Annotated in this window: 56 protein-coding genes and 1 tRNA gene (1 of these 57 running past the window's edge); 38 read left to right on the top strand and 19 right to left on the bottom strand. The window is 66.4% G+C overall.

The genetic code is table 11. The features are described from left to right. Positions 1-504, bottom strand: the start of a protein-coding gene (locus B4F19_RS03180) for a pyridoxal phosphate-dependent aminotransferase (protein ID WP_228177921.1). 696 nt of this gene lie to the left of the window's left edge; the window shows 504 of its 1,200 coding nt (coding positions 1-504); its start codon is at positions 502-504; the stop codon falls past the left edge of the window. A 52-nt stretch (positions 505-556) separates the two neighbouring features. Further along, positions 557-826 (bottom strand): response regulator transcription factor, encoded by a 270-nt coding sequence (locus B4F19_RS03175; protein WP_228177922.1) that lies wholly within the window; start codon positions 824-826, stop codon positions 557-559. Positions 827-865: 39 nt separating this feature from the next. Here B4F19_RS03175 and B4F19_RS03170 point away from each other — a divergent pair, with 39 nt between their 5' ends. The 6 genes from B4F19_RS03170 (at position 866) to B4F19_RS03145 (ending at position 7,489) form a co-directional block, all read left to right on the top strand. Beyond that, positions 866-1,903: a glycosyltransferase gene (locus tag B4F19_RS03170; protein WP_292732778.1), complete on the top strand. Its 1,038-nt coding sequence runs from the start codon at positions 866-868 to the stop codon at positions 1,901-1,903. Between the two features lie 103 nt (positions 1,904-2,006). Further along, positions 2,007-2,912: an ABC transporter ATP-binding protein gene (locus B4F19_RS03165; protein ID WP_292732776.1), complete on the top strand. Its 906-nt coding sequence runs from the start codon at positions 2,007-2,009 to the stop codon at positions 2,910-2,912. Beyond that, positions 2,909-3,757, top strand: coding sequence for an ABC transporter permease (locus tag B4F19_RS03160; protein WP_292730022.1), 849 nt, complete (start codon positions 2,909-2,911; stop codon positions 3,755-3,757). Before B4F19_RS03165 ends, B4F19_RS03160 begins: the two co-directional genes overlap by 4 nt. A gap of 39 nt (positions 3,758-3,796) precedes the next feature. Continuing rightward, entirely contained in the window at positions 3,797-4,960 is a 1,164-nt protein-coding gene (locus tag B4F19_RS03155; RefSeq protein WP_292732774.1) for a sensor histidine kinase, read from the top strand. Next, positions 4,957-5,580 (top strand): response regulator, encoded by a 624-nt coding sequence (locus B4F19_RS03150; protein ID WP_228177928.1) that lies wholly within the window; start codon positions 4,957-4,959, stop codon positions 5,578-5,580. The genes B4F19_RS03155 and B4F19_RS03150 overlap by 4 nt, the downstream gene beginning before the upstream one ends. A gap of 187 nt (positions 5,581-5,767) precedes the next feature. Next, positions 5,768-7,489 carry an acyl-CoA dehydrogenase gene (locus B4F19_RS03145; RefSeq protein WP_228177929.1) on the top strand — a complete coding sequence of 574 codons (1,722 nt, stop codon included), beginning with the start codon at positions 5,768-5,770 and terminating at the stop codon, positions 7,487-7,489. A gap of 85 nt (positions 7,490-7,574) precedes the next feature. Here the strand turns inward: B4F19_RS03145 and B4F19_RS03140 are convergent, their stop codons facing one another. Further along, positions 7,575-9,170 (bottom strand): isocitrate lyase, encoded by a 1,596-nt coding sequence (locus B4F19_RS03140; protein WP_228177930.1) that lies wholly within the window; start codon positions 9,168-9,170, stop codon positions 7,575-7,577. Between the two features lie 32 nt (positions 9,171-9,202). After that, on the bottom strand, positions 9,203-10,864 hold the full coding sequence (gene aceB, locus B4F19_RS03135) for a malate synthase A (RefSeq protein WP_374198012.1): 1,662 nt from the start codon (positions 10,862-10,864) through the stop codon (positions 9,203-9,205). A gap of 203 nt (positions 10,865-11,067) precedes the next feature. Between aceB and B4F19_RS03130 the strand changes: the two genes are divergently transcribed. Beyond that, positions 11,068-12,516 carry a helix-turn-helix transcriptional regulator gene (locus B4F19_RS03130; RefSeq protein ID WP_292732802.1) on the top strand — a complete coding sequence of 483 codons (1,449 nt, stop codon included), beginning with the start codon at positions 11,068-11,070 and terminating at the stop codon, positions 12,514-12,516. A 12-nt stretch (positions 12,517-12,528) separates the two neighbouring features. On the opposite strand, the gene B4F19_RS03125 is transcribed toward B4F19_RS03130, so the two are convergent. Then, positions 12,529-13,899 (bottom strand): NAD(P)/FAD-dependent oxidoreductase, encoded by a 1,371-nt coding sequence (locus B4F19_RS03125; protein ID WP_292732771.1) that lies wholly within the window; start codon positions 13,897-13,899, stop codon positions 12,529-12,531. A gap of 111 nt (positions 13,900-14,010) precedes the next feature. On the opposite strand from B4F19_RS03125, the gene gabT reads away from it, so the two are divergent. The 10 genes from gabT (at position 14,011) to rplA (ending at position 21,515) form a co-directional block, all read left to right on the top strand. Then, entirely contained in the window at positions 14,011-15,366 is a 1,356-nt protein-coding gene (gabT, locus tag B4F19_RS03120; protein ID WP_228177932.1) for a 4-aminobutyrate--2-oxoglutarate transaminase, read from the top strand. A 38-nt stretch (positions 15,367-15,404) separates the two neighbouring features. Continuing rightward, on the top strand, positions 15,405-16,769 hold the full coding sequence (locus tag B4F19_RS03115; RefSeq protein WP_292727848.1) for an NAD-dependent succinate-semialdehyde dehydrogenase: 1,365 nt from the start codon (positions 15,405-15,407) through the stop codon (positions 16,767-16,769). A gap of 86 nt (positions 16,770-16,855) precedes the next feature. Further along, on the top strand, positions 16,856-17,296 hold the full coding sequence (locus tag B4F19_RS03110; RefSeq protein WP_228177934.1) for a pyridoxamine 5'-phosphate oxidase family protein: 441 nt from the start codon (positions 16,856-16,858) through the stop codon (positions 17,294-17,296). Between the two features lie 47 nt (positions 17,297-17,343). Beyond that, positions 17,344-18,165 carry a hypothetical protein gene (locus B4F19_RS03105; RefSeq protein ID WP_292732769.1) on the top strand — a complete coding sequence of 274 codons (822 nt, stop codon included), beginning with the start codon at positions 17,344-17,346 and terminating at the stop codon, positions 18,163-18,165. Further along, positions 18,162-18,644 carry a hypothetical protein gene (locus tag B4F19_RS03100; RefSeq protein ID WP_292732767.1) on the top strand — a complete coding sequence of 161 codons (483 nt, stop codon included), beginning with the start codon at positions 18,162-18,164 and terminating at the stop codon, positions 18,642-18,644. Before B4F19_RS03105 ends, B4F19_RS03100 begins: the two co-directional genes overlap by 4 nt. Before the next feature lie 152 nt (positions 18,645-18,796). After that, positions 18,797-18,869: transfer RNA gene (locus tag B4F19_RS03095), tRNA-Trp, on the top strand. 45 nt (positions 18,870-18,914) lie between these two features. Next, positions 18,915-19,178: a preprotein translocase subunit SecE gene (gene secE / locus B4F19_RS03090; RefSeq protein ID WP_228177937.1), complete on the top strand. Its 264-nt coding sequence runs from the start codon at positions 18,915-18,917 to the stop codon at positions 19,176-19,178. A gap of 69 nt (positions 19,179-19,247) precedes the next feature. Further along, on the top strand, positions 19,248-20,276 hold the full coding sequence (gene nusG, locus B4F19_RS03085) for a transcription termination/antitermination protein NusG (protein ID WP_292732765.1): 1,029 nt from the start codon (positions 19,248-19,250) through the stop codon (positions 20,274-20,276). Positions 20,277-20,376: 100 nt separating this feature from the next. Then, positions 20,377-20,808: a 50S ribosomal protein L11 gene (rplK, locus tag B4F19_RS03080; protein WP_195692156.1), complete on the top strand. Its 432-nt coding sequence runs from the start codon at positions 20,377-20,379 to the stop codon at positions 20,806-20,808. Positions 20,809-20,822: 14 nt separating this feature from the next. Continuing rightward, complete coding sequence (gene rplA / locus B4F19_RS03075; protein WP_228177939.1) at positions 20,823-21,515, top strand: 50S ribosomal protein L1; 693 nt, start codon at positions 20,823-20,825, stop codon at positions 21,513-21,515. Positions 21,516-21,566: 51 nt separating this feature from the next. Here rplA and B4F19_RS03070 read toward each other — a convergent pair whose 3' ends face one another. After that, positions 21,567-22,229, bottom strand: coding sequence for a LysE/ArgO family amino acid transporter (locus B4F19_RS03070; RefSeq protein ID WP_228177940.1), 663 nt, complete (start codon positions 22,227-22,229; stop codon positions 21,567-21,569). 71 nt (positions 22,230-22,300) lie between these two features. On the opposite strand from B4F19_RS03070, the gene B4F19_RS03065 reads away from it, so the two are divergent. Next, complete coding sequence (locus B4F19_RS03065; RefSeq protein WP_228177941.1) at positions 22,301-23,215, top strand: LysR family transcriptional regulator ArgP; 915 nt, start codon at positions 22,301-22,303, stop codon at positions 23,213-23,215. On the opposite strand, the gene B4F19_RS03060 is transcribed toward B4F19_RS03065, so the two are convergent. The 4 genes from B4F19_RS03060 to B4F19_RS03045 all read right to left on the bottom strand — a co-directional run bounded on the left by B4F19_RS03060 (position 23,202) and on the right by B4F19_RS03045 (position 27,427). Further along, positions 23,202-24,233: an NADP-dependent oxidoreductase gene (locus B4F19_RS03060; RefSeq protein ID WP_228177942.1), complete on the bottom strand. Its 1,032-nt coding sequence runs from the start codon at positions 24,231-24,233 to the stop codon at positions 23,202-23,204. The genes B4F19_RS03065 and B4F19_RS03060 overlap by 14 nt on opposite strands. Before the next feature lie 167 nt (positions 24,234-24,400). After that, positions 24,401-24,886, bottom strand: a complete 486-nt coding sequence (locus B4F19_RS03055) for a MarR family winged helix-turn-helix transcriptional regulator (protein WP_228177943.1) — start codon at positions 24,884-24,886, stop codon at positions 24,401-24,403. Continuing rightward, complete coding sequence (locus tag B4F19_RS03050) at positions 24,883-26,604, bottom strand: MDR family MFS transporter (protein WP_228177944.1); 1,722 nt, start codon at positions 26,602-26,604, stop codon at positions 24,883-24,885. Before B4F19_RS03050 ends, B4F19_RS03055 begins: the two co-directional genes overlap by 4 nt. A 172-nt stretch (positions 26,605-26,776) precedes the next feature. Continuing rightward, positions 26,777-27,427, bottom strand: coding sequence for a YqaJ viral recombinase family protein (locus B4F19_RS03045; RefSeq protein WP_292725857.1), 651 nt, complete (start codon positions 27,425-27,427; stop codon positions 26,777-26,779). Between the two features lie 329 nt (positions 27,428-27,756). Here B4F19_RS03045 and rplJ point away from each other — a divergent pair, with 329 nt between their 5' ends. From rplJ to B4F19_RS03030, 3 genes are all read left to right on the top strand, one after another. Beyond that, complete coding sequence (gene rplJ / locus B4F19_RS03040; RefSeq protein WP_228177946.1) at positions 27,757-28,272, top strand: 50S ribosomal protein L10; 516 nt, start codon at positions 27,757-27,759, stop codon at positions 28,270-28,272. A gap of 41 nt (positions 28,273-28,313) precedes the next feature. Next, a complete protein-coding gene (gene rplL, locus B4F19_RS03035) occupies positions 28,314-28,703 on the top strand; it encodes a 50S ribosomal protein L7/L12 (protein WP_109211492.1) in 390 nt (129 codons plus the stop codon). A 103-nt stretch (positions 28,704-28,806) separates the two neighbouring features. After that, the gene (locus tag B4F19_RS03030; RefSeq protein WP_292732763.1) at positions 28,807-31,326 is read left to right on the top strand and encodes an HAD-IC family P-type ATPase; all 2,520 of its coding nucleotides are present in this window, start codon (positions 28,807-28,809) and stop codon (positions 31,324-31,326) included. Here B4F19_RS03030 and B4F19_RS03025 read toward each other — a convergent pair. Further along, on the bottom strand, positions 31,256-31,702 hold the full coding sequence (locus B4F19_RS03025; protein WP_228177948.1) for a hypothetical protein: 447 nt from the start codon (positions 31,700-31,702) through the stop codon (positions 31,256-31,258). The genes B4F19_RS03030 and B4F19_RS03025 overlap by 71 nt on opposite strands. A gap of 146 nt (positions 31,703-31,848) precedes the next feature. Further along, positions 31,849-32,883: a LacI family DNA-binding transcriptional regulator gene (locus B4F19_RS03020; protein ID WP_292732761.1), complete on the bottom strand. Its 1,035-nt coding sequence runs from the start codon at positions 32,881-32,883 to the stop codon at positions 31,849-31,851. Positions 32,884-33,183: 300 nt separating this feature from the next. Here B4F19_RS03020 and B4F19_RS03015 point away from each other — a divergent pair, with 300 nt between their 5' ends. The 4 genes from B4F19_RS03015 to B4F19_RS03000 all read left to right on the top strand — a co-directional run bounded on the left by B4F19_RS03015 (position 33,184) and on the right by B4F19_RS03000 (position 38,326). After that, on the top strand, positions 33,184-34,506 hold the full coding sequence (locus tag B4F19_RS03015; protein ID WP_228177950.1) for an ABC transporter substrate-binding protein: 1,323 nt from the start codon (positions 33,184-33,186) through the stop codon (positions 34,504-34,506). Between the two features lie 102 nt (positions 34,507-34,608). After that, positions 34,609-35,742, top strand: coding sequence for a carbohydrate ABC transporter permease (locus tag B4F19_RS03010; protein ID WP_228177951.1), 1,134 nt, complete (start codon positions 34,609-34,611; stop codon positions 35,740-35,742). Positions 35,743-35,800: 58 nt separating this feature from the next. After that, entirely contained in the window at positions 35,801-36,787 is a 987-nt protein-coding gene (locus B4F19_RS03005) for a carbohydrate ABC transporter permease (RefSeq protein WP_374198013.1), read from the top strand. Between the two features lie 162 nt (positions 36,788-36,949). Beyond that, positions 36,950-38,326 carry a multidrug effflux MFS transporter gene (locus B4F19_RS03000; RefSeq protein WP_374198014.1) on the top strand — a complete coding sequence of 459 codons (1,377 nt, stop codon included), beginning with the start codon at positions 36,950-36,952 and terminating at the stop codon, positions 38,324-38,326. Here the strand turns inward: B4F19_RS03000 and B4F19_RS02995 are convergent. Beyond that, the gene (locus B4F19_RS02995; RefSeq protein WP_228177952.1) at positions 38,316-38,867 is read right to left on the bottom strand and encodes a nitroreductase family deazaflavin-dependent oxidoreductase; all 552 of its coding nucleotides are present in this window, start codon (positions 38,865-38,867) and stop codon (positions 38,316-38,318) included. The two genes, B4F19_RS03000 and B4F19_RS02995, sit on opposite strands and share 11 nt — an antisense overlap. An 89-nt stretch (positions 38,868-38,956) precedes the next feature. Here B4F19_RS02995 and B4F19_RS02990 point away from each other — a divergent pair, with 89 nt between their 5' ends. Together B4F19_RS02990 and B4F19_RS02985 are read left to right on the top strand one after the other, a co-directional pair. Beyond that, complete coding sequence (locus tag B4F19_RS02990) at positions 38,957-39,589, top strand: GNAT family N-acetyltransferase (protein WP_292732759.1); 633 nt, start codon at positions 38,957-38,959, stop codon at positions 39,587-39,589. Between the two features lie 9 nt (positions 39,590-39,598). Continuing rightward, a complete protein-coding gene (locus tag B4F19_RS02985) occupies positions 39,599-41,152 on the top strand; it encodes an SDR family oxidoreductase (RefSeq protein ID WP_228177954.1) in 1,554 nt (517 codons plus the stop codon). On the opposite strand, the gene cydC is transcribed toward B4F19_RS02985, so the two are convergent. Together cydC and cydD are read right to left on the bottom strand one after the other, a co-directional pair. Further along, a complete protein-coding gene (gene cydC / locus B4F19_RS02980; protein ID WP_228177955.1) occupies positions 41,149-42,810 on the bottom strand; it encodes a thiol reductant ABC exporter subunit CydC in 1,662 nt (553 codons plus the stop codon). The two genes, B4F19_RS02985 and cydC, sit on opposite strands and share 4 nt — an antisense overlap. Then, a complete protein-coding gene (cydD, locus tag B4F19_RS02975; RefSeq protein WP_292732758.1) occupies positions 42,807-44,468 on the bottom strand; it encodes a thiol reductant ABC exporter subunit CydD in 1,662 nt (553 codons plus the stop codon). The genes cydC and cydD overlap by 4 nt, the downstream gene beginning before the upstream one ends. Before the next feature lie 173 nt (positions 44,469-44,641). Between cydD and B4F19_RS02970 the strand changes: the two genes are divergently transcribed. Genes B4F19_RS02970 through B4F19_RS02955 form a run of 4 tightly spaced genes read left to right on the top strand, consistent with a single transcriptional unit; the run spans position 44,642 to position 47,405 of the window. Continuing rightward, positions 44,642-45,034, top strand: a complete 393-nt coding sequence (locus B4F19_RS02970) for a TOBE domain-containing protein (RefSeq protein ID WP_292732756.1) — start codon at positions 44,642-44,644, stop codon at positions 45,032-45,034. Positions 45,035-45,037: 3 nt separating this feature from the next. Beyond that, a complete protein-coding gene (gene modA, locus B4F19_RS02965) occupies positions 45,038-45,823 on the top strand; it encodes a molybdate ABC transporter substrate-binding protein (RefSeq protein ID WP_292732754.1) in 786 nt (261 codons plus the stop codon). Beyond that, positions 45,820-46,638, top strand: coding sequence for an ABC transporter permease (locus B4F19_RS02960; protein ID WP_228177959.1), 819 nt, complete (start codon positions 45,820-45,822; stop codon positions 46,636-46,638). Before modA ends, B4F19_RS02960 begins: the two co-directional genes overlap by 4 nt. Beyond that, on the top strand, positions 46,635-47,405 hold the full coding sequence (locus tag B4F19_RS02955) for an ABC transporter ATP-binding protein (RefSeq protein ID WP_228177960.1): 771 nt from the start codon (positions 46,635-46,637) through the stop codon (positions 47,403-47,405). Before B4F19_RS02960 ends, B4F19_RS02955 begins: the two co-directional genes overlap by 4 nt. 60 nt (positions 47,406-47,465) lie before the next feature. On the opposite strand, the gene cydB is transcribed toward B4F19_RS02955, so the two are convergent. The 3 genes from cydB to B4F19_RS02940 all read right to left on the bottom strand — a co-directional run bounded on the left by cydB (position 47,466) and on the right by B4F19_RS02940 (position 50,758). Next, positions 47,466-48,497 carry a cytochrome d ubiquinol oxidase subunit II gene (cydB, locus tag B4F19_RS02950; protein WP_228177961.1) on the bottom strand — a complete coding sequence of 344 codons (1,032 nt, stop codon included), beginning with the start codon at positions 48,495-48,497 and terminating at the stop codon, positions 47,466-47,468. Between the two features lie 12 nt (positions 48,498-48,509). Then, positions 48,510-49,952 (bottom strand): cytochrome ubiquinol oxidase subunit I, encoded by a 1,443-nt coding sequence (locus B4F19_RS02945; RefSeq protein WP_292732752.1) that lies wholly within the window; start codon positions 49,950-49,952, stop codon positions 48,510-48,512. Positions 49,953-50,113: 161 nt separating this feature from the next. Continuing rightward, positions 50,114-50,758 carry a helix-turn-helix transcriptional regulator gene (locus tag B4F19_RS02940; protein ID WP_292732750.1) on the bottom strand — a complete coding sequence of 215 codons (645 nt, stop codon included), beginning with the start codon at positions 50,756-50,758 and terminating at the stop codon, positions 50,114-50,116. Positions 50,759-50,847: 89 nt separating this feature from the next. Here B4F19_RS02940 and B4F19_RS02935 point away from each other — a divergent pair, with 89 nt between their 5' ends. From B4F19_RS02935 to B4F19_RS02910, 6 genes are all read left to right on the top strand, one after another. Then, positions 50,848-51,456, top strand: coding sequence for a hypothetical protein (locus tag B4F19_RS02935; RefSeq protein ID WP_292732748.1), 609 nt, complete (start codon positions 50,848-50,850; stop codon positions 51,454-51,456). Positions 51,457-51,535: 79 nt separating this feature from the next. Beyond that, on the top strand, positions 51,536-52,192 hold the full coding sequence (locus tag B4F19_RS02930) for a copper resistance CopC family protein (protein WP_292732746.1): 657 nt from the start codon (positions 51,536-51,538) through the stop codon (positions 52,190-52,192). A gap of 11 nt (positions 52,193-52,203) precedes the next feature. After that, positions 52,204-52,758 (top strand): copper chaperone PCu(A)C, encoded by a 555-nt coding sequence (locus B4F19_RS02925; RefSeq protein WP_292732744.1) that lies wholly within the window; start codon positions 52,204-52,206, stop codon positions 52,756-52,758. Beyond that, complete coding sequence (locus B4F19_RS02920; RefSeq protein ID WP_292732742.1) at positions 52,758-53,987, top strand: Dyp-type peroxidase; 1,230 nt, start codon at positions 52,758-52,760, stop codon at positions 53,985-53,987. Before B4F19_RS02925 ends, B4F19_RS02920 begins: the two co-directional genes overlap by 1 nt. Positions 53,988-54,057: 70 nt before the next feature. Continuing rightward, positions 54,058-54,408 (top strand): hypothetical protein, encoded by a 351-nt coding sequence (locus B4F19_RS02915; RefSeq protein WP_292728846.1) that lies wholly within the window; start codon positions 54,058-54,060, stop codon positions 54,406-54,408. Between the two features lie 7 nt (positions 54,409-54,415). Further along, positions 54,416-55,411: a TIGR00341 family protein gene (locus tag B4F19_RS02910; protein WP_292732740.1), complete on the top strand. Its 996-nt coding sequence runs from the start codon at positions 54,416-54,418 to the stop codon at positions 55,409-55,411. Between the two features lie 3 nt (positions 55,412-55,414). Here B4F19_RS02910 and B4F19_RS02905 read toward each other — a convergent pair whose 3' ends face one another. After that, positions 55,415-56,041, bottom strand: coding sequence for a hypothetical protein (locus B4F19_RS02905; RefSeq protein WP_292732739.1), 627 nt, complete (start codon positions 56,039-56,041; stop codon positions 55,415-55,417). Positions 56,042-56,125: 84 nt separating this feature from the next. Here B4F19_RS02905 and B4F19_RS02900 point away from each other — a divergent pair. Further along, positions 56,126-56,714: NADP-dependent phosphogluconate dehydrogenase (locus tag B4F19_RS02900; protein ID WP_292732737.1), on the top strand; the 589-nt coding region annotated here is incomplete at its 3' end.

The following is a 56,714-nucleotide window of genomic DNA, read 5'->3' as shown; positions in this document are numbered from 1 at the left end:
GCGGTCGGTACGTGCCGCTTCGAGCTGCTCGACAGTTACCTTGTAGTCCTGGTCGGCCCCGGCGAACACCTCGACCGGGATGCCGTCAGCGAGCTGGATCGCTTCGGGGTACGTGGTCCAGTACGGCGCCGGGAGGAGCACCTCATCGCCCGGGTTCACGACAGCCTGGAAGGCCTGGTAGACGGCCTGCTTGCCGCCGTTGGTCACGATCACCTCGGATGCCGCGACCTCCAGCCCCGAGTCGCGGCGGGTCTTCTCTGCGATCGCCTCACGCAGGTCCGGGAGGCCGGCAGCCGGCGTATAGCGGAAGTTCTTGGCGTCCTTCAGCGCTTTGGCTGCGGCATCCACGACGAACTGCGGCGTCGCGAAATCCGGCTCTCCCGCGGCGTAGCTGATCACCGGCCGCCCTGCAGCCTGCAGCGCCTTCGCCTTCGCATCGACCTTGAGGGTCGCGGACTCGGCGATGGCGGACAGTTTGCGAGACAGGGGAGCACGTTCGGTCACGGTCAAAAGCGTAGTCGGCGTCGACCTGACCGTCAGCACAGAGGCGCGGCGGTCAGTCGAGCTGCGCGTCCGCGTACAACAGCGTGAACAGGCGCGACGCCACTTCGCGGCGCGACGAGACGCCGAGTTTCGCGAAGATCGCCTGAAAGTGGTCCTGCACGGTGTACGGAGACAGGTGCAATGACTGAGCGATCGCCTGCGTAGCTTCCCCGCGCGTCATCGCTTGCACGATCTTCGTCTCCCGCGGCGTCAGGCAGTATGCGGTGATCATGAGGGGAACGATCTCGGGCGGGCGCGCCGGTTCGATCGTGACCGATCTCATTCGCGGTAACCACCCCGTGCTCCGGGCGGAGGATGCCAAATGAAGCTCCTGCTGGCCTCGCCGCCCATCCATGGCCACATTCTCTCGATCCTCGGGGTTGCTGAGGGTCTCGCTTCTCGCGGCCACGACATCTGCGTCCTCGCCGGCCAGAAGTACCGCGGCCGCGTGGAGGCGGCTGGAGCTCGGTTCTTGCCGCTTCCGGCCGCCGTCGACTTCGACGACGCGGACCTCGACGCTTTCCTGCCCAGACGGGCCGACAAGCGCGGTATCGCAGCACTCCGTCACGACCTCATCGGGATATTCATGAGCGTGGTGCCAGCGCAGTACCGCGCGCTGAACCAGGCGCTGGCAGAGTGCGGAGTGACACAGGGTGCCTGGATCTTCGACGCGGCGCTCTCATACGATGGGGTCTTCCAACTGACCCTTCCCGGTCTGGAGTATCCGCGCCGCGAACTCACCGATCGCATCGAGTTTCTCGGACCGCTTCCAGCGTCCAGCAGCGGCACCGAGCTGCCGGACTGGTGGGATCAGGTGGGTGAGCGTCCGATCGTGCACGTCACCCAGGGAACGATCGACAACCTCGACTTCGAGCGCCTTGTGGCCCCGACTATTCGTGCGCTCGCGGACGAACCCGTCACCGTCGTCGCCTCGACCGGAGGTCGGGACGTCGAGAGCCTCACCGATCTCTTCCCAGAGGGGCGACTGCCCGCCAACGTGAGGGTCGCACGCTACCTTCCCTACGGTGCGCTGTTGTCGCGGACTTCTGTCATGGTCACCAACGGAGGCTTCGGAGGCGTTCAATTGGCCGCCCGTCACGGCGTCCCGCTCGTCGTCGCGGGGGCGACCGAAGATAAGCCCGAGGTTGCGGCGCGCGTCGCGTGGGCCGGCATGGGAGTGGACCTGCGAACGGGAACCCCTTCGCCGGAGCGGATCGCGCAGGCTGTAGGGACAGTGCTTGCTGATCTGCGCTTCGCACACCAGAGTGCGGCCATCGGCAGTGTTCTGGGTGCGGATCACGATCCCATCTCCCGCATTCTCGCCGTCATCCACGAGGATGCGCTGACCGAGGTTCGCTGAATCTCGCGCGCCGGGGCTGAGGTGCGGCATCCACCGAATGGGGGATGCCGCACCAACCCAACGGCCGCTGTCGCCTCCGGTCTCGCCGCGGCACGCTGGAAGCATGGAAAACGATGCGGTGCGGGTGCGGAACCTGCGGAAGACCTACGGATCGCGAGCTGCCGTCGACGACGTGTCGTTCGACATCGTTCGCGGTGAGACCTTTGCCCTGCTGGGCCCCAACGGCGCCGGCAAGTCCACCACCGTCGAAATCCTCGAAGGGTATCGCCGCCGCACAAGTGGCGAGGTGTCGGTGCTCGGAGATGACCCCGGACATGGGGGTCTGGCGTGGAAGGCACGTCTGGGCATCGTGCTGCAGACCACCGGCCAGGCCGGCGCCTTCACGGTGCGCGAGCAGCTGCGCCAGTTCGCCGGCTACTACCCGCGGCCGCGGGACGTGGAGGAGGTGATCGCGGCTGTAGGGCTGGAGGAGAAGGCGAACACGCGCATCGCCAAACTCTCCGGCGGCCAGCAACGCCGCGTCGATGTCGCCCTCGGCATCATCGGGAACCCCGAACTCCTCTTCCTCGATGAGCCGACCACCGGGTTCGACCCGCAGGCGCGTCGGGAGTTCTGGAGTCTCATCAGCAGGCTTCAGGGCGAAGGCACAACGATCCTGCTCACCACCCACTACCTCGATGAGGCTGCGCAGCTGGCCGATCGGGTTGCAGTAATCGATCGGGGCGTGCTCCAGGCGATCGGACCCATCGCCACGTTCGGGGGTGAAGACGCCCGGATGCCGCGCGTCACCTGGCGCGAAGGTGGGACGCTGCACACCGAGCGCACCCCAGAGCCCTGGGCCTTCGCCCGTTCGCTCGCCGAGCGCCTGGGCGGCGAACCCGAGGAGCTTGAGATCCGCCGCCCCACCCTCGAAGACATCTACCTCGGCATGGTCGACCCGGAGGGCGCAGCCGTGCCGGGCGAGACAGTTGCCGCGCCGTCCTCCTCGATTCCGGAGACCCTGTCATGACCGCTATCGCCTTTCCCCCATCCCGCCTCAGCCCGACGCACGCGCTGCGCCACGGCATCCGTCGTACCGGGTTCGAGATCCGCGGCTATACGCGCTCGCCCGAGACGATCTTCTTCACATTCCTCTTCCCGATCCTCATGCTCGCCCTGTTCAGCACCGTCTTCGGCGGTGACGGCGAGCAGAGTTACGGGCAAGGGCTGCCGGCCCTCTCGGCGGCTCAGATGTACCTCCCCGGCATGCTCGCCGCGGGGGTCCTGCTGTCGGGCTTGCAGAACCTGGCGATCGACATCGCGCTCGAGCGGCATGACGGCACCCTCAAGCGGCTCGGTGGCACACCGCTGTCGCCCGTGAGCTATTTCATCGGCAAGATCGGTCAGGTACTGGTCACCGGCACCGTGCAGGCAGCGGTGCTGCTCGCGTTCGCGGGGCTCGTGCTGGGCGTGCCGCTTCCCTCCGATGCCGAGTCGTGGCTCACCTTCGCGTGGGTGTTCGTCCTGGGCTTGGCGACATCCGCGTTCCTCGGAATCGCCATCTCGGCCATCCCTCGCAGCGCCCGCAGTGCGTCGGCGGTCGTGATCCCGGTGGCGCTCGTGCTGCAGTTCATCTCGGGCGTCTACCTGTTCTTCTGGCTGCTACCGGAGTGGCTGCAGAACGTTGCGAACCTCTTCCCCCTGGCGTGGATGGCGAAGGGCATGCGTGCGGTCTTCCTGCCGCCGGAATACGCGACTCTCGAGCAGAGTGGCGCCTGGGAGCTCGGCGGCGTTGCGATCGCTCTGCTCATCTGGCTCGTCGTGGGCCTCGTCATCAGCCGGCTCACCTTCCGGTGGATCCGACGCGACGCGTAGCCTGGGGCGGTCACGCGTGACGCAGGAGAGGGGGCGATGATGAGCGAATCGCGATGGTGGGATGCTGTGGTCCCGATCGTGGCGGCAGCCATCGTCGCCCCCGTCCTGATCCTGTCGGACCTCGATGTCCTGGGCCGGGCGCTGGTGGCGGCCTCCGCGGCGCTTCTGATCGTCGCGTACTTCGGATTCGGGCGGCGGCTACGCCGGGGTGGCAGCACGCCGCTTGCTGTTGTGTTCGTCATCCTGTTGGCCATCTCGATCGGAGTGGGCGTCGCCGCTGCCCCGTTCATCGCGATGCTGCAGACCTTGGCCTATCCGCTCGTCTGGGTCTCGGTCGACACCCGACGAGGAGGCGTGCTCGGATCCGTCGCGATTGGTTTCGGTGTCTTCATCGGATTCGTGGCTCACGGCGGCTTCACGATCGAGTCGCTCTGGGAAGGCATCCTCTCGGCGGGCCTTGCCGTCGTGTTTGCAACCGCCCTAGGTCTGTGGATCTCGAGCATCGCCGAGTATGGCGAGGAGCGGGCGCGTCTGGTGACCGAGCTGACCGAAGCGCAGTCGCAGGTCGAGGCGCTTAGCCGCGATCGGGGCGCGGCAGAGGAGCGGGAGCGCATCGCTCGCGACATCCACGACACTCTGGCCCAAACTCTCGCGGGTCTCGTCCTGTTGAGCGAGCGGGCGGGCAGGCAGGCGCGGGACGGGCGAACCGATGCCGCTGCCGAGGCGATCGCGACGATCGAGCAGACCGCGCGCGAGGCGCTCGCCGAGTCTCGCGCGCTCGTGGCGCGGATGGCAGCGGTCCCCGCCGATGATGCTCTCGCGGCAGCGATCGAACGTCTCGCCGCGCGCTTCCGTGCGGAGGTCGGTCTCGCGATCGACGTCGAGGTCGCGGCCGGTGTGGATCTCGATCGCGAACAGCAGGTCGTGCTGCTGCGCTGCCTGCAGGAGGCACTCGCTAACGTGCGCAAGCACGCGCGGGCGACATTAGTGGTCGTGACCGTCGCGCCCCACGGCGAGGGGATTGGGATGACCGTCCGCGACGACGGAGTCGGATTCGACCCCTCAGCTGCCCGCACCGGATTCGGACTCGACGGCATCAGCGACCGTGCAACACTCGCCGGAGGATCCGTTGAGGTCGACTCGGTCCCCGGCCGCGGCTCGGTCCTCACGATTCTGCTGCCGCGTGCAGGAGTTGCCGCATGATCCGGCTGCTGATCGCCGATGACCATCCCGTCGTCCGTGCCGGGCTTGCCGGTCTTTTCGCGGACGAGGAAGGCTTCGACGTCGTCGGGCAAGCGACCGACGGCGCGCAGGCAGTCGAGCTCGTGGCGCGCGAGAAGCCGGATGTCGTGCTCATGGACCTGCGGATGCCAGTGCTCGACGGCGTCGCTGCCACAGCGAGCATTGTCGCCATGGGCGACGATGCCCCGCGCGTGCTGATTCTCACGACCTACGAGAGCGACGACCAGATTCTCGCGGCGATCGAAGCTGGGGCGGCGGGCTATCTCCTCAAGGCCGCCCCGCAGGACGAGATCATCGCCGGCATCCGGTCTGTCGCAGCCGGGCAGACGGCGCTCTCCCCGGCGGTTGCGGCCCGACTGGTGTTACGGATGCGTGAGCCCGCGGCATCCGTGACCCTGACTCCGCGCGAGATCGAGGTGCTGCGTCTGGTAGCCCGGGGCCGCAGCAACAAGCTCATCGGCCTCGACCTCGGCATCGGTGAGTCGACGGTGAAAACCCACCTGCTGAAGGTCTTCGACAAGCTTGAGGTCGCCGATCGCACCCACGCGGTGACGGTAGCCCTGGAGCGCGGCATCCTCTAGCCCCCAGCCACCGTCGCTGAACCCACAGAGTCCGGCGCGAGCCCACACGATTCGCGGGCTGAAAGGTGTGGGTTCAGCGCAGAAGGTGTGGGTTCGGCGGAGAGGGGGAGACGGATGCTGCACGCGCCGTGAGACGCAGTGTCATCTATGATGAGTCGCAGTCCCACCTCTTGAAAGCGAGTTCGTCATGGCTGACACCTCCGCCTACGTTCCTCCCGTCGATGACTACGCGTTCCTGTTCGCCGAGGCGTTCGGCACCGACGTCGTGGCCCGGGCCACAGACGGTGCGCTCTCCGCAGAAGATGCCGTTGACGCACTTTCTGCGGCAGGGGAGCTCGCCGCAGAGGTCCTCGCACCGCTGAACGCCTCCGGCGACCGCGAGGGAGTGACGGTGGTCGACGGTCAGGCTAAGACGCCCACGGGGTTTCCGGAGGCCTATCGTGCCATCGTCGACGCAGGCTGGGTCACCGCTGAGGCTCCCGAATCAGCGGGCGGGGACGGGCTTCCCGCGCTCGTGCAGGCGGGCCTCGGTGAGATGTGGAACGCCGCCAATACCTCGTTCGCACTCTGCAGTGCCCTCAACACCGGTGCGATCCACGCCCTGGACGCTTATGCCTCCGACGATCTGCGCGAGCAATACCTCACGCGGCTCGTCAGCGGCGAGTGGACCGGCACGATGAACCTCACCGAGCCGCAGGCGGGCACCGACCTCGGCGCGATCCGCACCATGGCGACCCCGAACGGCGACGGCACGTGGTCGATCAAGGGTCAGAAGATCTTCATCACGTGGGGCGACCACGATGTCGCCGAGAACATCGTCCACCTCGTCCTCGCCCGCACACCAGATGCCCCTGAGGGATCGAAGGGGATCTCGCTGTTCGTCGCCCCGAAGTTCCTGCCCGACGCGTCAGGCAACCCCGGGGAACGCAACGCGATCACGACCGTCTCGGTCGAGCACAAGCTCGGCATCCACGGGAGCCCGACCTGCGTGCTTGAGTACGAGGGAGCGACCGGTTTCCTCGTGGGCGAGCTCCACGGGGGCCTTGCCGGCATGTTCGTCATGATGAACTCGGCGCGGGTCGGCATGGGCCTGCAAGCCACCGGCATCAGCGACCGCGCCTACCAGCGCGCGCGAGCGTATGCCGAAGAGCGCATGCAGGGTGCGGTGCTGGACCGACCCGACGGAACCCCGATCGCGGAGCACCCCGATGTGCGGCGCCTGCTGCTGTCGATGGCGAGCGAAATCGCCGCGATGCGCGCCCTCGGTGTGTACGTCGGCGACCTGTTCGACCGGGCCACGGATGCTGACGGCATCCGTCTTGCCGAACTGTTCGTCCCGATCTTCAAGGGATGGACCACCGAAGAGGCACTGCGGATCACGTCCGATGCGATCCAGGTGCACGGTGGCATGGGCTTCATCGAGGAATCCGGGGCCCCGCAGCACTACCGCGACGCCCGCATCATGCCGATCTATGAGGGCACGACGGCCATCCAGTCCAACGACCTCATCGGCCGCAAGGTCATTCGAGACGGCGGCACGACTGTCGCGCGAGTGCTCCAGGAGGTCGCCGAGGCTATCGCCGCGCTTGAGGCGTTCGACCACCCGGTAGCGGCGCGCACCGCGAGCCGGCTCGAAAGTGCCCGCGCGGCGGCCGAAGAGGCTACAGCCCGGCTGATCGCGTTCGGGACGACCCGCGACGCATATGCCGTCAGCGTCCCGTACCTCATGCTCCTCGGATTCCTCGCCGGTGGGCTCATGCACGCCCGGATGCTCGCGGCAACGCTCGCGCACGACACCCAGACGGATACCGACGCGCGCCGCATCCGTGAAGCAGACGCCTACGGGGTCTATCACCTTTCACGCGTTGCGGGCCTGGCGGAGGTCGTGGCCGCGGGCGAAATCGCCTGACCCGTCCTGCGCTGCGGGACGACGGGCCAGGGCACGACGGATGCCCCGGACGATGTCGTCCGGGGCATCCGTGTCTGGTCGATGATCAGCTGAACTGGTTCATCGTGTTGTGCTGACCTCCGGCCTTGAGGGCAGCGTCACCGGCGAAGTACTCCTTGTGGTTGTCGCCGATGTCGCTTCCTGCCATGTTCTGGTGCTTGACGGTAGCGATGCCCTCGCGGATCTCGCGGCGCTGCACACCCCGCACGTAGGCGAGCATCCCCTCGTCGCCGAAGTACCCCTTTGAGAGGTCATCGGTCGACAGTGCCGCCGTATGGTAGGTCGGCAGCGTGATGAGGTGGTGGAAGATCCCTGCCCGGGCCGAGCCGTCGCGCTGGAAGGTGCGGATCTTCTCGTCGGCCAGCCGCGCGAGCTCCGTGTCGTCGTACTCGACGCTCATGAGATCGGCGCGATCGTATGCCGAGACATCCTTCCCCTCCGCGGCGAGGGCGTCGTAGGCCTGCTGACGGAAGTTCAGTGTCCAGTTGAACGAGGGGCTGTTGTTGTACACGAGCTTCGCGTTCGGGATCTCCTCGCGGATTGCATCCACCATCCCGGCGATCTGCTCCACGTGCGGCTTCTCGGTCTCGATCCATAGCAGATCAGCGCCATTTCGCAGCGACGTGATGCAGTCGAGCACGCACCGTTCTTCGCCGGTCCCGGGACGGAACTGGTACAGGTTGCTCGCCAGCCGCTTGGGACGCAGCAGCTTGCCGTCGCGCTTGATGACGACATCGCCGTTGCCGAGGTCGGCATCCGAGATCTCCTCGACGTCCAGAAACGAGTTGTACTTGTCGCCGAGGTCCCCGGGTTCGTGAGTGACAGCGAGCTTCTGCGTGAGACCCGCGCCGAGCGAGTCAGTGCGGGCAACGATGATGCCGTTGTCGATCCCGAGTTCGAGGAACGCATAGCGCACCGCGGTGAGCTTCGCAATGAAGTCCTCGTGGGGAACGGTGACTTTGCCGTCCTGGTGACCGCACTGCTTCTCGTCCGAGACCTGGTTTTCGATCTGGATGGCGCAGGCGCCTGCCTCGATCATCTTCTTGGCCAGCAGGTAGGTGGCCTCGGGGTTACCGAAGCCCGCATCGATGTCGGCGATGATCGGCACCACGTGGGTCTCGTGGTTGTCGATCTGGGACTGAATGAACTCGGCCGCGGTCTCGTCGCCCGCTGCCCGTGCGGCATCCAGCTTCGTGAACAGCAGGTCCAGCTCGCGAGCATCGGCCTGGCGCAGGAACGTGTAGAGCTCCTCGATGAGCGCCGGTACCGCGGTCTTCTCATGCATGGACTGGTCAGGCAGCGGCCCGAACTCCGAGCGGAGCGCCGCGACCATCCACCCCGAGAGGTAGAGGTAGCGCTTGTTCGTACTCTTCAGGTGCTTTTTGATCGAGATCAGCTTCTGCTGGCCGATGAAGCCGTGCCAGACCCCGAGTGACTGCGTGTACAGCGAGGAGTCGGCGTCGTACTCGGCCATGTCGCGGCGCATGATGTCGGCGGTGTACTGCGCGATCTCGAGCCCGGTGCGGAACCGGTTCTGCGCCCGCATCCGTGCGACGGACTCGGGGTTGATGGCGTCCCAGGCGGGACCGTGCTGCTGCTTGAGGTCCCGGATGGCGGCGATGTCGTCCTGGTAGGTGGTCATGTCATGTCCTTCGTCGTGGGTCTCGGGCGCGATCAGTCGGTCTCGACCAGGTAGCGCGAGTAGGCGGGGAGGGTGAGGAAGGCGGGGAACTCGGTTCCGAGCGCGACTTCGCGGAAGATCGCTGCAGCGTCGTCGAACCGGTCGCCCTCGAAGCGCGACACCTCGCCCAGCACCTGGGAGATCAGCCCCTCGACGTACTCACGGGTGATGGGCGTGCCGTCCTCAGTGGTCCGGTCCTGGTGGATCCACTGCCAGATCTGGGAGCGGCTAATCTCGGCGGTCGCGGCGTCCTCCATGAGGTTGTCGATCGCCACGGCTCCGAGGCCTCGGAGCCACGCTTCGATGTACCGGATGCCGACAGACACGTTGCCGTAGACGCCGGATGCCGTGATGGGGCGACCGATGTGCACATCGATGAGATCTGCGGCGCGCACCGACACGTCGGGTCGCTGCCGGTCGAGCTGGTTGGGTCGGTCGCCGAGGACCGCGTCGAACTCCGCGCGCGCCACCGGGATCAGGTCGGGATGGGCCACCCACGTGCCATCGAACCCGTCGCCGGCCTCCCGCTTCTTGTCGGCTGCCACCTTCTCAAAGGCACGCTCGGTCACCTCGGGATCGCGGCGGTTGGGGATGAAGGCACTCATGCCGCCGATCGCGAAGGCACCCCGCTTGTGGCAGGTCTTCACGAGCAGTTCGGTGTAGGCCCGCATGAACGGCACCGTCATTGTCACTTCGCTGCGGTCGGGCAGCACGAACCGCGCCCCGCGGCCGCGGTAGTTCTTGATGATCGAGAAGATGTAGTCCCAGCGGCCGGCATTCAGGCCCGCGACGTGGTCCCGCATCTCGAAGAGGATCTCCTCCATCTCGAAGGCGGCGGGCAGGGTCTCGATCAGCACCGTGGCGCGGATCGTGCCGTGCTCGATGCCGAGGTAGCGCTCACTGAAGGTGAACACGTCGTCCCAGAGCTTGGCTTCCTCCGCGGACTCGAGCTTGGCGATGTAGAAGTAGGGACCCACTCCGTTCTCGATCAGCTGCTTCGCGTTGTGGAAGAAGTAGAGCCCGAAGTCCACGAGCGAGCCCGAGGCATCCATCGTGCGTCCGGTGCGGTCGGTGTAGCGCAGGTGCTTCTCGACGAGGTGCCACCCCCGCGGGCGCATCACGATCGTCGGGGTCTGTTCGGCGGTGACCTCGTAGCTCTTACCTTCAGGGCTCGTGAACTGCAGCTGGCCGCGAATGGCGTCGTACAGGCTCAGCTGCCCCTCGATCACGTTCTTCCAGGTGGGGCTGGTCGCGTCTTCCTGGTCGGCGAGCCACACCTTCGCTCCCGAGTTCAAAGCGTTGATCGTCATCTTCGGGTCGGTGGGGCCGGTGATCTCCACGCGCCGGTCCTCGAGGCCGGGGCCGGCGCCGGCCACCCGCCACTCGTCGTCGTGGCGGATGTGCGCGGTGTCGTCGCGGAACTGCGGGTCGTGGCCGTTGCCGATCTCGAACCGGCGCCGCATCCGGTCGGCGAGGCGATCGTGACGGCGGGCCGAGAATCGAGAATGCAGCTCAGTGAGGAACGCGAGCGCGTCGGGTGTGAGGATCTCGTCGTAGCGATCGCGGATCGGGCCGACGACCTCGAGCACCGCCGCGGCGCTCGAGGTCGGCACGGGGGCCGTCCGGGCGGGCATCGGGGTGGTGGTTGCAGTCATGGCGCATCCGTCCTGTCTGGTCTCTCATCCGCCGGCTTCTCATCCGGTGGATCGACGCCTGGTTGGTCGTCGTGCACCTACTCTCCGTGAAGTTTTGGCGCCAACCTGACCAGATCGGTTGTGAAGATCACACGAAATTCCGCTTCTGTGACAGAATCGGCGCTATGACGAGCCTCACAGCGCCGGAAGAGTCGCTCCCGGCGATGACAACGGATGACGACGATGTCATCGACACACTCACCATCGGCAGGCGCATCCGCCAGTTGCGCACCGAGCGGCGGATGACCCTCGACGACCTGGCGGCGGCGGTCGACCGTGCTCCGAGCCAGTTGTCGATGATCGAGAACGGAAAGCGAGAGCCCAAGCTCACGCTGCTACGCACCATCGCGCGCGCGCTCGGAACGGATCTGGACGCCCTGCTGGAGTCAGAGCCGCTGGACGAGCGCGCGACGATGGAGGTCTCCCTCGAGCGGGCGATGCGGGGGCCGACCTTCCAGGCACTCGGAATCTCCCCGTTTCGCATCGGTCGCTCACTCCCCGATGAGGTGCTCGCGGCGATGCTTGCGTTGCAGGGCGAGATCGAGCGGCTGCGAGACGAACGGGCAGCCACTCCGGAAGTGGCGCGCCGCGCGAACCTGTCCCTACGCCGCCTTATGACCAGTCAGCAGAACTATTTCGCCGACCTCGAGGCTCACGCCCGCGACCTGTTGGCCGCCGTCGGACACACCGGTGGCCCGCTCACGCAGCGCACGGCATCCGATATCGCGGCCCACCTCGGCTTCACGATCCATTACGTCTCGGATGTCCCGCTGACCACGCGCAGCGTCCTGGACCTCAAGCACGGCAGGCTGTACCTCTCGAGCACGATCGCCAGCAAGCGCGATGCCCGCACTGCGGTGCTGCAGTCACTGGCTAGCCGCATCCTGAGCCATGCTGAGCCCGCCAGCTACGGTGACTTCCTGCGACAGCGCGTCGAGATCAACTATCTGACGGGGGCGCTCCTCATGCCGGAGGCCGACGCCGTGCCGTTTCTGCAGGAAGCCAAGGCTCGCCGCGCGCTGTCCATCGAAGACCTGCGTGACGCGTACTCGGTCTCGTACGAGACGGCAGCTCACCGATTCACGAACCTCGCGACGGTTCACCTCGATCTTCCGGTGCACTTTCTGAAGGTCCATGAGTCGGGCACGATCACCAAGGCCTACGAGAACGACGACGTGAACTTCCCGACCGACCGGTTCGGTTCCATCGAGGGGCAGATGTGCTGCCGCAAATGGACGAGCCGCGTCGTGTTCGACATCCCCGACCGGTTCAACCCGTACTTCCAGTACACCGACACCGGTAACGGGACCTACTGGTGCACCGCGCGCGTCGAGCCCTCGTCCGAGGGGCTCCATTCGGTCAGCGTGGGCGTGCGCTTCGACGACACGAAGTGGTTCATCGGCCGTGAGACGACCAATCGTGGCCTCTCCCGCCATTCGGTGGAGGTGTGCTGTCGCCGCGCGCCGGCAGAGCTGGAGTCATCCTGGCGTGGTCACTCCTGGCCGAACGTGCGTACCCCGCGCACGCTCCTTGCCACCCTCCCTACGGGGGCGTTCCCCGGTGTGGACACGACAGACATCTACGAGTTCCTCGAGGCCCACGCACCCGAGTGAGCCGGGCTGACCTCATCGCCCGGCGATGAGGTCAGCGACCCGCGCGAGGGCAGATGTGCGTGATCCACCGCGGGCCTCTAGCCGGTCGGCCCCGCGGTAGGCGGTGTAGATCGCGTTGACGGCGGTCCATCGCAGCGGCTCGATCTCCCACCGCCTGGCTCGATGATCCACCCACGGCAGGCGCGTGAGGTCGGTGCGACGGCGCAACAGCAGGTCGGCGAGCGTGCGCCCGGCGAGGTTTGTCGCTGTGACTCCGGTCCCGACGTAGCCCCCTGCCCATCCGAGCCCGGTCGCGCGGTCGAAGCCGACGGTCGCCGACCAGTCCCGCGGTACGCCGAGCACACCGGCCCAGGCATGAGCGACCGGCACACCACGCGTGGCCGGGAAGAAGTCGTGCAACAACTCGGTGAGCGAACGGATCGTGCGTTCCTGAGTGCGCCCGTCAGTATCGACGCGGGATCCGTAGCGGTAGGGCACCCCACGGCCGCCGAATGCGATGCGGTCATCAGCTGTGCGCTGTGCGTACATGTACACATGCGCGAAGTCGCCAAGGGCCTCTCGCCCCGACCAGCCGATCGCGTCCCACACGCCGCTCGGGAGCGGCTCGGTGACGATCATCGACGAGTTCATCGGCAGCCACGTGCGGTGCTCGTGACGCAGGCCCGCGGTGAACCCTTCGGTCGCGCGGATGACGGCGTCGGCGCGAACCGTGCCGAGATCAGTCTCGACGCGTCCGGGCTCGATCGTTCGAGCTGTCGTCTGCTCGAAGATCCTCACACCCGCCCGTTCCACCGTTTCGGCAAGGCCCGCGGCGAGCTTCGCCGGGTGGATGCGTGCGCAGTGCGGATGCCAGAGACCACCGAGCACGCCCGCGACGTCGATGCGCGAGCGAGCACCCTCGGCATCCAGTTCGTGCACGTCAGTGTGGGGCCACGACAGTTCTTCGGCGGCAGTCTTGCGGAGGCGGGCGAGTTGCGCGGGGGTGCGGGCGATCTCGAGCTCGCCGCCCGCCACGATGTCGGCGTCGATGCCTTCGCGGCGGGTGACCTCGATGACCTCCCTCACGGTGTCGTTCAGTGCTCGTTGCTGCGCGATCGCGGCATCCCGCCCGTGGCGGGCGACGTACTGCGAGCGGTCTCCCGTAACCGAGTTGGTCAGCCAGCCACCGTTACGGCCTGACGCTCCGAAGCCCGCGAAACTCTGCTCGATGACGCCGACGCGCAGGTCGGGTTGTGCCAGCTTGAGGTAGTAAGCCGTCCACATTCCGGTGTACCCGGCGCCGACGATGCAGACGTCCAGCGTGAGGTCACCCGGGAGCGGCGCGCGAGGGGCCGGGGTACCGCCGATGTCTCGCCACCACCACGACACGCCACCATTGATCACGCGATGATTCTCCCACGACGGGAGCCGTCGCGTAAGTGATTGAGGACGACGGATTCCGACGTTCGAGCCGGACGGGTCGCGCGCGATCGATCGTCCAGCTATCCTCACGACATGAGCCAACTCGATAGCCCCACGGTCCCGCTCGGCGGCCCCACGCTCCCGCAGGAGCGACGCCTGGTCACGTCCATTCCGGGCCCGCGATCGCAGGAGCTGATGGCCCGCAAGGCTGCAGCAGTGTCGGCCGGTGTGGGGCACACGGCGCCGCTGTCGATCGTGGCTGCAGGCGGGGGCATCCTGCTGGACGCCGACGGCAACTCGATCGTGGACCTCGGTTCTGGCATCGCCGTCACCTCTATCGGCAATGCACACCCCGCCGTGGTCGCGGCAGTGCAGCAGCAGGTCGGCCAATTCACCCACACGTGTTTCATGGTGGCGCCCTACGAGCCATACGTGGCGGTGGCAGAGGCGCTGAACCGCATCACCCCGGGCGATCACGAGAAGAAGACTGCACTGTTCAACTCGGGTGCCGAGGCCGTCGAGAACGCGGTGAAGATCGCACGCAAACACACCGGCCGGCAGGCTGTCGTCGCTTTTGATCACGGCTACCACGGCCGCACGAACCTCACGATGGCCCTCACCGCCAAGCACATGCCCTACAAGGCCGGATTCGGCCCCTTCGCTCCAGAGATCTACCGGGCGCCGATGTCTTACCCCTACCGAGACGGGCTCGACGGTGCCGCCGCAGCAAAGCGTGCGATCGGCGTCATCGAGAAGCACGTCGGAGTCACGGATGTCGCGGCGATCATCATCGAGCCGATCCAGGGCGAGGGCGGATTCATCGTCCCGGCCGACGGCTTCCTACCCGCCCTGCAGGAGTGGGCGAACGCCAACGGGGTCGTCCTGATCGCCGACGAGATCCAGACCGGCTTCGCCCGTACCGGTGCGATGTTCGCCAGCGACCTGTTCGGTATCGTCCCCGACCTGATCACCACGGCCAAGGGGATCGCCGGCGGGCTGCCGCTTGCCGCCGTCACGGGACGAGCCGAGATCATGGATGCCTCGCACACCGGAGGACTCGGTGGCACCTACGGTGGCAACCCTGTCGCGTGCGCCGCGGCCCTCGCGGCCATCGAGGTGTACGAGACCGAGGACCTGTCGGCGCGGGCGCGGCACATCGGCGACGTTCTCGAACGGCGCTTGCGCGACATTCAGGCATCCGACCCGCGTCTGGGCGACATCCGAGGGAGGGGCGCGATGATCGCTGTCGAGTTCGTCGACCCCGCCACGGGTGAGCCGGATGCCGCTCTCACGTCCCGCGTCGTTCGTGCCGCCCTCGACCAGGGCGTGTTGATGCTCACCTGCGGCACGTATGGGAACGTGATCCGCTTCCTGCCGCCCCTGGTCATCGGCGATGACCTGCTCGATGATGCACTGGACGTGTTGGCACACGTCCTGTCATCGTCGTGACCAACCGACCACCGTTCGCTGCCGACCGAGGAGGACCCATGAGTATCTACGCCGTCGTTAATCCCGCCACCGGGGAGACGCTTGCCACCTACCCCACCATGACGGATGCCGAGGCCACAGCTGCGATTGCGGCAGCCGACGATGCCTACCGCACCTGGGGCCGCACCTCCGCTCCTGCCGAGCGCGCCGAGCTCGTGCGGCGCGCGGCGCAGCTGCACCGCGAGAGGCGAGATGAGCTTGCCGAGATCATCGTCCGCGAGATGGGCAAGCCGCTGTCGGCAGCTCTCGGCGAGGTCGACTTCGCTGCCGACATCACCGAGTACTACGCCGACAACTACGAGAAGATCACCGGTGACACGCCTCTCGACATCCTCGCCGAGGGAACCGCCGTCATCCGTCGCTCGCCCCTGGGGGTGCTGTTGGGCATCATGCCGTGGAACTTCCCGTACTACCAGGTCGCACGTTTCGCCGCTCCGAACCTGGTCATCGGCAACACCATCCTGCTCAAGCATGCTCCCCAGTGCCCCGAGTCGGCGGCGGCGATCGCGGCGATCTACCGGGATGCCGGGTTCCCGGAGGGCGCCTACGTCGATGTGCGTCTGACCAATGAGCAGGCTGCGACAGTGATCGCTGATCCTCGCGTCCAGGGCGTCTCAGTGACCGGTTCGGAGCGCGCGGGCGCCGCTGTCGCCGAGGTGGCCGGTCGCAACCTCAAGAAGGTCGCACTCGAGCTCGGTGGCTCCGACCCGTTCATCGTGCTCTCCACCGACGACCTCGATGCGACGGTGGACATGGCGGTCGAGGCCAGGCTCGACAACAACGGCCAGTCCTGCAACGCCCCCAAGCGCTTCATCATCATCGATGAGCTCTACGACGCGTTCGTGGAGAAGTTCGTGGCGGCCATGGCTGCAGCCCCCCTCGGGGACCCCTTCGCCGACGACACGGTGATCGGTCCACTCTCGTCGCTGGCGGCAGCCGAGCGGCTCGAAGAGCAGGTGAACCGCGCCGTCGCGCAGGGCGCCACTGTCGAGCTCGGCGGTGCCCGAGACGGGGCGTTCTATCCCGCGACGGTGCTCACTGGAGTCACAGCCGACAACGACATCTACCGCGAGGAGCTGTTTGGGCCGGCGGGCGTGGTCTATCGCGTCGCCGACGAAGACGAGGCCATCGCCGTGGCGAACGCGACCAGCTACGGGCTCGGCTCGTACGTGTTCACGACCGATCCCGCACAGGCCGAGCGGGTGGCCGACGCCATCGAGGCTGGCATGGTGTACGTCAACATCGTGCTCGCTGACAGTCCTGAGCTTCCCTTCGGTGGCGTCAAGCGCTCCGGCACCTCGCGCGAGATGGGGCTGCTCGCTGCCGACGAGTTCGTCAACAAGAAACTCATCCGCGTCGCCTGATAGGCGCTTTTCCTCACAGCGGTCGTGGACCGCGCCAGGGCCAAGGGTCCCTAGTGCGGTCCACGACGCGCACTCACAATGAGGACATGGAAGAGATGATGGACGATGTCGTCGCCACTCTCAGCGACGCCGAGTGCTGGCAGCTTCTTACCGGTGAAGAGCTCGGTCGCCTGGTCACCCGGGTCGGAGATGTCCTCGACATCTTCCCCGTCAACTACGTCGTCGATCGGGACACCATCGTGTTCCGCACCGCCGAGGGAAGCAAGCTCGTCGAACTTACCGTCAACGATGAGGTGCTCTTCGAAGTCGACCACTACACCGACACCATGGCGTGGAGCGTCATCGTTCGCGGTCGCGCCCAGCGCCTCGCGACCGAGGAAGAGGTCGAAGCCGCCGACGAGCTTCCGCTTCGGCCCTGGTTACCGACATTGAAGTACCACTATGTTCGCGTGAGTGCCGAGTCCATGTCGGGTCGACGCTTCCGTCGCGGACCCGAGCCGGATCGGTACGGCATCGCCGACTATTGAGGCCTTGCCTCAGGCATCCGGGCGGTGACATGCCCGATCATGGTGAGGTGAACCCCGCGCGACTGTGGATTCCGGTTGTTGCCGGAGCCCTCACCGTTGCGCTCGGAATCCTGGCGGTCGCCGGCGTGCAGTGGCTCACCGCTGACCGGCGGCCGACCGCTGTCACTGCATCTCAGGCTGATGCGATCGCCGATGTCCTAGCCCAGAACGCGGCCTTCGCCGCCGACATCCGGCACGCCCGAGGTGAATACGTCGAAGCAGCTGCGGCATGGGAAGCCGACGCTGCGTGGATCGCGCAATGGCAGGAGAAGGACGCTGCTCCTCAGCCCGCGGTGCCGAACCCGGGAGGGCAGGAGTTCCCCGGAGACGATCCGCAGGGTCGCGCGTTCCTCGACTCGATCGGGGCGACCGAAGTGCACGTGATCTTCGATGCCGGTCCCGAGAATTGCGGGTACGCCGGACAGGAGGACGGGCCGAACACTCTGGTGGTGGGCGGGTGCTACCAGACCGCTTACCCCGACTGGCTGTTCGTCGCGTGGGAATCCGGCATCCAGCGACTGGCGTGGCCCATGTTCGTCCACGAAGCCATGCACTGGTACCAGTACCAGAACTTTTTCCCGTACCTGCTGGCCGCCGAGCGCACCGGAATCACTCACGACGATTACGAGTGGGCGCTCGAGACCGATGCGAGCTGCCGGGCGGTCTACCAGCACGGCATCGACCGGTCAGCCTTCGAGGGCTCCTCGTCGCCGTGCGACATCCAGGACTGGAGCGACGGATGGTTCGTCGACCAGCTCGTCGGGCTCGGGGTGCGAACGAGTGCCCCGACGCCCGAGGAGTTCGAGGTCAGTGCGGTGGTTCGCCCGTGAGTGGTGACCACGGGATACTCCGGGCGCGCAGGCCGATCATGCTCGCGCTCGCGCTCGTGTCGGCATCCGTGTTGCTGACGGCATGTGCTGGACCCGATCTCGATGAGCTCGAGACGGATGCCGCGGCCGTCTTCGACACCCTGGTGGAGGCTGCCGGAGCGGTCGAGGAGGGAACACTCCGCACTCTCGAAACGACGGGCCCGGAGGAGCAGTCCTGCGGCGAGCAGGATCGCGGCACCCAGCGCACATTCGCCGCGGTCGGTTCTGTCTCGGTGGGGGCGGACTACGCCGCCGAGGACGCACTCGTCGATGCCGTGACGGCGGCGATCGACCCGGAGGTGTGGGCGACGATCGACGCCGACGGACTCGCGGGGCGCGAGGGCGCGTGGGTGGACGAGAGCGGCATCGTGGCCACGGTCAGCTACGACTCTCCGCTTCTGGTGATCGCCGTGTTCACGCCGTGCCTCGAGGCCCCCTAAGGCGCGGGGACGGTTCGCCCGCCGTGAGGGCATGCCGTACACTTGACCTGCAGTAGAAGTCTGCATTCTTTCGCCGTGCCCGCGATCGGGACACATCCCTCCTTTCGCGTCGCGGCAGAAGACTGCAGACACCTCAAGGCCTTCCGGCCTTTAGGGCGGTAGCTCAATTGGCAGAGCAGCGGTCTCCAAAACCGCAGGTTGCAGGTTCGATTCCTGTCCGCCCTGCGCGTCAGCGCAAGCTGGCACAACAGAAGCAACCAGGTGGGATACATGGTCCAGGATGACGCCAAGGGCGAGATCGTTGCCAGTGGCAGCGCTCCTCGCGAGAAGAAGCTGAACGTCTTCGCGCGGATCGCCCTGTTCATCCGTCAGGTCTTTGCGGAGCTTCGCAAGGTCGTCACCCCGACGCGCCAGGAGCTCCTGAAGTACACGGCAGTCGTGCTCGGGTTCGTCGTCATCATGATGGCACTCGTGTGGGGAATGGACTACGTGTTCCTCTGGCTGACGACGCAGGTCTTCGGCGTTCCCGCCTGATCTGTTCGTCCTCACGGTGCGAGGCAGGATGCTGCATCGCGCCCGATCAAATGGAAGTGAACCAAACACGTGTCTGAACGATTTCTCGACGACGCCGACTGGGCGCCCTCGGCCGAGCAGTCCTCTGAGGAGGACGAGGCCCAGGAGGGCAACGAGCTCGCGCGCGAAGAGCACCAGAGCGATGCGGCCGAGCACGTCGCCATCCACATCGAGGATGAGGACGACGACGCGGACTACTCGGATGACGACGACGTCGAGGTGAGCGACCCGGAGGCTGATGCGATCGTGAACGATGCACTCGAGATCGACGAGGCAGCAGAGGCTGAAGCCGCTGCCGAGGTGCTGACCGACGACCTCGCCGAGGAAGAAGCCGAGCGCGCTGCCCACGCCGCCGAAGAGGTCACGCCTTACGACGGTCCCGAGCTCGGTGACGATGTCGACGAGGATGACGTGGCCGACGAGGATGAGACCGAGGAAGACCCGTACGAGGCATTCCGCGCGGAACTGCGGTCCCTCCCGGGCAAGTGGTACGTCATCCACTCCTACGCCGGCTTCGAGCGCAAGGTGAAGGCCAACATCGAGCAGCGCAAGTCGACGCTCGAGGTCGAAGAAGACATCTACCAGATCGAAGTTCCGATGGAAGATGTCGTCGAGATCAAGAACGGCCAGCGCAAGATGGTCACCCGCGTGCGCATCCCGGGCTACGTGCTCGTGCGCATGGAACTGAACGAAGACACCTGGTCGGTCGTTCGCCACACTCCCGGTGTCACCGGGTTCGTCGGCAACGCGCACAACCCGACGCCGCTGCGTTTCGAAGAGGCCTTCACGATGCTGAAGTCGCTCGTCGAGGTCAAGGAGACTGCTCCGGCCAAGGGCGGCGCGAGTGGAGCCAAGGGTCAGCCCGTGGCGCGCAGCGTCGTCACCGAAGTCGACTTCGAGATCGGTGAGACCATCACGATCAAGGAAGGCTCCTTCGCAGGCCTGCCGGGCTCGATCAGCGAGATCAAGCCCGAGAGCGGCAAGCTCACGGTGCTCGTGTCGCTCTTCGAGCGCGAGACCCCGGTCGAGCTCAGCTTCGACCAGGTCACCAAGCAGTAACGCAACCGCGCTCCAGCGCGATACAGACCACCGCTCCCGGAACGGCCGGGCTGCGGGAGAGAGGATGCCGATGGCATCCGCTCGATGAAAGGAAAGAAGAATGGCACCGAAGAAGAAGGTGACCGGCCTGATCAAGCTTCAGATCAACGCCGGTGCAGCCAACCCGGCGCCGCCGATCGGGCCCGCGCTCGGTCAGCACGGCGTCAACATCATGGAGTTCTGCAAGGCGTACAACGCGGCGACTGAGTCGCAGCGCGGCAACGTCATCCCCGTGGAGATCACCGTCTACGAGGACCGCAGCTTCACGTTCATCCTCAAGACCCCGCCGGCAGCCGAGCTGATCAAGAAGGCTGCGGGAGTGCAGAAGGGCTCGAAGACGCCGCACACGGCCAAGGTGGGCAAGCTCACCAAGGACCAGGTGCGTCAGATCGCCGAGACGAAGATGCCCGACCTGAACGCGAACGACATCGAGGCTGCCTCGCTGATCATCGCCGGCACCGCCCGTTCCATGGGCATCACGGTCGAGGACTGAGGGGGATAACGACAATGGCTACCAAGTCCAAGGCATACAACGAAGCCGCCGCGAAGATCGAGGCCGGCAAGTTCTATTCACCCAGCGAGGCTGTGAACTTGGCGAAGGAGACGGGCTCGAAGAAGTTCGACTCCACCGTCGAGGTCGCCCTCAAGCTCTCGGTCGACCCGCGCAAGGCAGACCAGATGGTGCGCGGCACGGTCATCCTGCCCCACGGTACCGGCAAGACTGCGCGCGTCATCGTGTTCGCGACCGGTCCTGCCGCCGAAGCGGCGATCGCCGCTGGCGCTGACGAGGTCGGCGGCGCCGAGCTGATCGAGAAGGTCGCCGGCGGCTACACCGCGTTCGACGCTGCAGTGTCGACCCCGGAACTGATGGGCCAGGTCGGGCGTCTGGGTAAGGTCCTCGGTCCCCGAGGCCTCATGCCCAACCCCAAGACCGGCACCGTGACCCCCAACCCCGCCAAGGCGGTCGAGGAGATCAAGGGCGGAAAGATCGAGTTCCGTGTCGACAAGCACGCCAATGTGCACTTCGTCGTCGGCAAGGCATCATTCTCGGCCGAGCAGCTCGATGAGAACCTCAAGGCTGCGCTCGACGAGATCGTTCGCCTGAAGCCCTCGAGCTCGAAGGGCCGCTACATCCAGAAGGGTGCAGTCTCGACGACGTTCGGTCCCGGCATCCCGCTGGACGTGAACAGCATCGCCTGAGCAACGATCTGATACGACGACGGCCTCCGCTTCGGCGGGGGCCGTTGTCGTTCATCCGCCGACGACGAGGCTCACGCCGAGGACGATCATCACGACCGCGATGATGGCGTCGAGGATGCGCCAGGCTCGGGGCGTCGCGAGCCAGCGACCGAGATAGCGGGCTCCGAACCCCAGTGCGCTGAACCAGAGGATGCTTGCCATCACGGCGCCGAGCGCGAAGAGCCACCGGTCATCGCCGTGGGTGTTGGCGACACCGCCGAGCAGAAACACCGTATCGAGGTAGACGTGGGGGTTCAGCCACGTAAGCGCGAGGACGGTGAGAACCGTCGCGGAGAGCCGTGTCGCGGTCGTGGTCGGCTGAACCTGCACGGGCCGTTCGGTAGCAGAACCCGCGATGTCATCGCGCGGGTCGTCCACAGTCAGTGCGCCCGCGGGACGCCACGCGCGCCTGGCAGCGAGGAGGCCGTAACCCACGAGGAAGGCCGCGCCCGCCCACCGCACGGCGGTCACCAGCCATGGCAGTGCAGCCAGTGCGAGCCCGACACCCGAGACGCCGAGCACGATGAGGATGGCGTCGGATGCGGCGCACACCACGACAACCGCCAGTACGTGCTCGCGCCGGATTCCCTGTCGAAGCACGAACAGGTTCTGTGCGCCGATGGCCACGATGAGCGATAGTCCGAGGCCGAGACCGGCGAGGAGGGGAGGGAGCACGCCTCGACGCTAGCTGGCGCGAGACATGCACTCCAGCTCAGGATTCTCACGGGGCATTAGCATCGCTTCATATGAAGATCGACTTCGACCTCGCCGACACCGTCGCGATCATCGCCGAGGAGGGCACTCTGGAGGCTGCGGCGCGGCGCATGCGGATCACGCCGAGCGCCGTGAGCCAACGCCTCCGCGCGATCGAAGATCAGCTCGGTCGGGTGCTGCTGGTGCGCTCGAAGCCCGTGCGCCCGACGGCTGCCGGGGAAGCTGTCATCCGGCTCGCACGTCAGGCGCGTGTGCTCGAACATGATGCCCTTGCCGGCATCGGTGAAGACGGAGCCGCCGACGGACCCGTTTCTGTGCCGCTCGCGGTGAACGCGGACTCTCTCGCCACCTGGTTCCTCTCGCCACTGGGCCGCCTGAGTGCGCGGCATCCGATCGTGTTCGACCTTCATCGCGACGATCAGGACTTCACCGCTGCGCTCCTCGAGGGCGGCACCGTGATGGGCGCCGTGACGTCCCGTGCAGAGCCGGTAGCCGGATGCCGCGTTACCGCGCTCGGTGTCATGCGCTACGAGGCAGTCGCCACTCCCGAGTTCGTCGCCCGCTACCTCAACATCTCACGCGGCGACACCCGTGCACTGGCTGCGGCCCCGGTCGTCCAGTTCGATCGCCGCGATGATCTGCAGGACCGGTGGCTACGGGAGAAGGGCGTGTCGGCTTCGGAAGCCCCGCGCCACTACGTCCCGGCATCCCATGACTTCGCGCAGGCAGTTGTGTTGGGACTCGGATGGGGCTTGCTGCCCGGCTTCCAGTCGGCAGCTGAGCTCGAGCGCGGAGCGCTCGTACGCCTGGGAGGTCCGCCCGTCGACGTTCCGCTGTACTGGCAGCAGTGGAATCTGCGTTCGCGGCTTCTGGATGCCGTGGCCACCGAAATCGTCGAGGAGGGACGCCGCGTGCTTCGACCTGCGCGAGCCCTCAATCGTCGCTGACGCGCAGCACGATCTTGCCGCGTGTGTGCCCGCCCTCGATATCGGTGTGCGCCCTCGCCGCTTCCGCAAGGTCCAGCACGTGATCGATGTACACCTGAATCGATCGTGAGTCGAGCAGGCGGGCGATCGTCGCAAGGGTCGCGCCTTCCGGAATCACCTTGTAGCTGGTCGCGCGGACTCCTGCAGCCGCCGCAGCGTCGCGATACTCCGGCCACGATCCGGTGGGAACGAGGATGTAGATCCCGCCGGGCCGGAGCACCGACAGCGAGCGGGAGCCGATCGAGTCGGTGACGTTGCCCACGAGGTCGATGACGACGTCCATGTCGTGCACGACCTCCTCGAAGCGCGTCGAGGTGTGGTCGATCACGACCGAGGCGCCGAGATCCCGAAGCCACGGGGCGTTGGTTCCGGAGGCTGTGGCTGTCACGTGAGCGCCGAAGTACGCAGCGAACTGCACGGCGAAGTGCCCGACGCCACCGCTTCCGGCGTGGATGAGGATCCGCTGTCCTTCGTGAGCGTGAGCGGTCTCGACCACGAGCCCCCAGGCGGTGAGCGCTGCCACCGGCACTCCCGCCGCTTCGACATGCGAAAGGGAGGCTGGCTTGCGCGCGATCGACAGGGTGGGTGCGACGACATACTCGGCGTAGCTTCCCGGCGTCCGGGGGAACCCGGCCATCCCGAACACCTCCGTACCGACGGGGAACGGATGGGTCTCGAACGGCGACTCGACGACGACGCCGCTGAAGTCGAAGCCGAGGATCTCGGGAAGCTCGGCTACGGCAGGAGCAAGTCCCTTCCCGGCCCGCGTCTTGGCATCGATCGGGTTCACACCGGCGGCGACCACCCGCACAAGCACCTCGCTCAGGACGGGGTGGGGCACCGGGACGGTGGTCTCGGTCAGGACGCCGGGAGCGCCCCACTGCGCGACGGTGACCGCACGCATCACTTCGGGGACCTGCGAGAGTTCGGTGGAGAATGCCCGGGTTTCGGGGGATGGGCGTAGCGGCCGGAATCGCATCGGTCGCTCCTTCCGCGAATTCGTCGCCAGCGGACCGCGCACATCGGCATCGACGTGGCACATGACGACCAGGTGAAACCCCGCCCTCCGCGAGGTGATCTCAGTCAACCCCCCGATTGTCTCGCTCGTGTTACGCCGTTGTCACCGAGCCGATAAGACCCGGCCCGTCAGCGTTTCGGGATATCGCCCGACGCGAAGGCGGTGAGTAGGTCGGTCAGGTCGTCGATCGACTCGGTCGGCCACTCTGCGAGCGTGTGGGAGAGCATCCGTTCGTACGGTGCTCGCGCGGCATCCAATCTCTTCCGTCCCTCTGAGGTGAGGGAGATCAACCGTGAACGACGGTCGTCCGGATCAGCCGTCCGCTCGATGAAGCCAAGACTTTCGAGCTCGCTGATCTGCCGACTGATCATTCCCTTGTCGGCGGTCAGGCGATGAGCGAGGGCCGACGACGTCGTGGGTCCGATTCGGCCGATGGTCGCGAGGAGTTTGAACGTGCCGGGGAGCATTCCCGGGCTCACCTCATCAGCGATCTGCGCATAGAACTTTCGGATGCGCGAGATGAGCTCGGAGATCGCACCCTCGAGTCTGTCCACTGCCGCGCGGTGCTCGCGGGTCGCCGGGTCGAGGTCCTCGGGGGACTCGGACTCGCTCATCGCGGCGGTTCCTGGGTGGATGCCGCGCCAGCAGCCTTGGCGCGGTGAGAACTGTCGGAATCCGCTCCGAGCTGGGCAGTGGCGGTGAGGGTTTCCATGCCCTCGGCGACAGACACGGTAGCGAGGTCGGCTTCACCGGCTTCCAGTCGCTCGCGGTTCGTCATCCGGGTCAGGGGAACGTTCGGCAAGAACGCGATGGCGATGAGGCTCACGATCGCGAACGGCACGAGGATCAGGAAGGACTGTGAGATGCCTTGAGCATAGACGTCTTCGAAGATGACGCGCAGGCCCTCGGGCATCGCAGACACCTGCGGGAGGGACCCCGACTGGAGTTGCGAAGCCCAGGTCGACGCCTGGTCGCCGAGGGTTGCGAGCGCAGCGGTGACGTCATCCTTGCGTCCTCCCAAGAGGTCGGTGACGCTGCCGGCAAGAGCTGCGCCCATGACGGCAACACCGACGCTGCCGCCGAGGCTTCGGAAGAAGGTGACGCCGGAACTTGCCACGCCGATCTTGGTGGGTTCGGTCGTGTTCTGCACGATGAGCACGAGGTTCTGCATCGTCATCCCGACGCCCGCGCCGAGCAGGAACATGTACAGCGACACGAGGGCGAAGTTCGTGTCGTAGTGGATCGTCGTCAACAGGGCGGACCCTGCGATCAGCGAGATGCTGCCCCCGATGAGGTAGGGCTTCCAGTGCCCGAAGCGGGTGATCAGCTGGCCGACTCCGACGGATGCCACCAGGAGTCCGGCGATCATCGGGATCGTCATCAGCCCGGCCTCCGTGGGTGTGGCGCCTCGAGCCAGCTGCATGTACTGGCTGAGGAATACCGAAGCCCCGAACATGGCGATGCCGGTGGCGATCGAGGCGAGCACGGCGAGTGTGAATGTGCGGCTCCGGAACATCGAGAGCGGGACGAGAGGTTCGCGCGAGCGCAGCTCGACCACGATGAACAGAACTGCGGCGAGAACAGCGCCGCCCACCATCAGCAGGGTCGTCACGCTCCACCAGTCGAAGGAGTCGCCGGCGGTTGTCACCCAGATCAGCAGCAGCGAGACGGCGGCAGAGAGCAGGACGATGCCGAGGTAGTCGATCGAGACCTTCCGTGCCGCGAGGGGCTTCAGGTGGAGGGTGCGCTGCACGATGATCAGGGCCGCAACGGCAAAGGGAAGGGCGACATAGAAGTTCCAGCGCCACCCGATCCCGTCGGTGATGACGCCGCCTACAAGGGGGCCACCGATGGTAGCGAGCGCCATGACGGCGCCGAACAAGCCCATATAGCGACCGCGCTCGCGGGGGCTGATGATGTCGGCCATGATCACCTGGCTGAGTGCGGCTAGGCCTCCCGCGCCGACGCCCTGCACCGCGCGCATGGCGATCAGCCACTCGGTGTTCGGTGCGAATCCCGCCGCGGCGGTTGCGACGACGAAGATGCCGATCGCGAGCTGGAAGAGCAGCTTGCGGTTCACGAGGTCGGCGAGCTTGCCCCAGACGGGTGTCGAGATCGCTGTTGTCAGAAGCGTCGCTGTCACGACCCAGGTGAACGCTGCCTGATCGCCGCCGAGGTCGTGGATGATCACCGGCAGGGAGGTGGAGACGACAGTCGAGGCGAGCATCGAGACGAACATGCCCAGGAGCAGGCCCGAGAGGGCCTCGAGGACCTGGCGGCGAGTCATGCCGGATTCGGTGAGGGCCGCAGCTGGAGGGGAAACGGATGCCATGGGATGCCTTCTTGACGACGAGGAGTGGCTGCGCTCGTCATCGCGCAGTCATTGACAAATGTCAACTATAGAGTATTTGGTTGACAGGAGTCAATTAGTTGGCGGCTGCGCGTCGACGAAGAAACCTCGGCTCGGGGTCCGGCGGGGTGAGCGGGGTGCAGTCCGTGGCTGATCAGTCAGACAACGCGAGCGCGCGATACGGCTCGCGGGTCTCGACCGAGGCGACCGCCAGTGATCTCGTGCGCTGCGTGCGTAAGTACAGCTCATCGATGAGAGCCGTCGCCAGGCCGACAAGCCGGGCAATCTCCGTCTCGTCGCGATCAACCCACGCGCACCGGGGCTCGTCGCCGACAGGGACGAAACCGTCGTGCTGTTCCCATGCGACCAGCGTGCGCTCGGCACCGAGGACGTGTTGCTGCCACCAGACCTGGCGCAGGTAGGAGCGTGGGATGCTGCGCCACTCCTTATTCGTCGTCTTGATCTCGGCGAGGATGACGCGCCCCTGCGCGTCGACCACCACGCCGTCGGGGGTAGCGAGATGACGTTTCTCAATCTCGGCGTGAAAGAGCGCCGAGGAGGGCTGGATGCCGTGCGTTGCGGCTACCCACCGTGCGATTTCGGGTTCGCGCAGCCGCCCGTGGTTCGTATAGGCATTGCCCGAGAACCCGGAGCCCATGAGCTTGGCGTCGGCGGCGCGGGCAATGGCCCGTTCAGAGGTGAGCGTCGCGACATCCGTTGCTGTGATTCCCCGCGAACGCGCCCGCACCCACGCGACCCGGTCTCGCGAGTCGGCGACGATGCGCGCTTGGAGTTCGGGAGTCACCACTTGACCCTACGTCGGGGTCGCGACCTCGGCCGCCCTCACACGCGAAGATGTGCGAGAGGCCCGGCGACGATTTGTTGGGGTGGGGACCGGAGCGTACACTTGTCGGAGCCGAAGACCGCCGGTCATCGGCGTGCGCGTAAGCGAACGTCGATCGAAGCGCTGGAAATTCTCTTCCGGGAGAGTAGCCAGGGGCCTGCGCAGGTGTCACGAACAACGCCCATCCGGGCCGAAGCTCCGTGCGCTTGCGCCGGAGCTTTTCTCATTTTTGGGGGTCCGAGGCTCCCGTCCCGCCACCGCGGAATGGGGACAAGACACAAGGAGTGGCCATGGCGCAGAAGGAAGCGACGGTTGCCGAGCTCACGAAGAACTTCGAGGACTCGACTGCCGTTCTGCTCACCGAGTACCGCGGCCTGACGGTTGCTGAGCTCAAGGAGCTCCGCAACGCGATCCGTCAGGACGCCGAGTACGCCGTGGTGAAGAACACGCTCTCCAAGATCGCCGCGAACAACGCGGGGATCACGTCGATGGATGAGGACCTCAAGGGACCCTCGGCTATCGCATTCGTGCACGGTGACCCGGTCACCGTCGCGAAGGGACTGCGCGCCTTCGCCAAGGCACACCCTCTTCTGGTGATCAAGGGCGGATACTTCGACGGTTCCCCCCTGAGCGCAGAAGAGGTAAACAAGCTCGCCGACCTCGAGAGCCGTGAAGTCCTGCTGGCGAAGCTCGCCGGCGCGATGAAGGCCTCGATGACCAAGGCAGCATTCGTCTTCAACGCACTGCCGTCGAAGGCCGTTCGCACGGTCGACGCGCTGCGTGAGAAGCAGGAGTCCGCGGCCTGAGTCGGCCCCGGCGATAACCACACCCATCAAGGAGAATCATCATGGCAAAGCTCAGCACTGAAGAGCTGCTCGACGCGTTCAAGGAGCTCACCCTCATCGAGCTCTCCGAGTTCGTCAAGGCGTTCGAGGAGACCTTCGACGTCACCGCCGCCGCGCCCGTCGCGGTTGCCGCCGCCGGCGCCCCCGCCGGTGGTGCCCCCGCCGAAGAGGCCGAAGAGAAGGACGCGTTCGACGTCATCCTCGAGGCCGCCGGCGACAAGAAGATCCAGGTCATCAAGGTCGTCCGCGAGCTCACCTCGCTCGGCCTCGGCGAGGCCAAGGCCGTCGTCGACGGTGCTCCCAAGGCTGTCCTCGAGGGCGCCAACAAGGAGACCGCAGACAAGGCGAAGGCTGCTCTCGAAGAGGCAGGCGCCACGGTCACCCTCAAGTAAGTCCCTGCGACTTTCTCGCGAAGGCCTCGGATGCTTCGGCATCCGGGGTCTTCGCGCATCTCGGCATCCGTCAGCGCCAGAAGGTGCCCGCTAGGGTGAACGCATGACCAGCGGTACCGACGTGGCGACGCAGCCAGGGCCTGAGCCGGCCGGCGATGGTGAGCTCACCGGACTCACGGCAGCCGAGGTAGCCGAGCGTGTGTCGGATGGCCGAACCAACGCGTATCAGGCCGACTCCAGCCGGAGCATCGGCAGCATCATCCGCGCCAATGTGTTCACGATCTTCAACGCGATCGTTGGATCGTGTTTCGCCGTTCTCCTGCTGCTCGGGCGCTGGCAGGACGCGATCTTCGGCCTCAGCGCTCTGGCCAACACGATCATCGGTGCGTGGCAGGAGTTCCGCGCCAAGGCGGCGCTCGATCGCCTGGCGCTGCTGAACGCACCGACTGCTCGGGTCCTGCGCGACGGTGTCGAGGCTGAGATCCACCCGACCGATGTCGTGATCGATGACATCCTGGTGCTGCGCGCCGGCGATCAGATCGCAGCCGATGCCGAAGCAGTTGCCGCCCGCGGATTGCAGGTCGACGAGTCGATGCTCACCGGTGAGTCAGATGCTGTCGACAAGCATCCCGGCGATGAGGCACTTTCGGGTTCGATCGTCGTCGCGGGAGAGGGGCTCGCGCGCGTCATCCGTGTGGGTGCCGACTCGTATGCCAACCGATTCGCCGCTGAGGCCAAGCGGTTCTCGCTCGTCTCGAGCGAGCTGCGCTCGTCGATCAACCTTGTGCTGCGTGTCGTCGGCTGGGCGATCGGACCCATGGCACTTCTCGTCCTGAACGCCCAGATGATGGTGTTCGGCGGGTGGGTCGCCGCCTGGGAGAGTGGCGACTGGGTTCAGGCAGCCGTCAATACGATCGCCGCCGTGACCGCGATGATTCCCCTCGGGCTCGTCCTTATGACGAGCATCGCCTTTGCGGTCGGCGCCGCAAAGCTCGCCTCCCGCCAGGTGCTCGTCAACGAACTCCCCGCCGTCGAGGGGCTGGCGCGCGTAGACGTTGTATGCCTCGACAAGACCGGCACGCTCACAGCCGGAGAGATCGAGTTCGATGCCGTTCATCCCGTCGGCGATGCCGCGGCCCCCGGATGGGATGAGGCACTGGCCTGGTACGGCGCTGACCCGGCGGCCAACGCCACAGCGCGGTGCCTGCGCGACCCCTACCCGCTCGAGGCTCCTGTCGCCGTCGGGTCAGTCATCCCGTTCTCGTCGGCACGCAAATGGAGCGCAGTATCGTTCAGCGACGGGCCGTCGGGTGCCTGGGTTCTCGGTGCTCCTGAAATGGTCTTTCCGGAGGGGACCGGGGACGGAACCGAGCTCGGGTCCCTGGTCGCCGAACTTGCCGCGACCGGACGACGCACCCTCGTGCTCGGCCACTCGCCGCATCCGATCTCCGATGAGCAGGCCGAGGCCGAGCGCATCCCCGACGATCTCGTCCCGATCGTCGTGCTCACCTTCCGCGAACAGGTGAGGCCGGATGCCGCGCAGACGCTGGCGTATTTCCGGGAGCAGGGGGTCGGCATCCGTGTCATCTCGGGCGATAACCCCCGCACCGTCGCTGCCATTGCGCGCGAGGTCGGGGTCGACGCTCCGGAGGGGTTCGATGCTCGGCAGCTACCCGAGGACGACGAGGCGCTCGCAGACGTGCTCGAGACCTACCACGTGTTCGGCCGCGTCACCCCGGAGCAGAAGAAGCGCATGGTCACTGCGTTGCAATCGCGTGGCCATACCGTGGCGATGACCGGCGACGGCGTCAACGACGCGCTCGCGATCAAGACAGCCGACATCGGCATCGCGATGAACTCGGGCGCAGCCGCCACGAAGGCGGTAGCGCGCCTCGTGCTGCTGGACGGGCAGTTCTCGCACCTCCCCGACGTCGTCGCCGAAGGACGTCAGGTGATCGCCAACATCGAGCGCGTCTCGATGCTGTTCCTCACCAAGACGGCTTACATCTTCGTGCTGTCGATCGTGTTCGGCATCCTGGTGCTGCAGTTCCCGTTCCTGCCTCGGCAGCTCTCGATCACCGACGGACTCACCATCGGCATCCCGGCATTCTTCCTGGCCCTCATGCCCAACCGGCAGCGCTACATTCCGGGGTTCCTGCGGCGCTCGCTCAGCTTCGCGATTCCCGCCGGCGTCGTCGTGGGAGCAGGGCTCACCCTCTACACCCTCGGCGCGCAATCGCTCGGCGTCGACGAACAGCAGATGCGCACTGGGGCGACGATCCTGCTCGCGATCGTCGGGATCTGGATTCTGACCGTGCTGTCCCGTCCGATCAACCGCTACAAGGGCCTCGTGATCGGTGCCATGTTCATCGGCCTGGTGCTGATCTTCTCGGTGCCGCTCGCGACGGAGTTCTTCCAACTTGTCGACCCGGGTGAGGATGCCGCGTACCTGCTCACCGTCGTGATCGTGGCGACCATCGGTGGTATCGAGATCGTGCGGTTCATCCACCGCCGATTCGTGGCGCGTGATACTGCTGCCAGGACGGCGGGGCTCAGCGCCGGGCAGCCGCGGCGGCGCGGAAGAAGCGGTTCGTTGGCGGAAGCCACAACACCACGAGAGTGAACAGCTCGAGCGCGAGCTGAACGGCGGCGATCCAGTCGAAGTCCGCGGCGGCGATGGCCAGGACGTGAAGTGGCACCTGGATCGCCAGGTACACCGTCAAGACGATGCGAGACAGGCCGCTGCCGCGCGCGACGCCGGAAGCGATCCCGATGATCAACAGCCCGACGAGGATGATGGCAGCCCCGATGAGCGACACAGCGAGGACATCGCCGGAGCCTGTCTGGTCGTAGCGGCTGAGCAGCACCAGGATGCCGAGCAGGATGCCGAGCAGGCCTGTGAGGTAGACGAAAGCAACGGCGAACGAAACGATCACCGGCCGCCGCACGCCCTTCGGGGGAGTTGTGACAGCACCGGCATCCGTCGTCGTCTCGCTCACGGCACCACTGTAGCGGGAGGGCCCTCGCGGCCGATCCTGGCGCGAACCCACACGAATCAGCGCGAACCCTCACCTTTCGGTCGAAGAAACCGGTGGGTTGGAGGGCGAAGGTGTGGGTTCGGCGCCTTCCCGCGGGGGGAGAGAGGTCAGGATGTGACGCCGACGCCCACGGTCACCGAGGGGGTTCCCGGGGGAGGGGCAGTCGAGTTGCGCACAATCATGCGCGCCTGGATGCTGACATCCGCGGGATCCTGCTCCGGATTCTCGAGCTGCTCGAGCAGCATCCTGGCCCCCTGTGCGCCCTGACTGCGGGGCGACTGCTCAAGCGTGGTGAGTGAGAACATCTCGGCGAACTCGTGATTGTCGATACCGACGACGCTGAGTGCTGACGGGACCGGGATGCCGAGCCGGCGCGCCGCGATGATGGCCCCGATCGCGACCTCGTCGCACGTAGCCAGAAGTGCCGTGGGCCGTCGATCGGGGTCTCCGAGGAGGTCGACAGCCGCTGCGTACCCACCCGGCAGACTCACCTCCGATCGCACGTGCGCCACCTCGAGGCCGGCCTCCCTCATCGTCGTCTGGTATCCCGCCAGACGCGCGCGATCGACGTGGGGACCGCTGGAGACCGAGACGCCTCCAAGGAAGGTGATCTTCGTGTGACCGAGTTCGATGAGGTGCGCTGTGGCACGTCGAGCGGCAGACTCGTCATCCAGCCGCACGACTCCCGCATTGTCGCCCATTGCGACGACGCTCACGACGGGGCGGCCGATCGCGACAAGTCGCTCCAGCTCGTGGTGATCGGGTTCAAGCCCGACCGCTATCAGTCCGTCGAATCGCTTGCGGGCCAGGAAGTCGTCGAACACGCGCCTGCGCCCTTCGGTGCCTGGCTTGGCGTCGTAGAGGGTCAGGTCGTACCCGGATTCGAGGAGCACCTCTTGAATACCTTCGAGAACCTCGGCGAAGAACCATCTGTTGAGGTAGGGCATGACGACGCCAATATTGCGCGTGCGCCCGGTGGCCAGGCTCGCAGCGCTCGAGGAGGGGACGTATCCCATTTCGTGGGCGACGCGTGTCACCCGCTCTCGCGTGGCTGCGGCGACGTACCCGTGTCCGGTGAGGGCGCGACTTGCCGTCGCCTTCGAGACTCCCGCAGCGCGGGCCACGTCCTCGATGCCGCTCACGTCGTTGTACCTTCCGGCGGTTCTCTGCGGTTCCCGACACCGCACCCGCGATCGATCGTCGATCTCTTGTAGGGACAGGCTAAACGACGAAAGGCGAAAAGGGGAACCGGTTCCAGGTGAATGCAGTGTCGTCGATCACTATGCAGATAGCGAAAAGAGCGCTCCCAGGCGCAGTTATCGGCTCGTAATGGTTCATCTGTTGTGCGCGGGAGAAGAGGGCGATACGGTGTCATGGAAACGGTTCCGGAGAGGCTCTTACGAAGGAACCATGTCTGCGCTCAACGAGGAGGAGTCATTCATATGGGCATGACACAGCGTCACAAGGTGCTCGGCGCCGTGGCGATCGCCGGCATCGCGGGCATCGCGCTCGCGGGCTGCAGCGGTGACAGCGGCGGCGGCAGCACTGACGGTGGGGGCGGCGACGTCGACAACGTCGTCACGATCTACGGCACGATCTCGGACACCGAGGCGGAACTGCTGGACGAGTCGTGGGCTGACTTCGAAGAGGAGTCGGGAATCGACATCCAGTACGAGGCCTCCAAGGAGTTCGAGTCTCAGATCGGCATCCGCGCACAGGGTGGCAACCCGCCCGACATCGCGATCTTCCCGCAGCCCGGTCTGCTCGCCGACCTCGCGTCGCGCGGCTACCTGGTTCCGGCTCCCGAGGCCGTGCAGCAGAACGTCGCCGACTACTGGTCGGACGACTGGGCTGCTTACGGCACCGTCGACGGCACGCTGTACGGCGCGCCGCTGATGGCATCCGTCAAGGGCTTCATCTGGTACCAGCCCGCCAAGTTCGCGGAGTGGGGTCTTGAGGTCCCGACGACACTCGACGAACTCATGCAGGTCACGCAGACCATCCAGTCGACCACCGGCAAGGCCCCGTGGTGTGCCGGCTTCGGCTCGGGCGACGCGACCGGCTGGCCGGGAACCGACTGGGTCGAGGACATGGTGCTTCGCGACTCGGGTCCCGAGGTCTACGACCAGTGGGTTGCCAACGAGGTGAAGTTCACCGACCAGCCGATCATCGACGCGTTCGACGCGACCGGTGAATACCTGCTGAACCCCGAGTACGTCAATGCCGGTTTCGGTGACGTCCAGTCCATCAACTCGACCGAGTTCGGCGACCCTGCTGCCGCCCTCGTCTCGGGTGAATGCGCACTGCACCACCAGGCGTCGTTCTTCACCGGATTCATCGAGGACGCCGGCGGCACTGTCGCCGAGGACGGCGACGTCTGGGCGTTCATCATGCCCGGTCAGACCGCCGGTGCGCCGGCAGTCACCGGTGGTGGCGAGATCGTTGGCGCGTTCAACGACGAGTCCGACACGCAGGCCGTGCTTGAGTACCTCTCGAGCCCGGAGTGGGCGAACAACCGCGTCTCGCTCGGTGGTGTCATCTCGGCGAACACGGGCCTCGACCCGGCCAACGCTTCGTCGGGCATCCTGACGCAGGCGATCGAGATCCTTCAGGACCCGAACACCACGTTCCGGTTCGATGCATCCGACCTGATGCCCAGCGCCGTCGGCGCCGGGACGTTCTGGAAGGGCATGGTCTCGTGGATCAGCGGCACCCCCGTTGACGAGGTCACCGCACAGATCGAAGCCGGCTGGCCGTCCAGCTGACAGTGATCACGGAGGGGCCGCCTCGCTCAGGCGGGGCGGCCCCTCCGCCGTCTTCCTGGCTAGGATTCGAGCGAGTCCACTGACGTACTCGAAAGGAGCGACGTGACCGCGTTCTTCAACTGGGTCGGCACAATGCACCCGATTCTGCAAGCGATCGTCGTGGTCGTTGCATTCCTCGTGGTGATCGGCCTGATCCTCTTTCTCATCGACATTGCTCCCCGTTCGGGACCCGTCTATACCTGGATCAGGCTCGCGATGTGTGTGCTCATCCCGGTCGCCACGGTTCTGCTCTTCAACTCCGTCTGGTGGGCGGCGATCGTCGCCGCTGTCATCGGCGGTCTGTTCTTCGTGATCGATTACCGATCTCGAAACGGCAAGGGCTATTTCATCCAGCTCATCGCCTTCATGACCCCGGCGGCGCTGTTGCTGCTGATCGGTCTGATCCTCCCGTCGATCCAGACCTTTGTCGCTTCGTTCATGAACGCAGCGGGAAACCAATTCGTCGGCCTCGACAACTTCGTCTGGATCTTCACCCAGCCAGACGGAATCCGCACCGTCGTGAACACCATCGTCTGGGTGCTCATTGCCCCGACAGTGTCGACGATCGTCGGGCTTGCGTATGCGGTCTTCATCGACAAGACGCGCGGTGAGAAGGTCTACAAGGTTCTCGTGTTCATGCCGATGGCGATCTCGTTCGTCGGTGCGAGCATCATCTGGAACTTCGTGTACGCCTATCGCGGTCCCGAGTTCACCCAGATCGGTCTTCTCAACCAGATCGTCGTGTGGTTCGGGGGAGACCCCGTGCAGTGGCTTCTCAACGAGCCGTGGAACACGCTGTTCCTGATCGTCGTGCTCATCTGGGTGCAGACCGGTTTCGCAATGGTCATCCTTTCCGCGGCGATCAAGGGCGTTCCGACCGAACAGCTTGAGGCCGCGCAGCTTGATGGAACCAACGCGTGGCAGCGCTTCATCAACGTCACGGTTCCCGCGATCAGTCCCGCGATCATCGTGGTCCTCACGACGATCTCGATCGCTTCGCTGAAGGTCTTCGACATCGTGCGCACGATGACCGGCGGTAACTTCGGCACCTCGGTGATCGCGAACGAGATGTACACGCAGTTCACCAAGTTCGAGGCGGGCCGCAGTGCGGCGTTCGCCGTCATCCTGTTCCTCCTGGTGCTGCCGATCGTGATCTATAACGCCCGGCAGATCCGCAAGCAGAAGGAGATCCGATGAGCATGCGGTACGCATCCAGCGCGCCCTCGCGCGCAGATCTCCCGAAGGGAGCGATCCAATGAGTGAGGTTATGCCGATCGATCTCCCGATCGACAAGGAGACCGAGAAGGAACTCGAGCGCGGGATGCGCCGGGACCAGAACGGTGGTTCGGGCCGCGCGGGCCGTGTTCGACGCGTGCTCTCCAAGCCGTGGGCAACCGTCGCGTCGATCATCATCGCGCTGGCGTGGACGATCCCGACCTTCGGACTGCTGATCTCGTCCTTCCGTCCTGAGCAGCAGATCAAAACGACCGGATGGTGGACGTTCTTCGCCGACCCGCAGGTGACGCTGGAGAACTACATCCAGGTTCTGCAGGCAGGTAACACGCAGCTGACGATGGCCGAGGCCTTCATCAACTCGATCGCCATCACGATCCCCGCGACCATCGTGCCGCTGACGATCGCGGCGTTCGCGGCCTACGCGTTCTCGTGGATCGACTTCAAGGGCCGCGACTGGCTGTTCATCTTCGTGTTCGCGCTGCAGATCGTGCCGATCCAGATGGCGCTGATCCCGCTGCTGAGCTCGTTCTCTCGTGGTCTGAACATCTTCGGGGTGCAGATCACGGGGCCGCTCGGAGTGTCGGGTGGGTACGCGCAGGTCTGGATCGCCCACTCGATGTTCGCTCTGCCGCTGGCGATCTACCTGCTGCACAACTTCATGTCGCAGATCCCGGCCGACATCATCGAGGCGGCACGCGTCGACGGGGCATCCCGCGGGCAGATCTTCTTCCGCATTGTGCTGCCCCTGACGATGCCCGCTCTCGCGTCGTTCGCGATCTTCCAGTTCCTGTGGGTCTGGAACGACCTGCTCGTGGCCTTGATCTTCGCCGACGGGCCGGTGGCGCCGATCACCAAGCTGTTGGCGGAGATCACGGGAACGCGTGGCAACGAGTGGCAGCTGCTGACAGCGGGTGCGTTCGTCGCGATCATCGTTCCGCTGATCGTGTTCTTCTCGCTCCAGCGCTACTTTGTACGAGGTCTGCTCGCAGGCTCGACGAAGGGCTGATCGCAGAAGGATGAAGCTCGAAGGGGCGTCCCGGGGACGGGCGCCCCTTCGCTTTCCGATGCCGCCGTGTCGAGCATCCGTTATCATGGAGTCGAATCGATTCGACGCCGATCGGGGGCGTGGGTCCTCCGATCCCGCGCAACCTCCCCCTGAACGGAACCCGTGCTCGACACTGCCTCCATTCCCGTAACACCCGCGGACGCGTCTGCTGCTGACCGGCCGGAGCTCACCCCGACCGGATCGGTGCGGCTTCGTTCGGCGACCGGTGCGATCCGCACCCTTGGAGCCAACCCGGCAACAGCGCCGGTCATGCTGCACCCCGGCGATGCCATCCCCACGCGGCGCCGCGTGCTGTACATCATCCTGCTCGGCGCGCTGACGGCGCTCGGGCCGTTCACGATCGACCTCTACCTCCCGGCCTTCCCGGTGCTCGAGGCCGACTTCCAGACGACGTCGGCGGCGATTCAACTCACCCTGACGGGCACGATGATCGGCTTCGCTGTCGGGCAGCTGGTCGTAGGCCCGCTCAGCGACAAAGTCGGGCGACGGATGCCGCTGATCGCCGTGACCGTGCTGCATGTGCTGGCCAGCGCAGCTGCAGCGCTCTCGCCGACGCTCATCACCCTCGGCGCCGCCCGGTTCTTCATGGGAGTGGGGGCTGCCGCGGGAGGCGTGGTTGCAATGGCGATCGTGCGCGACCTGTTCGGCGGGAAGCGGCTGGTCGTGATGCTCAGTCGACTCGCACTCGTGAGCGGTGTTGCCCCGGTCGTTGCGCCTCTCATCGGCTCGGCGCTTCTGATCGTCATGCCGTGGCAGGGGATCTTCGTCGTTCTCGCCGTGTACGGCGTGGTGATGCTCGTCAGCACGATCTTCATCATCCCCGAGACCCTGCCGCCGGCCCGTCGGCACGACAAGGGGAGCACCACGACCTGGCAGCGCTACCGGTCGGTGCTCAGCGACCGCGTGTTCCTGGGCGTTCTGGTGATCGGCGGGATGAACTTCAGCGGCCTGTTCTCATACCTGTCGGCCTCGCCCTTCCTCTTTCAGGAGGGCTACGGGTTCGATCCGCAGGCATACGGTCTGCTGTTCGCCGTGAACTCCCTGGGCATCGTCTTCGGTGTGCAGATGGCCTCGCGGCTGGCTGCCCGGTTCGGCCCCCAGTGGGTGCTGGCGTTCTCGACGGCCGGCACCGTCGTGTTCGGTTCTGCCATCATCCTCGCCGACAGCTTGGGTCTCGGCCTGTGGGGAACGATGGTTCCCCTCTTCCTGTTCATCACGTCGGTCGGCTTCGGCTTCCCGTGTGTGCAGGTGCTCGCGCTCGATCGCCACGGCAAGGCGGCGGGGACGGCAGCATCCATCCTCGGCGCCGTGAACTTCGGTGTGGCAGGCGCGGTCTCGCCTCTCGTCGGCTGGCTCTCTGCCAGTGCCGGCATCACCGCCACGACAATGGCATCGGTCATGGTCGGATGCGGAGCGATCGCGGTCATCGCACTGTGGACGATCGTGCGGCCGCGGACGGTGCAGGCCCTCACTCCGTAGGATCCGGCTCCCAGCCCGCTGTCGCTGCGTGGCGCAGCACGGGCTGAAGCCGGAACAGCCGCACCGTGCGGTGGGACTCTCGCTCGTACGCGCGATAACCGGGCCACTGCGACTCGATGCGAGCCCATACGGCGTTTCGCTGGTCGTCTGGGATGACGGTCGCGTGCACGAGCATCCGCCGCCCGCGAACCGTGATCGCAGCATCCGGATGGGCGAGCAGATTCGTCGTCCAAGCGGGGTGGCGTTCGCCGGCGAAGTTGGTCCCGGCGACGATCGCCCGGCCCTGTCCGTCGGGGGTGTACATCAGCGGAACATCACGGATGAGACCGCTTCTGGCCCCGGTCGTGTGGAGAACGAGTGAGGGAACCAGGACGGCGCTGAGCTGCACTCGGCCGCCGCTGAGGGCGGCGAAGAACCGCTCGACCGGGGGGAGCAGGCGGGGACCTGCCGCGCGGAAGAGCCGGGTTCTGGTGAGAGGCGCCAGAAGCGCGCGGAGCAGGTTGCGCACCGGCCGCGCGATGCGCTGTGCGATCTCGGACACCCGACCAGTGCTCACACCCACGCGTTCGTCCTCCCCCCGCCATCCTCGCACCTCATTGCAGGGTAGCCACCCCCGCGTACGATCGGGGCGTGGCCAGGATTCGAGCATTTCGCCCCGAGGACAAGGCGGCGCTGTCGTCGGTGTGCATTCGCACTGCGGATGCCGGAGCCGATGCGAAAGGCATCCTGACCGACGACGAGATCTGGCCCGAGGTGTTCCTGCGCCCCTACCTTGCGCGGCACCCGGACTACGCTTTCGTGGTCGACGTCGACGGTGAGCCCGTCGGGTATCTCGTCTGCGCGCCCGATACGAGGTCTTTCGAGGACTGGTTCAGCACGTCGTGGTGGCCCGAGCGCCGGTCGCGGTGGGCTCCGGATGTCGACGCCGGAGATCCGCGTGCGGAGCGAACCGCCGGCATCCTGCGTTATGCAGCCGCCAGACGCGCAGGAGCCGAACCCTACGGTGACGCCTATCCCGCTCATCTGCACATCGACCTGCTCCCACAGGCGCAGGGCCAGGGATGGGGGCGACGGTTGATCGACGCGCTCATCGAGACCCTCCGTGAGCGCGGAGTCTCGGGCGTGCACCTGGTCGCCGATGCGGCCAACACGTCAGCTCTCGCCTTCTACGACCGTCTCGGGTTCGCAAGGCTCGCCTCGCACGAGGGAGTTCAAGCGTTTGGAATGTCGCTGGGCGGCCCCGAGGGGTCGGGTCCGCGTTAGCCTGCCGGTGTGGAAGACCTCACCGCCCCGACCGGCCGCGAGCCTGCTCTCGCAGCTTCAGCCCGTGCCGACGGCGAGAAGCCGCGCACGCTCGTGCTCGGTGCCACCGGATATCTCGGCGGACGACTTGTTCCGCGGCTTCTGAACGCCGGATATCGCGTGCGGGTGCTTGCCCGCCATCCGGAGCGCGTCGCCGCCTTCTCGTGGGGCGATCGCGTCGAGGTCGTCGCTGGCGACGCGAAGGACCCGGATGCCGTTGCCGACGCCGTGCGCGACGTTGACGTTCTCTACTACCTCATCCACTCCATGATGTCGGGTCGGTCTTTCGAGCAGACCGACCACGACGTTGCCACCACCGTGGCGGATGCCGCAGCTGCGGCATCCGTGGCCCGCATCGTGTACCTCGGTGGCCTTCATCCCGACGACGCTCCGCTGTCGCCTCACCTTCGCAGTCGCGTCGAGGTCGGCGAGATCCTGCTCGCCTCGGGAGTGCCGACGCTCGTGCTGCAGGCGGGTGTCGTCATCGGGTCGGGGTCGGCGTCGTTCGAGATGGTGCGGCACCTGACCGATGTTCTTCCCTACATGCCAGCGCCCAAGTGGGTGCGCAACTGCATCCAGCCGATCGCGGTGCGCGACGTGTTGCACTACCTGCTCGGTGCGGCGCACGTTCCCGCTGAGGTGAACACGGCCGTCGACATCGGCGGCCCCGACGTGTTGCGGTACGGGCAGATGATGAACGGGTACGCGGTCGTCGCGGGCCTCCCGCAGCGCGCGATTGCCGCACTCCCCGTGCTCACCCCGCGTCTCGCCTCGCTGTGGGTCAACCTCGTCACGCCGATCCCCGCCGCTATCGCTCGCCCGCTGGTCGAGTCGCTGCAGGTTGACTGTGTCGTGCGCTCCTGGGCTGTCGATGATCTCATCCCTCGGCCAGGCGACGGGCTCATGCGGTACCGGGATGCCGTGGCTCTGGCTCTTAGCCGCGAGAAGGAGGACACCGTCGAGACGAGCTGGGCCGATGCGGAGCTCTTGGATGTGCCCTCCAGCCCGTTGCCGAGTGACCCAGACTGGGCCGGTCAGGTCGTGTTCGTCGATGAGCGTTCCGCGACGACTCCCGCACCGGCATCCGCGCTGTGGCGGGTGATCGAGGGCATCGGTGGGCAGAACGGCTGGTACTCCTCGCCCCTGCTGTGGGCGATTCGGGGATGGATGGACCGACTCGTGGGGGGAGTGGGGCTGCAGCGCGGACGCCGGAGCAAGGGTCGGCTGTCAGCCGGTGATGCCCTCGACTTCTGGCGTGTCGAAGCGATCGAGCACGGGAGCTTCCTGCGGCTGCGGGCCGAGATGAAGGTTCCGGGTCTGGCGTGGCTTGAACTGCGGGCAGTCCCGACCGAGACCGGATCGCGCTATGAGCAGCGCGCCGTTTTCTTCCCGCACGGACTTGCCGGGCGCCTGTACTGGTTCGCCGTGCTGCCCTTCCACGGGTTCATCTTCAGCGGGATGGCCAATCGAATCGCGGCGACCGCCGAGACCTTCGTCGAGGATGCGGAACGGGTTGACGTCTAGGCCAGAGCGCCGCGCTCCAGGCGCACGACGCGGTCGACCAATCCCTCCGGGACGGTGACGTGCGAGATCAGCACGACGCATTGGTGCGGCTCGACGGCCGAGAGCAGGTCGATGAGCAGCGCATCCGATGCCGCGGGGTCAACGCCAGCGGTCGGTTCGTCAAGAACCAGGACGGGGAACCCATGCAGCAGCGCACGGGCTAGGGCGATCCGTTGTGCTTGGCCGCCCGAGACCAGCTGCCCCCGCTCACCGACCCGGGCATCCAGCCCGCCGCGCTCTCGCAGCCACGGTCCGAGTCCGACGCGCTCAAGGACCGCCTCGAGATCGGCATCCGTGGCGTCGTCGCGCGCAAAGAGCAGGTTCTGTCGGATGTCTTCATCGAACAGCATGGGGCTCTGCTCACACAGTCCGACGGTTCTGCGCAGGTCGTCCGAGGCGATCGCGTGCGCGTCGGTATCTCCGATGCGGTACTCGCCGGTGCTGTCGAGGAAGCGCACCAGCGCGTGCGCCAGGGTCGATTTGCCCGCACCCGATGACCCGACGACCAGAAGTCTTTCGCCGGGACGGATCTCGAGCGCGATGTCGCGCAGCGCTGCGTCGTCCGAGTGTGGCCAGGTGGCCGAGAGATCGCGCAGAACGATTCCGTCGCCGAGAGCGGGGGCCGCTCCGGTCGCGAGAGGCTCATCGCGGACGATCCCCGCCGGGGGCTCGGCGGGGAGAGCTGCAGCGATGCGCTCTGCCGATGCGTGAACCTGGCGCCAGGCGGCGGCGGCTAGCGGCACCGCGGCGAAGACCTCGAAGACCGCCATCGGGACGAGGACCGCCACCGCAAGGTTCGGGCCCGTAAGCGTTCCGGTTGCGACGGCGGGCATCGTTACGAGGATCGCTGCGAGCGAGGCGGCCCCCGCAAGCAGCGAGATGATCCCCGCGGCTCCAGCCTGTGCGCCTGTGCGCCGGATGATTGCGCGGCGGAGTTTGCTGTCGGCTTCCTGGATGCGGGTGCGGCTGGCCTCTTCGGCGCCGTAGGCAAGAAGCACATCGAGGCTGCCGAGATGATCGAGGAGAGCATCGGCGAGCCGGGAGCGCAGGGGGGCAATCGCCCGCTCCGCCCGGGCGCCGGCTGCCCACCCCCAGCCGACAGCGATGAGCGCGGCGATGGCGAGGCAGGCAAGCAGCGTCAGCCCCGCGGGCCACGAAATGATCGTCACGAGTACGACAGCTGCCAGCGCCACTGTCGCGGATGCGACCAGAGGCTGCACGACGCGCAGGGGCAGGTTTTGAAGATCGTCGACGTCGTCCACCAGTGCGCCGAGGACAGACCCGCGCCTGGTGCGGGTGAGCCCGTCGGGCGCGAGCGGAATGAGGCGGCGCACCATGTCGGTGCGTGTCGTGGCGAGTTGGCGCAGTGCAGCGTCATGCCCGGCGAGCCGGTCGACATACCGGAAGACCGATCGGGTCAGCGCGAAGAAGCGCACGCCGACGACCGCTACAGAGATATAGAGCACCGGCACCATCTCGCTGGAGCGAACGATCAGCCACGCGCTGGTCGCCAGCAGCCCTACCGCTGACGCCTCTGAGATGAACGCGGAAGCCGCTCCCGGCCAGAACCGACGCAGCGGCGGCATCGCGCCCCGGAGGACGTCGCGTGCCGTGGTCATGCCATCACCTCGCTCACGGTCACCGTGACGATCTGATCGGCGATCGCGCGCGCGCTCTCGCGATGGGAAACCAAGAGAACTGTCGCGCCGGCGTCGGCGAGCTCGCGAACGGATGCCCACAGTCGCGCCTCGGTCTCGGCATCCAGTGCCGCGCTGGGTTCGTCGAGCGCGATGACGCTCGCCGCTTTCCGGAGGTGTCGATAGAACGCCCGCGCCACCGCGACGCGCTGCGCCTGGCCGCCGGAGAGCCCTGCTCCCTGGACGCCGAGTTCTTTCTCGGGGTGGATCTCGTCGGCGCACGCCAAGCGCAGCGCCCGGGCGACGAGCGCGGCATCGGGGCGGGTATCGCCCAGGGCGACGTTCGCAGCGACAGTGCCGGAGATGAGTCCAGGTTGCTGCCCCGCCCAGGCGAGCCATCCGGCAGGATCGAGGGCGGCGATCTCGATGCCACCGTAGCTGGCTGCGCCGGAGTAGCCCGCTGCACGGCGCAGAGCGGCGAGGATGCTCGACTTGCCCGCGCCGCTGGGGCCCTCAATGAGGGTCACGAGGCCGGGCCGGGCCCGAAGGCTGATGGCGGGCAGAACACGCTCACCGCGATGGACGGTGAGTTCATCGAGCACGAGTTCGGCTCCATCTCGGGTGTCTAGGGACCGCCCACCTCCGCCGACCGTGGTGGAGTAGGCATCCAGGACGTCGAAGATGTCGTCGGTTGCGGCGACGCCCTCCGCTGCAGCATGGAACTGGACGCCGACCTGACGAAGCGGGAGATATGCCTCGGGTGCGAGGAGGAGCACGAACAGGCCGACCGTGAGAGCCAGGGAACCGTCGAGCAGGCGGAAGCCGATCGTGACGGCGACGATCGCGACGGCGATCGAGGCGAGGAACTCGAGCATGAAGCCCGAGAGGAATGAGACCCGGAGGACCTTCATCGTCTCGCGCCGGTACCGTGTCGTGACGCTCTCGATCGAGGCCGCGGCGCGGTGCTGACGGCCGAACACCTTCAGGGTCGACAGCCCCTGCACGGTGTCGCTGAAGCGCGCGGCGAGCTGGCCAAGCGTTTGCCACTGGCGCTGCTGCACGGCTCGGGTGGCTAGCCCGATGAGAACCATGAAGATCGGAATGAGGGGGAGGGTCAGCAGCACGATCAGGCCGCTGAGCCAGTCCTGCCACCACATGACACCGACCAGGATGGGGGTGGCGATCGCGGTGAGCACCAGCTGCGGCAGGTAGCGGCCGAAGTAGGCATCCAGGGCTTCGAGTCCGCGGCCCGCAGTTACCGCGAGCTGCGCGGTGTTCCGGTTCGCGAGCCACTCCGGACCGAGTGTGCTGACTGCGCCCACGAGGTGATCGCGCAACTCGCTCTCGACGCGTGCGGCAGCTCGAGATGAAGCTGCCTCCCGCGCCCAGATCAAGACAGCGCGCACAGCGATCGTGGCGCCGAGCGCCATCAGCGTCGGCGCTAGCTCGTTCAGCCGCACCCCGTCGATCGCGCTAACGATTCCCGTCGTGAGGAACCAGGCGAAGGCGACGATCGTCAAGGTCTGGGCAAGGCCGATGACCGCGATCAGGGCGAAGAAGCCGCGGGAGCTTCGCGCGTAACGAAGGAGACGAGGGTCGACAGGTCCCCGACGGGCTGGTCGGTCCTGCTCGGCGGGCATGAATCGAGTCTGCCTCATTTCGGCGGGCCGACGCCCAGGTCGACCGTGCCAAAGGTCCCGCTGCTGCGGCAGGCATCTGCGGCCGCTGCATCGGAAAGAATCCGCATGGCAGGCCGCGCAAGCGGAACTTATACCTCCAGATGCCCGCATTCACGGAATGTTAGGGTTTGAGGATGCACGCTTATCGCATTGCCGATGCTGCCCGTCTGCTCGGGGTGAGCGATGACACCGTCCGGCGGTGGATTGAGGCGGGCAATCTCGCCACAACGGGAGCAAGCCCGGCCGAGATCCCCGGCGACGCGCTCGCCCAGCGCGCGGTGGAGCGCGCACAGCAGGCAGCCGAGGCATCCGACGTGCTCTCGAGCGCCCGTAATCGATTCGTGGGCCTGGTGACCCGTGTGCAGATTGACGGGGTGATGGCCCAGGTCGACATCCAGTCCGGCCCCCACCGGGTCGTATCCCTCATGTCAGCAGAGGCCGTTCGCGAGCTAGACCTCGAGGTCGGATCGCTTGCCGCGGCAGTCGTCAAGGCGACGACAGTCATCGTTGAAGCACCGAAGGACTGAGCAGTGACTCTTCCGCTCGTAGCCCGCGCCGCGCTCGCCGCTACTTTCGTGCTCGTTCTGGCCGGCTGTTCGGCGGTGTACACAGACGAATCACCGACCGCCTCGACGCCCGAGGTCTCTGGCGAGCTGACGGTCTTCGCTGCGGCGTCGCTCCAGGGGGCGTTCACGGAGATCGCCGCGCGGTTCGAAGACGCCTACCCCGACGTGGACGTCCGCCCGATCACCTACGACGGCTCCGCCACCCTGGCGACACAGATCGTCGAGGGAGCGCCAGCTGACGTCTTTGCCGCAGCGAACGAGTCGACCATGGCGACAGTTGTCGATGCCGGGCTTGCCGAGGCTCCGCAGCTGTTCGCCTCGAACACTCTCGTGATCGTCGTGCCCGCGGGCAACCCGGCGGATGTCTCAGAGCTCGCCGACCTGGCCGATCCGGACCTGTCTGTCGTCTTATGTGCTCCGGAGGTGCCGTGCGGTTCGGCGTCGCAGAGGCTCCTTGCGGGTGCTGACGTGTCAGTCGCACCCGCGAGTCTCGAGCAGAACGTCACCGCGGTGCTCACCAAAGTCGCTGCCGGCGAGGCCGATGCGGGCCTGGTGTACCGCACGGATGTCGCCGGTCGCGAAGACGTCGAATCGATCGTTCCCGATGGTGCCGAGGCCGTCGTGAATCTCTATCCCATCGCTGCGCTCCGCGCCGCCGCCTCGCCTCAGGCAGCGGCAGCGTTCATCACCTATGTCAGCGGACTCGAAGGACAGCGCGTCCTTGCTTCGTTCGGATTCGGCGCGCCGTGAGCACGGGAACCGGAACGCTTCTTCCGCGTGCGTTGATCGTTCCGGCGCTGCTCGGCCTCGCGTTTCTCGTCCTGCCACTCATCGCGCTCATCGCCCGGGTGCAGTGGGGCACCTTCTGGGCTGACATCACCTCGACCGAGGCTGCACAAGCTCTCGGGTTGTCGCTGGGAACGGGACTGGCCGCGACGGGGCTCTGTGTGCTGCTGGGCCTTCCCCTCGCCTTGCTGATCGCCCGGTCGTCGCCTCGCACGGCTGCGGTGTTGCGAGCCCTCGTGACGGTTCCCCTGGTGCTTCCCCCGATGGTGGGGGGAGTGGCCCTGCTCTTTCTGTTCGGGCGTCGCGGCTGGGTCGGTAGCCTGCTCGCCGAGGCCGGCATGGCGTTGCCGTTCACCACGACCGCGGTCATCATGGCCCAGACCTTCGTGGCGCTGCCGTTCCTGGTCCTGGCCGTGGAGGGATCGCTTCGCGCCACGGGCACCGATCTCGAGCAGGTCGCCGCTGGGCTCGGCGCCGGGCGATGGGTGATTCTGAGCCGCGTGACTCTTCCCCTCGCAGCACCCGGGCTGATCGCCGGCGTGGTGCTGAGCTTCGCACGTGCGATCGGTGAGTTCGGCGCCACGGCGCTGTTCGCCGGCAATGCGCCCGGGGTGACCCAGACGATGCCGCTGGCGATCTACACAGCCTTCAACGGGGCCGGTGTCACGCAAGGAACTGCAGTGGCGCTCTCGCTGCTCCTGCTGGTGACGGCGTTGGCTGTGCTGTTGCTCGTGCGCGGGTGGCGAGGCGAGGCACCGAGACGGGGAGTTCCCGGATGACGGCACAGCTTTCGGCGCGGATGCGGGTCATCCGATCATCGCTCTTCGACCTGGACCTGCACCTGGATCTCGCACCGGGCGAGCGGGTTGCGGTGATGGGGCCGAGCGGCGCGGGGAAGTCGACGTTGTTGGCTGCGCTCGCCGGCTTCGTCCGCCTGGATGCCGGTCGCATCGAACTCGACGGGGATGTGATTGCCGACGCTTCGGTGCGAGGGGGCACGGCCCGCCGTGGCATCCATGTCGCTCCGATGGATCGCGGGGTTGTGCTGCTCGGGCAGGAGGCCCGCCTCTTTCCTCACCTCAGTGCCCGTGAGAACGTTGCGTTCGGCCCTCGCGCGCGGGGTCATTCCCGCACCGAGTCAGGGCATGCCGCCGATGAATGGCTCGACCGCGTCGGACTTGCCGGGTTCGGCAATCGGATGCCGGCCCAGCTCTCGGGTGGGCAGCAGCAGCGGGTGGCTGTGGCTCGCGCACTTGCCGTGGAACCGCGGCTCGTGCTGCTCGATGAACCCCTGACCGCGCTTGATATTCAGACGGCGGCAGAGATCCGGATGCTGCTGGCAGACCAGTTATGCAGCACGGCTGTGGTCATCACCCACGATCCGGTTGACGCCCTCGCCATCGCCGACCGACTCGTCGTGATCGAGCGGGGGCGAGTGACGCAGTACGGGTCGGTTCGCGAGGTAATGGGTCATCCTGCGACGCCGTTTGCGCGGGCGCTCTCAGACCACGTGCGAATTGCAGGGTGCATCGGCGACGACGGCTGAACGCAAGGACCGCCTGGCGCAGCGCCAGGCGGTCCTCGACAATCTCGGTGTTTGGCCGGTTCAGTGTTTGACGAGCTCCGCCTTCTCGATCCGCGACCGGGTGACGCGCTTGCGGAACACCCAGTACGTCCAGCCCTGGTACGCGAGGACCAGCGGGAGGAAGATCAGCGCCGCCCACGACATGATCGTGAGGGTGTAGTCGGTGCTCGAGGCGTTCTCGATCGTGAGGCTGAACGCGACATCCGTGGACGAGCGCATCACGTTCGGGAACATCGACATCCACAGCGTGAGTACCGCGAACGCGACGGTGAAGATCCCCGCCGTGAACGCCCAGCCCTCGCGCTCCTTCGTGTGGAAGAACATCGACAGCAGCAGGGCGACGGCCGCCAGGGCTGCGGCTGCGATCACCAGCGGCAGGAGCGGCGCTTCGTGAGCTGCAGCGATGAAGATCGTCCAGATCAGGAACGCTGCAGCGACCACGACGGTGATGAACCCGACCCGGGTCGCGAGGCGCTTGGCATCCTGATGCACCTGAGCGTCGGTCTTGAGGCCGATGAAGTACAGGCCGTGCAGGAAGAGCACCAGCACGAGCGTGATGCCGCCGAGCAGTCCGTACGGGTTGAGCAGCGTCAGGAGAGAACCGGTGTACTCGTGGTTCTCATCCAGCGGCACACCTTGGACGAGGTTCGCGACAGCGACACCCCACAGCAGCGCCGGCAGCACCGACCCGATGACGATCATCGTGTCGAAGCCCTTCTTCCACCGCAGGCCCTCGCGCTGGTGGCGGTACTCGAATGAGACGCCGCGCAGGATGAGGGCGAGCAGGATCAGCAGCAGCGCCAGGTAGAACCCGCTGAACAGCGACGCGTACCACTCGGGGTAGGCCGCGAACAGGCAGGCGCCGGCGACGATGAGCCAGGTCTCGTTGAAGTCCCAGACGGGACCGATCGTGTTGATGATCTGACGCTTTCCGACCTCGTCCTTGCCGAGGAAGGGGAGCGACATTCCCACGCCGAAGTCGAAGCCGTCGAGCACGAAGTAGCCGACGAACAGCACTCCGACGATCCAGAACCAGAGGTATGCGAGATCCATGATGATCAGCTCCTAGTAGACCGTCGTCGGGGTGTCTTCGCGTGAGGTCGGTTCGGCATCCGCGCTGCCCGGCTCGGGGAGCGGATCCGGTCCCTTGTGCACGGTCTTGAGGATGAGGCCGAATTCGACCACCGCAAGCGATGCGTAGATAGCGGTGAAGGCGACCAGCGAGATCAGCACCGACCAGCCGGGAACGCTCGGCGATACGCCGTCTTCGGTCAGCATGAGGCTGAACACGATCCACGGTTGGCGTCCCATCTCGGTGAACACCCAGCCGATGAGCGAGGCTACGAGTGCGATGGGTGCCGTCCAGATCGCGACGCTCCACGCCCAGCGGGGCACCTCGCGCTTGGCGTTCTTGCGGGTCAGCCACAGGCCCACGATCGCGATGAAGGTCGCGAGGAAGCCGAGGCCCATCATCCAGCGGAACGACCAGTAGGTGATCCACAGCACGGGGTTGAAGACGCCGTCCACCTGCGCGGCAAGATCCGGCCACTGCGCGGCGTACTGCGCGTTCAGGTCGTTGATGCCTTCGACGCATCCGTCGAGCGTGTGTGTCGACAGCAGCGAAAGCAGATACGGGACGCGGATCGACCAGATTTCACCGGTGCCGTCGGGGGTTCCGATCGAGAAGATCGAGAACGATGCGTCAGCACCACACGCCGAGTTGAACAGCGCCTCGGCAGCTGCCATCTTCATCGGCTGGGTGGAGACCATGACCAGACCCAGCTGGTCGCCGGCCAGGAAGGTGCCAGCGAAGGCGACGATCATGCCCCACAGCCCGAACTTCAGGGCGGGGCGCATCATCTCGATGTTTCGCTTGCGGGCCATGTGCCAGGCCGCCGCGGCGATCACCACGCCCGACGAGAACATGAACGCCGCGAAGATTGTGTGTGGGAACGCCGCCAGGGCGATCGGGTTGAAGACGACCTCGAGGAAGTTGTTCATTTCGGCGCGCGAGCCGTCCTCGGCCATCTGGTAGCCGACCGGGTTCTGCATGAACGCGTTCGCAGCGATGATGATGTATGCCGACAGCAGCGCGCCGATCGAGGCGATCCAGATGGATGCCAGGTGCAGCCCCTTCGGGAGTTTGTCCCATCCGAAGATCCACAGGCCGATGAAGGTGGCTTCGAAGAAGAACGCCATCAGCCCTTCGAAGGCGAGGGGGGCGCCGAAGACATCACCGACGAAACGCGAGTAGGACGACCAGTTCATGCCGAACTGGAACTCCTGCACGATGCCGGTCACGACTCCCATCGCGAAGTTGATCAGGAAGATCTTCCCGAAGAACCGCGTCAGGTGCAGCCACTTGACGTCGCCGGTGCGGTACCAGACGGTCTGGAAGATCGCGACGGTGACCGACATGCCGAGGGTCAGCGGCACGAACAGGAAGTGGTACAGCGTCGTGAGGCCAAACTGCCATCGGGCTAGCAGCAGCGGATCGAGCAGATCCATGATTATTCCCCCCAGATCGAGGTTGTGTACTGGTGGTCACGCTACCCCCGGCTCTATCAGCCGGGGTGAAAGTTAGGGCCGTGAATAAGTCGCCCTTGCCGGTGTCTGACCACATCACGGTACCTCGCTGGCGGCAATGCCGGAGGAGGACCTTGGTCCGGTCAGCTCGCGACGAGCTCCGCGGTACGCGAGGCCTGCCCGGCGAGAAGCTTGACCACACACCGCTCCGGATGCCGGGACGCCGTCATGCAGTCGACCCGGAGCGGCCCCCCGGCTTGGGAGAGCACGCCGTCCATGAGGCCCAGGTGCACAGCGCACAGCGTCTCCCGGTCGCGCGCGCTGGCCGAGGCGTGGGGGCAGGGGGAGAGGTCGACGGTCAGTGTCGACTCGTCGACGATGGGATCGAACCCGGCGTCCCCGAGATCCTCCACCAGGGCATCGAGCTGATGGACGGCCTCTGTCGGCAGGTCGTCGACATCCGTCCACGGCATGACCCGACGCATCAGGTCACCGCGCTGCGCAGCAGCCCGGGCCTTGTGGCGTGCGACTGCGCTGGTCGAGTCTCTGTCCTGCCCGGTCGCTGCCGAATAGAGCACTCGCGGGCGGCCGCGTGTGGTGCGGTGCTCGGTCTCGGCCACCACGTAGCCGCCGTCGACGAGCCGCTGCAGGTGTTCACGCACGGTGTTCGCGTGCAGGCCCGTCGCCTCGCACAGTTCGGTGACGGTCCGCTCGGGTCGCGCCTGCAGCAGGAACAGGATGCGGACGCGGGAGAAGCTCGAGATCGCACTGTAGGTAACGCGGGTCATAGCAGGATTATGGGTCGCCGATCGGCTCGCCCAACCGGGAATAAGGTCCCATGGGCGGGGGCCCGGTCGATGTTTGCCACAATGGATGCATGTCCCGATCGCGAGCGACGCGCGTCATCCGCGCCTCAGTCGCCGCGTCGATCGCGACCTTCGTCGCGCTGTTCTCGCACGTCGCAGCGGGCGGAGCGATGCCCTCGTGGCTGGGAATCGCCGTGCCGTGGGTGCTTTCGCTCGCCGTGTGTACGGTGCTCGTCGGCCGCGCGCTCTCACTGCCGCGACTGGGTGTCGCAGTGGTCCTCAGTCAGCTCCTGTTCCACCTGCTGTTCGTCCTCGGCGCTGACAGCGGAGCCCCTGCAGGAACAGTCGCCACCGGCCACGTCCATGGCCTCCCTGTCCTCGATCTGTCGACGGGAGCAACGCCAGTCGCCGCTGACCTGTCGATGTGGTTCGCGCACCTCGCGGCAGCCGTGCTCACGGTCGCGGCGCTGTACCGGGGTGAACGACTCGTCATCCGGCTTGGTGTCCTGGCTCGCGAGCTGCTCGCATGGGTGCGCCGGCGCATCCTCTCCGGTGTCGTCAGGCTTCCTGCGGTCGCTGAGCGACCCGGGATCGTGTGTACCCCGGCGGCGCCGCTGCGTTCGGCCCCCGTTGTCTCGCTCGTCCGGCGACGCGGTCCGCCTCTGTCTTTCGTGGTCTGACTCTCTGTCTCGACTCCCGCGGCTTCCGACTCGGCGCCGGGGGAGGCGTATCGACGTTCACTCACGAAAGGCGTTCCTCATGTCGTTGTCTCTTCGCGCCCGTGCCGGAGCCTTCGCGGCTTCGGTCGCGGTGGCCACCGTCGCGCTGTCTCTCGTCGCCGCACCCGCGTGGGCGCACGACGAGCTCGTCGCGAGCTCCCCGCAGCAGAACGAGCAGCTCACGGTGGCCCCGACCGCCGTCGAGCTGATCTTCTCGGGCGAGATCATGCAGATGGGCGCAGCCGTGATCGTTGCGGATGCTCAGGAGAACGACTGGGTCGCCGGCGACATCCAGATCGACTTCGACACCCTGACGGTGACCCTCGACGAGGGGATGCCGAACGGCGCATACGAAGTGCGGTGGCGGGTCGTCTCGTCGGACGGGCATCCGATCTCCGGCCTCATCCCCTTCACGGTGGATGATCCGGCAGCGGCATCCCCGACGCCGACGGCGACCTCCACGGCCGTGAGTTCACCCACGCCGACAGCAGATCAGACCACCGGTGGTCCTTCCGATGACGCGACCACCGCGCCGCTGGACTCGGCGGCAGAGGACGGCGGCATTCCGCGTGTCGTTCTGATCGGCGCGATCGGGGCGGCATCTGCGCTCGCCCTGTTCGGGCTGGTTCTCTTCTTCCTTGGCGGCCGCGCCGGGCGTGGCCGCCAGGGTTCCGACGAGGAACCCCCGAAGCCCTGAAAGGGAAACCTGTGAACACCCGTATTTCCACCCGATTCGGCATCCTTCTGGTCGCGGCGGCCCTCGGTCTCGCCGGCTGCGCGTCCACGGACACCGGCACAGCGACTGCCACCGAAGCCGACTCCGTCACCATCACGGATGCCTGGGTCAAGGCTGCCGACAGCGGCATGACAGCAGCCTTCGGTGAGCTCGAGAACACCGGCGACACCGACGCTGCGATCGTCTCGGTCACCTCCGACGCGTCCACGACGTTGGAACTGCACGAGGTGGTCGACGACGGCAGCGGCAGCATGGTCATGCAAGAGAAGGACGGCGGTTTCATCGTGCCGGCGGGCGGCAGCCTCACACTCGAGCCGGGCGGCTACCACTTCATGCTGATGGGCCTCACGGCTCCGCTGGTCGCCGGTGACGAAGCGACGTTCACCGTCACGTTCGAGGACGGCTCGACGATGGAGTTCACAGCACCGATGAAGGACTTCACCGGTGCTGACGAGAACTACAACGGCGGCGGCATGGACATGGACGAGGGCCACTCGGACATGGACATGGGCGGTGACGACCAGTAATGACCGCTGATCGGAATAGCTCCGATCGCTCCGGGTCGACCCGGCGGCAGTTCCTCGTGGGGGGAGCTGTCGCCGGCGTCGGCGCTGCAGCGGCGATCGGCATCGACCTCGCCCTGACCTCCGCCCCGGATGCTCCAGCACCCGCGGCATCCGGTTCGACTCCGCAGGAGGGAACGGAGATCGTTCCCTTCTACGGCGCCCACCAGGCAGGGATCGACACCGCGGCCCAGACCTACGGGACCTTCGTCGCACTCGATCTGCTTCCCGAGGTGCAGCGTGAGGCGCAACGGCGCATGATGAAGGTCCTCACCGACGATGCGGCGCGTCTGACGCGTGGCGAGCCGGCGCTGGCGGACTCGGAGCCCGAGCTGGCGATGGCGAGGGCCCGTCTGACCGTCACGTTCGGTTTCGGTCCCGAGTTCGTGGCGCGGGCAGGAGGGGCCGGGCCGGTCTGGCTGAAGCCCCTCCCTGCGTTCTCGATCGACAGGCTCGAACCGGCCTACACCGGCGGAGACCTGCTCATCCAGATCGCGGCCGATGACCCACTGGTCGTCGCTCACGCGACCCGGATGCTGTTGAAGGACTCGCGGTCGTTCTCCACCGTGCGGTGGGTTCAGCGGGGGTTCCGACGCTCCGCCGGCGCGTATCCCGAGCGCAGCATGCGAAACCTGTTCGGGCAGGTCGATGGCACCGTCAACCCCGAGGCGGGGACGGCGGACTTCGATGAGGTGGTCTGGAGTTCGGACGGATGGCTCGCCGGCGGCACCGGAATGGTCGTGCGCCGCATCCGGATGACCCTCGACACGTGGGACAAGCTCGATCGGTCGGGCCGAGAGCAATCCGTCGGCCGCACCCTCGATAACGGGGCGCCGCTGACCGGGACGGTCGAAACCGACGAGCCGGACTTCGAGGCCCGCACCGCGATCGGCTTCCCTGTCATCCCGGAGTTTTCGCACATGCGACGGGCCCGCAGCGACAACCCTCGGGAGCGCATCCTGCGTCGCCCGTACAACTACGACGATGCTCCGACCGGCGGTGCGCTGTCGGACTCGGGACTGATCTTCGCGTCGTTCCAGGCCGACATCGACGCGCAGTACGTGCCGATGCAACAGCGCCTCGCGGATCTCGACCTGCTCAACGAGTGGACGATTCCGATCGGTTCGGCGGTCTTTGCCGTCCCGCCCGGATGCGCCGAGGGCGGCTTTGTCGGAGAGACCCTCCTCGCATAGCGCCGCTCCCGCTACAGTGATGCCGACGGGACGGATGCCGCCAGGGCGGACGCCCCGCTGGGAGGGGAACATGGCGGGTAGGCGTCCTTTCGGGGTCACGCTCGTGGCGATCATCGCGTGGCTTACGGGTGCGTTGCAGATCATCGCGGGAGTGCTGCTGCTGATCGGCGGCGAAATCACCTTCGGCATCGTCGCTATGCTCATTGGCTTCGTCACGATTCTGGTGAGCCTGGGGCTCTTTGGCGGGAGCAACGGTGCCCGCATCCTGACCGCCGTCGTCTTCGTGCTGAACATCGCCGGCTCGGTGTATCTCATGATCACCGAGCCGGCGCAGCTCTGGTCGGCTGTGGGGTCGGCGGTGCTGCCGCTGATCGGCCTGCTGCTGCTGTTCACAGCGCGGGCCAACAGCTTCTTCCGTTGAGGCCGCGATGTCTCGGCTCTCTGATGCACTCATCCCGCCGTCACAGCGCCTGTCTGCCGATGAGCTGCATGACACGCTGAACCTCGGCGCGGGGGAAGTCGGACGCAAGCGCTCCGCCTTCCTGATCATGCTCGTGCTGTCGGCGATCATCGCTGCGGCCGGCGTGTTGGGGGATTCGACGGCCACGGTCATCGGGGCCATGATCATTGCACCGCTTGCCACCCCGATCCTGGGGATTGCGCTCGGGATCGTCGTCGGGCAGTTGCGGCTGGTGGTGACTTCGCTGCTGTGGGTCGTGATCGGTGTGGTCGTGGTCATCGCCATCGGAGCGGTGTTCGCCGTGTTCGTCGCTGACCCAACCGCGCTGCAGAGCAACTCGCAGATCACCGGGCGCACCTCACCCGGGCTGCTCGACCTCGCAGCCGCGTTGGCGACGGGAACCGCCGGTGCCTTCGCGATGTCTCGACGCGACCTGAGCACTGTGCTGCCCGGTGTCGCGATCGCGATCTCGCTTGTTCCCCCGCTCGGTGTCGTGGGTGTGTGTGCGGGCGTCGGAGAGTGGGATGCCGCGATGGGGGCCCTGTGGCTCTTCCTCTCCAATGTCGTGGCGCTGATCATCGCGGGAAGCATCATCTTCACGCTCGCGGGGTATGCCCGCGAGCCGAGCTCGCTGCCGACCGCTCGTCGCCGCCGCGCGTATGTGATTGTCGGAATCGCCGCCGTCATCGTCGTCATCCCGCTCGCTTTCAACACCGCGGTGTCCTTCGCCCTGACCTCGTGGGGGCTGACGATTCGGGATGCGGCGCAAGACTGGATAAGCGCCGACTCCTCGGCATCCGTCACCGGCGTCCATTGGGTGGGAGTGAACGCGACCATCGACGTCGTCACCGACGACGGTGACATCCCCGACACGGCCGACCTTGCTGCGGCGTTGGATGGGCTACCGGAGTTCGTCGGCGTCTCGGTGCGGGTGCAGACCGAAGCGGATTACGTGATCCGCTGACAGTCAGATCCGGATCGGGAAGGTCGCGAGGATGACGACCCCGACGGCCCCGAGAGCTGTCGCGCCCAGCAGAAGGAACTTCCGGGCCCACGGCGCCAAGTCGCGTTGAGACATCGCTGTGAGGAAGAGCACGAGGGCGAAGAGCACGGTGAGCAGTGAATAGTTGTCGCCGCGCTGATTGTTGGTGAGCGCCTCCTGGAACTTCGCATCCGCGCGTTCGTTAAGTTCCTGCGCCTCGACGGTGCCGGGAGGGATGTACTCGGGCACCGCGAAGGGACCGGCTTCGACACGTCCACCGGCATCCCATGCCTCGAACGCCACGGCAAACTCGGGGCTGAACCGGTCCTCGATATAGGCAGCGAGGTCTTCTTCGCCGTTGTAGGTGGCCCGGACCCACTCGGCGTAGACGCTCAGGTCGAACTGTCGTGCATCGCGAGCCTCGCCCTCGGCACTGGTTGCCTGTACTCGTGCGCTGGATGCCTGGCTGAACGCGATCGACATCTCGCCGCCCCACTTGGAGGCCTCGAACCCACACCATGCCGTGAGGACTGCCGTGATCGACAACACGAACACCGCCATGATGTCGAGCCAGTCGCGGCGCGGACGGGTCGCTGGCGAATCTCCACTCACGCGGTCATCCTATGGCTCTCTAGACTGCAGGCAGGCCCGCATCGATTGGCCGTGTCAGCGATACCGCGGAACAGAGGATCACGAATGCAACTGGGAATGGTCGGACTCGGACGAATGGGCGCGAACATCGTGCGCCGCCTCATGAACGACGGGCACGAATGCGTCGTCTACGACGTGAATGCGGATGCCGTGACCGCGCTCGCCGGCGAGGGCGCGACGGGTGCGGAGTCGTTCGCCGACATGGCGAGCAAGCTCGAGGCACCTCGTGCGATCTGGCTCATGATCCCCGCGGGCCTCACCGGCGATGTCGTCGACCAGGTGGCCGAGGTGCTGGAGCCCGGGGACATCATCATCGACGGCGGCAACTCCAACTACCGCGACGATGTGCGCCGGGCCGCGAAGCTCAAGCCCAAGGGCATCCATTACGTGGATGCCGGCACCAGCGGCGGCGTGTTCGGCCTTGAGCGCGGTTATTGCCTCATGGTCGGCGGTCCGAACGAGGCATTCGACCGGATCGAGCCGATCCTCAAGACCATCGCGCCCGGCAAGGGCGACATCGAGCGCACGCCGGGGCGTACCGGCGACTACGCGCCCGAAGAGCTCGGCTACCTGCACTGCGGCCCGTCGGGGGCCGGCCACTTCGTCAAGATGGTCCACAACGGCATCGAGTACG

It is taken from the genome of Microbacterium sp. UBA1097, from assembly GCF_002313585.1.
Taxonomy (GTDB): domain Bacteria; phylum Actinomycetota; class Actinomycetes; order Actinomycetales; family Microbacteriaceae; genus Microbacterium.
The sequence above is the reverse complement of the archived record's forward strand: the minus strand, read 5'-3'. Positions and strand labels throughout refer to the sequence as shown.

Coding starts and splice junctions, on each gene's coding strand:
- B4F19_RS02940 (WP_292732750.1), bottom strand. CDS start 50,758: ATGACCCGCGTTACCTACAGTGCGATCTCGAGCTTCTCCCGCGTCCGC.
- B4F19_RS03115 (WP_292727848.1), top strand. CDS start 15,405: ATGAGTATCTACGCCGTCGTTAATCCCGCCACCGGGGAGACGCTTGCC.
- secE (WP_228177937.1), top strand. CDS start 18,915: ATGGTCCAGGATGACGCCAAGGGCGAGATCGTTGCCAGTGGCAGCGCT.
- B4F19_RS03170 (WP_292732778.1), top strand. CDS start 866: ATGAAGCTCCTGCTGGCCTCGCCGCCCATCCATGGCCACATTCTCTCG.
- B4F19_RS03155 (WP_292732774.1), top strand. CDS start 3,797: ATGAGCGAATCGCGATGGTGGGATGCTGTGGTCCCGATCGTGGCGGCA.
- gabT (WP_228177932.1), top strand. CDS start 14,011: ATGAGCCAACTCGATAGCCCCACGGTCCCGCTCGGCGGCCCCACGCTC.
- cydD (WP_292732758.1), bottom strand. CDS start 44,468: ATGCCCGCCGAGCAGGACCGACCAGCCCGTCGGGGACCTGTCGACCCT.
- rplL (WP_109211492.1), top strand. CDS start 28,314: ATGGCAAAGCTCAGCACTGAAGAGCTGCTCGACGCGTTCAAGGAGCTC.
- B4F19_RS02945 (WP_292732752.1), bottom strand. CDS start 49,952: ATGGATCTGCTCGATCCGCTGCTGCTAGCCCGATGGCAGTTTGGCCTC.
- B4F19_RS03130 (WP_292732802.1), top strand. CDS start 11,068: ATGACAACGGATGACGACGATGTCATCGACACACTCACCATCGGCAGG.
- B4F19_RS03110 (WP_228177934.1), top strand. CDS start 16,856: ATGGAAGAGATGATGGACGATGTCGTCGCCACTCTCAGCGACGCCGAG.
- B4F19_RS02935 (WP_292732748.1), top strand. CDS start 50,848: ATGTCCCGATCGCGAGCGACGCGCGTCATCCGCGCCTCAGTCGCCGCG.
- cydC (WP_228177955.1), bottom strand. CDS start 42,810: ATGACCACGGCACGCGACGTCCTCCGGGGCGCGATGCCGCCGCTGCGT.
- B4F19_RS03030 (WP_292732763.1), top strand. CDS start 28,807: ATGACCAGCGGTACCGACGTGGCGACGCAGCCAGGGCCTGAGCCGGCC.
- B4F19_RS02930 (WP_292732746.1), top strand. CDS start 51,536: ATGTCGTTGTCTCTTCGCGCCCGTGCCGGAGCCTTCGCGGCTTCGGTC.
- B4F19_RS03050 (WP_228177944.1), bottom strand. CDS start 26,604: ATGGCATCCGTTTCCCCTCCAGCTGCGGCCCTCACCGAATCCGGCATG.
- B4F19_RS03060 (WP_228177942.1), bottom strand. CDS start 24,233: ATGCGATTCCGGCCGCTACGCCCATCCCCCGAAACCCGGGCATTCTCC.
- B4F19_RS03015 (WP_228177950.1), top strand. CDS start 33,184: ATGGGCATGACACAGCGTCACAAGGTGCTCGGCGCCGTGGCGATCGCC.
- B4F19_RS02955 (WP_228177960.1), top strand. CDS start 46,635: ATGACGGCACAGCTTTCGGCGCGGATGCGGGTCATCCGATCATCGCTC.
- B4F19_RS03165 (WP_292732776.1), top strand. CDS start 2,007: ATGGAAAACGATGCGGTGCGGGTGCGGAACCTGCGGAAGACCTACGGA.
- rplK (WP_195692156.1), top strand. CDS start 20,377: ATGGCACCGAAGAAGAAGGTGACCGGCCTGATCAAGCTTCAGATCAAC.
- B4F19_RS02920 (WP_292732742.1), top strand. CDS start 52,758: ATGACCGCTGATCGGAATAGCTCCGATCGCTCCGGGTCGACCCGGCGG.
- cydB (WP_228177961.1), bottom strand. CDS start 48,497: ATGGATCTCGCATACCTCTGGTTCTGGATCGTCGGAGTGCTGTTCGTC.
- B4F19_RS03150 (WP_228177928.1), top strand. CDS start 4,957: ATGATCCGGCTGCTGATCGCCGATGACCATCCCGTCGTCCGTGCCGGG.
- rplJ (WP_228177946.1), top strand. CDS start 27,757: ATGGCGCAGAAGGAAGCGACGGTTGCCGAGCTCACGAAGAACTTCGAG.
- aceB (WP_374198012.1), bottom strand. CDS start 10,864: ATGACTGCAACCACCACCCCGATGCCCGCCCGGACGGCCCCCGTGCCG.
- B4F19_RS03175 (WP_228177922.1), bottom strand. CDS start 826: ATGAGATCGGTCACGATCGAACCGGCGCGCCCGCCCGAGATCGTTCCC.
- B4F19_RS02915 (WP_292728846.1), top strand. CDS start 54,058: ATGGCGGGTAGGCGTCCTTTCGGGGTCACGCTCGTGGCGATCATCGCG.
- B4F19_RS03145 (WP_228177929.1), top strand. CDS start 5,768: ATGGCTGACACCTCCGCCTACGTTCCTCCCGTCGATGACTACGCGTTC.
- B4F19_RS03140 (WP_228177930.1), bottom strand. CDS start 9,170: ATGACCACCTACCAGGACGACATCGCCGCCATCCGGGACCTCAAGCAG.
- B4F19_RS03065 (WP_228177941.1), top strand. CDS start 22,301: ATGAAGATCGACTTCGACCTCGCCGACACCGTCGCGATCATCGCCGAG.
- B4F19_RS02970 (WP_292732756.1), top strand. CDS start 44,642: ATGCACGCTTATCGCATTGCCGATGCTGCCCGTCTGCTCGGGGTGAGC.
- B4F19_RS02910 (WP_292732740.1), top strand. CDS start 54,416: ATGTCTCGGCTCTCTGATGCACTCATCCCGCCGTCACAGCGCCTGTCT.
- B4F19_RS03055 (WP_228177943.1), bottom strand. CDS start 24,886: ATGAGCGAGTCCGAGTCCCCCGAGGACCTCGACCCGGCGACCCGCGAG.
- B4F19_RS03160 (WP_292730022.1), top strand. CDS start 2,909: ATGACCGCTATCGCCTTTCCCCCATCCCGCCTCAGCCCGACGCACGCG.
- rplA (WP_228177939.1), top strand. CDS start 20,823: ATGGCTACCAAGTCCAAGGCATACAACGAAGCCGCCGCGAAGATCGAG.
- B4F19_RS03005 (WP_374198013.1), top strand. CDS start 35,801: ATGAGTGAGGTTATGCCGATCGATCTCCCGATCGACAAGGAGACCGAG.